This window comes from Streptomyces sp. NPDC001194 (assembly GCF_042896985.1).
Classification (GTDB): Bacteria; Actinomycetota; Actinomycetes; order Streptomycetales; family Streptomycetaceae; genus Streptomyces.
The window spans coordinates 449485-504770 of sequence record NZ_JBIAXU010000001.1 but is presented as its reverse complement, the minus strand read 5'-3'; the positions used below and the strand labels follow the sequence as shown (position 1 = coordinate 504770).

Below are 55286 nucleotides of genomic sequence, written 5' to 3'. Positions count from 1 at the left end.
TACGAACGGTCCACGCATTCTTTGCGTGATCGCCGGTACGGGCACCGCGCGTAACGAAGCTGCCCGGACCCCTTGTCCGTACGTTTACCCGTTAGTAGCCTCCAGGGCGTCGAACAGGCTTGTGGGCGTGGTGGGCTGTCGCGGGGCCGTTGCCGGGTCGCCGTGCGGCCGGGGACTTGTGGGGAGGGGTGGGTCGCCGTGGGCGTCGCACTGCGCAGATTCGTGGCCGGACTGGCCTCGATCGTGCTCGCCGTCGAGGCGGCGGTGCTGGTTCTCGTCCACATCGTGCTGGGCAGGACCACCCACAACCAGTCGATGTCCATCGCGGGCATGGATCCGGATGTCATGTCCACGGCAACGTACGCGATGGGTGCGGGCATCGGCGCGTTCCTGCTCCTGTGCGCCGTGTTCCTCGCCGTCGCGGCCGTGCGCGACCGCGCGCCCGGCACCTTCGCCCGCGTCGTCCTCGTCACCGCCGCCGTCACCCACGGGGTGCTCGGCGCCCTCGCCGTCGGCCTGGTCGGCTGGGGCGCCTTCGCGGTCCTGATGGCGATCCTGTGCCTGCTGATCCTCACCCTGACGCTCTACGCCGCCCAGGGGGCGCCCAGGGGCGCCGACGGGGCCTCCCCCGGGGGCACCCCGGGGGGCCAGGACGTCCGGGACGCCCCGCCGCCGCCCTACGGGGAGCTCAAGCCCACAAATCCGTGATCGACACGCCCAGTTCGGCCAGCAGCGAGCGCAGCAGCGGCATCGACAGCCCGATGACGTTCCCGTGGTCCCCGTCGATGCCCTCGATGAACGGTGCCGACAGCCCGTCCAGGGTGAACGCCCCGGCCACGTGCAGCGGCTCGCCGCTCGCCACGTACGCGGCCACCTCGGCGTCCGTCGGCTCGCCGAACCGGACCGTCGTGGAGGCCGTGGCCGACACCTGACGCCCGGTCGCCGTGTCGATCACGCAGTGCCCGGTGCGCAGCACGCCGGCCCGCCCGCGCATCGACTTCCAGCGGGCGGTGGCCTCTTCGGCGTCCGCCGGCTTGCCGAGCGCCTCGCCGTCCAGCTCGAGCACCGAGTCGCAACCGATCACCAGGGCGCCCGCGGCCTCGTCCAGGGCCGCCACGACGCCCGCCTTGGCCTCGGCCAGCGCCAGGGCCAGCTCGGCCGGGGAGTCCGCGCTGAGCGCGTCCTCGTCGAAGTGGCTGACGATCACGTGCGGGGCCAGCCCGGCCTGCCGCAGCAGGTTGAGCCGCGCGGGCGAGGCGGAGGCGAGGACGAGGGCGTGGGCCGGGGCCTGGGCAGCAGCAGTCATGCCCGCCATCGTAGGCGCGGCCCCTCCACCCCGGAGGTCCCCGGGCCCGCCCGGAAGGGACGCCCCGGGGCCGGGCCGGTACCCCCTAGAAGCCCACGCCCAGCACGTACACGACCACCAGCATCGCGAGGACGACCACCACGGTCATCCGCCGCACCATCGCCTGCGCGTCGCGCATGTCCTTGGGCGGCTCGTTCTTCGGGTCTGACCAGAGCATGCCCCGATCCTGGCCCCCCGCACGGGTGTGGCGCCTGAGTACGGGTACTCAGGCGCCACGGTCCGTTCACGTCATCTTCACGACCGGACCGACGCCTATCCGGGCCAGTACGTACGGGCCCACGCGCGCGGCCCCGGCTGCGGCAGCGTCCGCCGCGCCACCCGGGCCGGCGCCGACCACTCGTCCGCCGCCCGCGCCGCGCCCGACGGCGCCGACGCCAGCGCCGCCGCGCGCGCTTGGACCACCGCCAGTGCGGCGGCCAGCTCCTCGGGCGTGGGGTTCCCCTTGACGACCTTGATCACCACGAGACTGCCTCCCAGCGTTCCAGTGTCCTAGAGGGGGATGTTGCCGTGCTTCTTCGGGGGCAGGGACTCCCGCTTGGTGCGCAGCTGCCGCAGCCCCTTGACCACGTGGGCCCGGGTCTCCGACGGCATGGCCACCGCGTCGATGTAGCCCCGCTCGGCGGCCGTGTACGGGTTCAGCAGCGCGTCCTCGTACTCGGCGATGAGCCGCGCCCGCGTCTCCTCGGCGTTGCCGGCCTCCTCCGCCTCGGCGATGGCGCGCCGGTGCAGGATGTTGACCGCGCCCTGCGCGCCCATGACGGCGATCTGCGCGGTCGGCCAGGCCAGGTTCAGGTCCGCGCCGAGGTGCTTGGAGCCCATGACGTCGTACGCGCCGCCGAACGCCTTGCGGGTGATGACGGTGATCAGGGGGACGGTGGCCTCGGCGTACGCGTAGATCAGCTTCGCGCCGCGCCGGATGATTCCGTTGTACTCCTGGTCGGTGCCCGGCAGGAAGCCCGGGACGTCCACGAAGGTCAGCACCGGGATGTTGAAGGCGTCGCAGGTCCGCACGAAGCGGGCGGCCTTCTCGGAGGCGTTGATGTCCAGGCAGCCGGCGAACTGCATCGGCTGGTTGGCGACGATGCCCACCGGGTGCCCCTCGACCCGGCCGAAGCCGGTGAGGATGTTCGGCGCGAAGAGCGCCTGCGTCTCCAGGAACTCCGCGTCGTCGAGCACGTGCTCGATCACGGTGTGCATGTCGTACGGCTGGTTCGCGCTGTCCGGGATCAGCACGTCGAGCTCGCGGTCGGTGTCGGTGACCTCGGTGTCCGCCTCCTCGGGGAAGGCGGGCGGCTCGGAGAGGTTGTTCGACGGCAGGTACGCCAGCAGGTTCTTGACGTACTCGATGGCGTCCTTCTCGTCCCCGGCCATGTGGTGGGCCACGCCGGAGGTGGAGTTGTGGGTGCGCGCGCCGCCGAGCTCCTCGAAGCCCACGTCCTCGCCGGTGACCGTCTTGATGACGTCCGGTCCGGTGATGAACATGTGCGAGGTCTGGTCGACCATCACGGTGAAGTCGGTGATGGCGGGGGAGTACACGGCGCCGCCGGCGCAGGGTCCCACGATCAGGCTGATCTGCGGGATGACGCCGGAGGCGTGGACGTTGCGGCGGAAGATCTCGCCGTACATGCCGAGCGCGCTCACGCCCTCCTGGATGCGGGCGCCGCCGGAGTCGTTGATGCCGACGAGCGGGCAGCCGGTCTTCAGGGCGAAGTCCATGACCTTCATGATCTTCTGGCCGTAGACCTCGCCGAGGGCCCCGCCGAAGACCGTGAAGTCCTGCGAGAACACGGCCACCGGACGGCCGTCCACCGTGCCGTAGCCGGTGACGACGCCGTCGCCGTAGGGGCGGGTCTTCTCCAGCCCGAAGTTGGTGGAGCGGTGCCGGGCGAACTCGTCGAGCTCGACGAAGGAGCCCTCGTCCAGCAGCAGGGCGACCCGCTCACGCGCCGTCAGCTTCCCCTTGGCGTGCTGCTTCTCCACCGCGCGCGCGGACCCGGCGTGAGTGGCTTCGTCGATGCGGCGCTGCAAGTCCGCGATCTTGCCCGCGGTCGTGTGCATGTCGATCGGCTCTGAGGGTTGTGACATCGGGGTCGCGGCTCCCTGTGTGGTGTCAACTGCCAGGTCAATTGATTGACTACTGCTGGCTACTGGTGCGTAGCGTATCGGCGGGCATGGCGCTCGGCAGTGCGGCGTTTGACACACCTACTGTGGGTTGCATGACGCCATCAGATGCATCAGGTGCGGCTCCCACCGGCCGCTGGTCGAGCCTCGAGCGGCCGCCTTTGAGCGCCGCCGCGCTGGAGCGGGCCCTCGTCGCCGACGGGGGGCTGTGGAGCTCGGTCGAGGTGGTCGCCGCCACCGGGTCCACCAACACCGATCTCGCCGCCCGGGCCGGGCGGCTGCCCGAGGGGGCCGTACTCGTCGCCGAGGAGCAGACCGCCGGGCGCGGGCGGCTCGACCGGAGCTGGGTCGCACCGTCCCGGTCAGGGCTGTTCTTCTCCGTCCTGCTCAAGCCGGGCGAGTCCGTACCGCAGGAGCGGTGGGGGTGGCTGACCCTGCTGGCCGGGGTGGCCACCGCCAGTGGGCTGTCCCGGGCCGCCGGCGTGGACACGGCCCTCAAATGGCCCAACGACCTGCTCGTCACCGTGAACGGCGAGGAGCGCAAGACCGGCGGCATCCTCGCCGAGCGGGTCGGCGACGGCGTGGTGATCGGGATCGGGCTCAACGTCACCCTCACCGAGGACGAGCTTCCGGTGCCGGAAGCAGGGTCGCTGATCCTGGCCAAGGCCGCCGTGACGGACCGGGAACCCCTGCTGAAGGCCGTACTGCGCGCCCTGGAGCAGTGGTACGGGGACTGGCGCGCGGCGGGCGGGGATCCGGCCGCCAGCGGGCTCCAGGAGGCGTACGCGGCGGACTGCGTCACCCTCGGCCGGCACGTACGGGCGGACCTGCCCGGCGGCCGCACGCTCACCGGGACGGCGGAAGCGGTCGACGCGGACGGGCGGCTCGTGATCCGCGACGCCGAGGACCGGCACGAGGCCGTGGGGGCCGGGGACGTGGTCCACCTGCGGTCGGTGCGGTAGCCGGCCCGCGGCGGCGGCCGGGGCTGCGGGGAGTGGGGAGTGAGCTACGGCACACCTGCCGTATGGTTTAGGCGATCCCGGTCCTCCCGGTGATCACCCGGTTCGGCAGGGCAGTGCGCACGGAATGGACAGGAGGCGGCCCTTGACCGTCGACGACCCTACGTCCGGCGCGTCCGCCTCCCGGACGGGCGGCTCCGGGCCGGCCGGCCCGGCCTCCACCGGTCCGGGCACCCCGATCGGACGCGACCAGCACACTCCCCTCCACGAGGTCGACCACACGGCGCAGCCGACGGCGGACCCGCTCGCCATCCGGCTGGAGCAGCTGATCCTGGGCGCGGAGCGCCGGTACACGCCGTTCCAGGCGGCCCGCAGCGCCGGGGTCTCGATGGAGCTCGCCTCCCGCTTCTGGCGGGCCATGGGCTTCGCGGACATCGGCCAGGCCAAGGCGCTGACGGAGGCCGACGTACTGGCGCTGCGGCGGCTCGCCGGCCTGGTCGAGGCGGGGCTGCTCAGCGAGCCGATGGCCGTGCAGGTGGCGCGGTCCACGGGGCAGACCACCGCCCGGCTGGCCGAATGGCAGATCGATTCCTTCCTGGAGGGCCTGACGGAGCCGCCGGAACCGGGCATGACCCGTACGGAGGTCACGTACCCGCTGGTCGAGCTGCTGCTGCCGGAGCTGGAGGAGTTCCTCGTCTACGTGTGGCGCCGCCAGCTGGCGGCGGCCACCGGGCGCGTGGTGCAGGTGGCCGACGACGAGGAGATGGTCGACCGGCGGCTCGCGGTGGGCTTCGCGGACCTGGTCGGCTTCACGCGCCTGACGCGGCGGCTGGAGGAGGAGGAGCTCGGCGAGCTCGTCGAGTCCTTCGAGACGACCTCGGCGGACCTGGTGGCCGCGCACGGCGGTCGGCTGATCAAGACCCTGGGCGACGAGGTCCTGTACTGCGCCGACGACGCGGCCACGGCGGCGGAGATCGCGCTGCGGCTGATCGAGACGATGGAAGCGGACGCCCAGATGCCGGAGCTGCGCGTCGGCATGGCGTTCGGGACGGTGACGACCCGGATGGGCGACGTCTTCGGGACCACCGTGAACCTGGCCTCGCGGCTGACGTCGATAGCGCCGAAGGACGCGGTGCTGGTCGACGGTGCGATGGCGGAGGAGCTGGGCCGGACGGGCGCCGCGCCCGTCTCCGAGAAGGACGCCGAGGCCGAGGAGGGCGGCGGTGCGTACCGCTTCGCGCTCCAGCCGATGTGGCAGCGGCCGGTGCGCGGTCTGGGGGTCGTGGAGCCCTGGTCGCTGACGCGGCGGAAGCCTAAGATCCCCGGGTAACGTTCGTTAACCGGGAGGGTCGCGGTGGTCGCTGTGTCTGAGTTCGTGGCTGTGCGCCGTCATGAGGACGGGGTCGCGGAGCTGGTCCTGGACCGGCCGAAGGCGATGAACGCGGTGTCGACGGAGATGGCGCGGGCCATCGGCGACGCGTGCGCGGAGCTCGCGGCGGACGCCTCGGTACGGGTGGTCGTGCTGTCGTCGGCGGTGGAGCGGGCGTTCTGCGTCGGGGCCGACCTCAAGGAGCGCAACTCGCTCTCGGACGCGGAGCTGGTGCGGCAGCGGCCGACCACGCGGGGCGCGTACGGGGGCGTGCTGGAGCTGCCGATGCCCACGGTCGCGGCGGTCCACGGGTTCGCACTGGGCGGCGGCTTCGAGCTGGCGCTGGCGTGTGACGTGATCGTGGCGGACGAGACGGCGGTGGTCGGCCTGCCGGAGGTCTCCGTGGGCGTGATCCCGGGCGGCGGCGGTACGCAGCTGCTGCCGCGGCGCGTGGGCGCGGCGCGCGCGGCGGAGCTGATCTTCACGGCGCGGCGGGTGGAGGCGCCGGAGGCGCTGTCGCTGGGCCTGGTCGACTCGGTGGTCCCGGCGGGCACGGACCGCGCCGAGGCGCTTGCGCTGGCCGCCCGCATGGCGGCGAACTCCCCGGTGGGCCTGCGGGCGGCGAAGCGCGCCCTGCGCCTGGGCCACGGGATGGACCTGACGGCGGGGCTGGAGATCGAGGACGCGGCCTGGCGCACGGTGGCCTTCTCGGGGGACCGCGCGGAGGGCGTGGCGGCCTTCAACGAGAAGCGCCGCCCGAACTGGCCCGGGCACTAGGGGGGCGGGGGCGTCCTGGCCGGGCCCGGGTCGCGCGCCGGGGGTGTCGGGGGCCCGACCCCCGACAAATCTGACAAAACTCCCTAACCTGGGGTGATGGGAGTCGACGGGCGGCTGCGAGCCGTCGTGGGCCTGGCGCAGGCCATGGCCGCCGCATGCGCACCGCGGGACAGCGTGCGGGCCGCCGCCCGTGGAGCCCGGCTCGCGATGGACGGCTCGTTCGCCGCGATCTCCGCCTGGGAGCGCGAGCGCGGCCGGCTCCGCGTACTCGTGAACGAGGGCGGGCGGCGGGCGGGGGAAGAGGAGTTTCCCGAGGACGAGTCCTATCCCGTCCACGACTTCCCGGAGATCACCGAGTTCCTGCACGAGCGGTGGGTCGGCGGCGGCGGCCCGCACGCCTGGGTGGAGGCGGCCGGCGGCGGGCGCCCCGGGCGCCGCGGAGAGGCCCTGCGCCGCCGCGGCCGCGGGACCTGCGTCGTCGCGCCCATCGTGCTCAGCGGCCGCGCCTGGGGCGAGCTGTACGTCGCCCGCGACGCGGGCCTGGCGGACTTCGACGAGGACGACGCCGAGTTCGCGACCGTCCTGGCGGCCGTCGTGGCGGCCGGCCTCGCGCAGAACGAGCGGCTGGAAGAGGCCCGCCGCCTCGCCTTCACCGATCCGCTGACCGGCCTCGCCAACCGCCGGGCCGTCGACATGCGGCTCGACGAGGCCCTGGAGGAGCACCGGCGCGCCGCCACCGTGGTCAGCCTCGTCGTCTGCGACCTGAACGGGCTCAAGAAGGTCAACGACACCCTCGGCCACGCCATGGGCGACCGGCTGCTGGAGCGGTTCGGGTCGGTGCTCAGCCTCTGCGGGGCCATGCTGCCCGGCGCTCTCGTCGCCCGGCTCGGCGGTGACGAGTTCTGCCTGGTCAGCGTCGGGCCCCCGGCCGACGAGGTGGTGCGGGTCACCGAGGAGCTGTGCCTGCGCGCCGCCGAGCTGGAGCTGGGGGAGGGCGTGGCCTGCGGGGTCGCGTCCACCGGGGACCCGATCGGGCCCGTGAAGTCCTCCCGCAGGCTGTTCCGGCTGGCCGACGCCGCCCAGTACAAGGCCAAGGCCGCCCGCTCCCCGAAGCCCGTCGTCGCCGGCCGCGACACCGCCGTCGTCCGCCTGGCCGATGCCGCCCAGCAGGAGGCGGCCGGTGAACGCCGCCGCTTCCGCGGCCGGGCGTGAGCCGTGCAGGCGACGTAAGGGGCGCCCGTGAAACTCGCTAGTGACATGAAGCGATTCAGTCCGTAGGGTGCTGAATATGGATATGCACACTGTCGTGGTGGGGACGTCCGGGACCACCGCCGAGGACGTCATCGCCGTCGCCCGCGGCAACGCGCGGATCGAGCTGTCCGGCGAGGCGCTCGACGCCCTCGCCCGCGCCCGCGAGATCGTCGACGCCCTCGCCGCCAAGCCCGAACCCGTCTACGGGGTGTCCACCGGCTTCGGCGCCCTCGCCTCCCGGCACATCAGCCCCGAGCTGCGCGCCCAGCTCCAGCGCAACATCGTCCGCTCGCACGCCGCCGGCATGGGCCCGCGCGTCGAGCGGGAGGTCGTCCGCGCCCTGATGTTCCTGCGCCTGAAGACCGTCGCCTCCGGCCACACCGGCGTCCGGCCGTCCGTCGCGCAGACGATGGCCGACGTGCTCAACGCGGGCATCACGCCCGTCGTCCACGAGTACGGCTCGCTCGGCTGCTCCGGCGACCTCGCGCCGCTCTCGCACTGCGCGCTCACCCTGATGGGCGAAGGCGACGCCGAGGGTCCGGACGGGGTCGTGCGCCCCGCCGGCGAGCTGCTCGCCGAGGCCGGGATCCAGCCCGTCGAGCTCAAGGAGAAGGAGGGCCTCGCCCTCCTCAACGGCACCGACGGCATGCTCGGCATGCTGGTCATGGCCCTCGCCGACCTCGACAAGCTCTACAAGTCCGCCGACATCACCGCCGCGCTGACCCTCGAGGCGCTGCTCGGCACCGAGAAGGTGCTCGCGCCCGAGCTGCACGCCATCCGCCCGCACCCGGGCCAGGGCGCCTCCGCCGCGAACATGGCCGCCGTCCTGAACGGCTCCGGGCTCACCGGGCACTTCCAGGAGGAGTCCGCGCCGCGCGTGCAGGACGCCTACTCGGTGCGCTGCGCGCCGCAGGTCGCCGGCGCGGGCCGCGACACCATGGCGCACGCCGCCCTCGTCGCCTCGCGCGAGCTGGCCTCCGCCGTCGACAACCCGGTGGTGCTGCCCGACGGGCGCGTGGAGTCCAACGGCAACTTCCACGGCGCGCCGGTCGCGTACGTCCTGGACTTCCTGGCGATCGCGGCGGCCGACCTCGGCTCCATCGCGGAGCGCCGCACCGACCGGCTGCTCGACAAGAACCGCTCGCACGGGCTGCCGCCGTTCCTGGCGGACGACGCCGGCGTCGACTCCGGTCTGATGATCGCCCAGTACACGCAGGCCGCCCTGGTCAGCGAGATGAAGCGGCTGGCCGTGCCGGCCTCCGCCGACTCGATCCCGTCCTCCGCCATGCAGGAGGACCACGTCTCGATGGGCTGGTCGGCCGCGCGCAAGCTCCGTACCGCCGTCGACAACCTGACCCGGATCATCGCGATCGAGATGTACGCGGCCACCCGTGCCATCGAGCTGCGGCACGGGCTCACCCCGGCCCCGGCGAGCCGGGCGGCCATCGCGGCGGCCCGGGCGGCCGGTGTCGAGGGTCCCGGGCCGGATCGTTTCCTCGCCCCCGACCTGGCCGCGGCCGACGCGTTCGTCCGCAGTGGCGGTCTGGTCGCGGCGGTGGAGCCGGTGACGGGCCCGCTCGCCTAGCCGTACGGCCGCCGCTTCGCGCGGGTGCCGTGAAGGGCCGCTCCCGGAGGTCTCCGGGGGCGGCCCTTCGGCGTGTGCCCGTACGGGGCGCTACGCGCGCGAGCGGCGCACGGAGTAGGTGACGAACCCGGCCCCGAGGCCCAGGCAGAGCGTGCCGCCCAGCAGGTAGGGGGTGGTGTCGATGCCGCCGGTGTCGGCGAGCCCCAGCGGGACCTGGCCGGCGCTCTGCGCGGTGGCGCCGGAAGCGCCCGGTCCCAGTGTGGTGACCGACCCGGTACCCGCCGTGTTCGCGGAATCCGGCGCGGCGGAGCCGGAACCGGAACCGGAACCGGAATCCGAGGAGCCGGCGGAGTCGGAGGACGTGGCGGATTCGGCCCCCGCGGACCCCGGTGCGGTGGCGTTCGCCGAGGGGACGAACCAGAGGGCGGCGAGGAGGCTGGTCGCCCCGAGAGCGGTGAGCAGCGGTCGACGTGCGGACACGGTGCGATCCCCCTTGCGGACGCAGCGAATTGGCCGTGTGCGGTGATGCTACGGACAAGGGCGGGTCGTGGGAAAGTCGGGGCTGCCGCGGGATTACGCTCCGTCGTATGAACCCTTCTGACACATCACGATACGTCCGTCTTCGTGTGGATTTGGTGCTGGAGGTGCCCGACGTGAAGGCACTCACAGGCGCCGCGCTCGCGCACATCGAAGCCGACGAGTTCATGCCGGACGAGGAGCGCGGCCACGCCGAATCGGCGGTACGGGAAGACGAATCGGAGGCCCTCGCGTACCTCGTCGACCCCACTGACCTGGTCGCGGACATCCCCGGGGTGGAACTGGCGCAGGCCTCCTGGAGCAGCGAGCCCGTCGAATACGACCCCGAGTCCATGGAGTGGGACCTGGGCGAGGAAGATGGGGAGTACGACGAAGAGACGACCGACAACGCCTGACCGTGTGGTTGCCCACATTCAAACGGATGTGGAACCGATCCGGGCCTTCTGTGCGTTGACTGGTGCGAGGCAGGGGGCGTGTCTCCCTGCCTTGATCGGGGCACCACCCGGCGGTGACCGGGGGAAGCTCGGGGGTTCTGGCAACGATGGAGTGGCGTGTGAGGACGGACAAGAAGCGGCGGAGAAGGTCCCTGGTGGCCATTTCCGCCGTACTCGGTGGCGTGCTGGTGCTCTCGGCCTGCGGCGGTGGCGACGACGGCAAGGCCAAGGGCGGGGACTCGAGCAGCGGCAAGTCCCAGTCGGACGTGGACGCGGCCGCCGCCAAGGACGCCTCCAAGGCCAAGATCACGATCACGCCGAAGGACGGCGCGACCAATGTCGGCCTGAACGACGCGGCCAACGTCGCCGTCGCCGACGGCACCCTCACGGTGGTCGAGCTGAAGACCTCCGAGGGCGCGGCCGTGGCCGGCAAGATAGCCGCCGACGGCAAGAGCTGGAAGCCGGACGCCGCGCTGAAGCGCTCCACCAAGTACGCCCTGTCGGCCACCGCCAAGGACGAGGCCGGCAAGGAGGCGCACGAGAACGCGTCCTTCACCACCGTCTCCCCGGAGAACAGCTTCGTCGGCTCGTTCATACCGGACGACGGCCAGACCGTCGGCGTGGGCATGCCGGTCTCGATCACCTTCAACAAGCCGATCAAGGACAAGAAGGCGGTCCAGTCGAAGATCACGGTCTCGTCCAGCAGCGGTCAGGAGGTCGTCGGGCACTGGTTCAGCGAGCAGCGCCTGGACTTCCGCCCCGAGCAGTACTGGCAGGCCGGCTCCACCGTCACGCTGAAGCTGGCGCTCGAAGGGGTGCAGGGCGCCCCCGGCGTCCAGGGCGTGCAGAACCGGACCGCCACCTTCAAGATCGGCCGCAGCCAGGTCTCGACCGTCGACGCGAAGACGAAGAAGATGACCGTCACCCGGGACGGCGCGGTCCTCAAGACCATCCCGATCTCGGCGGGCTCCCCGGAGAACCCGACGTACAACGGCCAGATGGTGATCTCCGAGAAGTTCAAGGAGACCCGGATGGACGGCTCCACCGTGGGCTTCAAGAACAGCGAGGGCAAGGGCGAGTACGACATCAAGGACGTCCCGCACGCGATGCGGCTGTCCCAGTCGGGCACGTTCATCCACGGCAACTACTGGGGACCGGACTCGGTCTTCGGCAGCGCGAACACGAGCCACGGCTGTGTCGGTCTGAACGACACGCAGGGTGCCAACGACCCCAGCCAGCCCGCGGCCTGGTTCTACGACAACTCGCTCATCGGTGACGTGGTCACCGTGGTCAACTCGCCGGACAAGACCATCAAGCCGGAGAACGGCCTCAACGGCTGGAACATGAGCTGGGCGGACTGGAAGGCCGGCGCGGCCTCCTGACCCCCGGTCCCGACCGAGCGGTTTCGACCGACCCCCGCTGATGGCGGGGAGCCCCCGGAAACGGCGGAGGCTCCCCGCCATCAGCCGTTTCCGGGGACCGGAGAGCCTCGGCTCAGGCCGTGGCCCCGTCGGAGGAAGGGGCGGACGGGGCGGACGGGGCCGAGGGAGCGGACGGGGCCGACGGGGCGGACGGGGCCGAGGGAGCCGACGGCGCGGCGGGCGCCGACCAGGAGGCCAGCATCCGCAGCGCGTCCTGCGAGGGCGAGCCCGGCTCCGCGTGGTAGGTGACCAGGACCTGCGCCGAGTCGCCCGGCAGGGCCAGCGTCTCGAAGGACAGGGACAGTTCGCCGACCAGGGGGTGCCGCAGCTTCTTCACACCGTGCGTCTTGTTGTCCGCCAGCGTGTGGGCCGCCCACAGCCGGCGGAATTCCTCGTTCTTCACCGACAGCTCACCCACCAGCGCCGACAGCTGCTCGTCGTCCGGATGCTCGCCCGCGTACATGCGCAGACCGCTCACGACCCGGCAGGCCAGGCAGTCCCACTCCGCGTAGAGCTCGGCGGCCGCCGGGTCCAGGAACACCATCCGCACCAGGTTCCGTTCCTGGGGCGGCAGCAGGCCGAAGTCCCCGAACACCGCCGCCGCCAGCCGGTTCCACCCGATGACGTCCTGCCGCCGCCCCAGGAGGTACGCCGGTACGCCGTCCATCGCGTCCATCAGCGTCCGCAGCTCCGGGCGCACGTGCTCCGCCCGGTACTGCCTCGCGCGCTGCCTGCGGGGCCTGGGGCGGGCCAGGTGGGTCAGGTGGGCCGTCTCCGTGCCGTCCAGGCGCAGCGCGCGGGCGATCGCGTCGAGCACCTCCGCGGACACGTTCTGCCCGTGACCCTGTTCGAGCCGCGTGTAGTACGCCACCGAGACGCCCGCCAGCTGCGCCAACTCCTCGCGGCGCAGGCCGGGTACGCGCCGGTGGCGCCCGTGGTCCGGCAGGCCGACGTCCGAGGGGTGCAGCCGCGCACGGCGGGAGCGGAGGAACTCGCCCAGTTCGGCACGCTGATCAAGCTGGTCCATGACGCAAGTATCCCCGGGCGGCCCGGGCGCCGGGGCCGTGTTCCTGACCCCGTCAGGGGTAGGACCGCCGGTCCTAGGCAGGACAGGGGCGTGGCTGCCGGCGGCCGGAACGGGGATCGTTCGGTGCACGCAGACCGTCAGCAGTGTCCGAGGAGTCCTCACCATGTCCGTCACCCAGGCCGCCGCCTACGCCGCCCCCGCCGCGAAGGCCCCGCTGGAGCGCATCACCGTGCCGCGCCGTCCCGTCGGGGAGCACGACGTCCTCATCGAGATCAAGTACTCCGGCATCTGCCACTCCGACATCCACCAGGTCCGCGACGGGTGGGGCGAGGGCATCTACCCGATGGTCCCGGGGCACGAGATCGCCGGTGTCGTCGCCGAAGTCGGTCCGGGCGTCACGAAGTTCGCGGTCGGCGACCACGTCGGCGTCGGCTGCTTCGTCGACTCCTGCCGGGAGTGCGAGTACTGCCTGCGCGGGCAGGAGCAGTACTGCATCGAGGGCATGACCGGCACCTACAACGCCCGCGACAAGGCGGGCGAGCCCGCGTACGGCGGCTACTCGACGCACCTCGTCGTCGACGAGAACTACACCGTCCGCATCCCCGACGGCCTGTCCCTCGACGTGGCGGCCCCGCTGCTGTGCGCCGGGATCACGCTGTACTCCCCGCTGAAGCACTGGCAGGCGGGCCCCGGGAAGAAGGTCGCGATCGTCGGCCTCGGCGGGCTCGGGCACATGGGCGTGAAGATCGCGGCGGCCCTCGGGGCGGAGGTGACCGTCCTGTCGCAGACGCTGCGCAAGCAGGAGGACGGCCTGCGGCTGGGCGCCTCGCACTACTACGCCACGAGCGACGCGGCCACCTTCGAGGAGCTGGCCGGCAGCTTCGACCTGGTCGTCTCGACGGTCTCGGCCCCGCTCGCCCTCGACGCGTACCTCGGCCTGCTGAAGGTCGACGGCGCGCTGGTGAACGTGGGCGCCCCGGAGGAGCCGGTCGAGCTGAACCTGTTCTCGGTCATCCAGGGCCGCAAGACCCTGGCCGGCTCGATGATCGGCGGCATCGCCGAGACCCAGGAGATGCTGGACTTCTGCGCCGAGCACGGCCTGGGATCGGAGATCGAACTGATCCCCGCGTCCGAGATCAACACCGCCTACGACCGGGTCCTGTCCAGCGACGTCCGCTACCGCTTCGTCATCGACGCCTCGACGATCTGACGGGCCGCACCCCGGGGCCGGCCCGGCCCGGCCCGGGGCCCGGCCGGGCGGAGCGCCCTCGTCAGTCGGCCGCGCGCGCGACACCGATCGGGCAGCTGACTCCCGTGCCGCCGATGCCGCAGTAGCCGTCCGGGTTCTTGTCCAGGTACTGCTGGTGGTACGGCTCCGCGGGCCAGAAGGGGCGCTCCGCCGCCGGGAGGACCGCCGTGGTGATCTCGCCGTAGCCGGACGACGCCAGGACCTGCTGGTACGCGGTGCGGGAGGCCTCGGCCTCCGCCTGCTGGGCCTCGGAGTGGGTGTAGACCGCCGAGCGGTACTGGGTGCCGACGTCGTTGCCCTGGCGGAAGCCCTGGGTGGGGTTGTGCGACTCCCAGAACAGCTTCAGGAGGGTGGCGTACGAGACCTGCGCCGGATCGAAGACCACGCGCACGACCTCCGTGTGGCCGGTCTGCCCCGAGCAGACCTCGTCGTACGTCGGGTTCTCGGTGAACCCGCCCTGGTAGCCGGCCAGGGTGGTCCACACCCCCGGGGTCTGCCAGAACTTGCGCTCCGCGCCCCAGAAACAGCCCAGACCGAAGTCCGCGACCTGGAGCCCGGCCGGGTAGGGCCCGGCGAGCGGGTTGCCCAGCACCGTGTGCCGGTCCGGGAGCGAGAACTGCGGGGTCGCGCGGCCCCGGAGGGCCTCCTCGCGGGTGGGGAGCTCGGGCGTGCGGCGGTACGAGAACATGATTCCCTCCTAGTGGTGCTCCCTTCAACGGCCGGGGGCGGACCGGGATTCCCCCCGCCCCCGCCCCCGCCCGCCGCGTCACACTTTCGTCATGTCCCGCGTCCGCCGCCCCGGCGCCGTACGGGTCCGTACGGCGCCCCGCGCCCGGCGGCGGGTCAGTGGGGGAGGGTGGCCGGGGAGCCGCCGTTGGCTTCGTAGCCGGCCACCGCGAGGGCGCGGAACAGGGTGTACTGCGCCGCCGGGTCCGGGGAGACCGACCACGGGAGGGCGCCCACGCAGCCGTCGATGTGGCGGATCTGCTCCATCGCCTCGGCCCAGCGCTCCATCGGCACCAGGAACGACAGCAGCATGTGCCGTACGTGTGCCAGCATCGGGTCGTCCTGGCGTGCGGTGTGCACCGCGTACAGCGCGCCCTCGACGGCCCGGGTGACCACCGCGCCCCGCCAGTAGTTCGTCAGGACCACGTCCGGCACGTGCTCGTACACCGCGAACAGCGGCAGCGCGGCCAGCAGCGAGCCCTTGGGGGCGCGGGCCGCCGCCGCGTGCGCGAAGGCGTCCGCCTTCTCCCGCGAGCCGTGCCACTTCTCGCACCAGTAGTGCAGCGCCGCCAGGTGCGCGCCCATGTGGGCGGGCGCGACGTCGATGACCTTCGCCCAGAGCGCGTCGAACTCCGCCTCCGAGTACCCCAGCGCCCGCGCCACCGCCAGCTCCGTGATGTGCGGGACCGGGTCGCCCGGCGCCAGCAGCGCCGCCTTGCGGCAGGCCTCCCGGGCCTCCTCCAGGATGATCCGGTGGTCCGTGGAGCCCACGCCGCCCGAATGCCGCCAGGCCTGCTGCACCAGCAGCTCCGCGTGCACCTGCGCGCCGCCCGCGTCCTTCTCCGCCTCCAGCCGCCACGCCTTCAGCCAGCGCGCGCCGACCCCCGGCTCCGCGACCAGCTCCAGCGCCGCGGCCCCGCCGAAGGCCTGGACCCGCTGCCAGCGCAGCTCGCCCTCCTTCGGGGTGCCGGCCAGCAGCTGCGAGGCCGCCTGCCACTGTCCGGTGCGCTGTACGGCGTCCAGGGCGTCCATCAGGTCCTCGTCGGGACCCGGCACCCGGATGTCCAGGTGCTCCTGGCGGGCGAAACCGTAGTTCTCGGGGTCGGCCGCGTCAGGGCTGCCCGGCGCGACCAGGCGCAGGCCGCTGCCACGCCTGCGCCGTATGTACGGGCTGAAGGCGGCCACGAGCAGGCCGAGCGCGATCAGGAACCACAGAATCTCCATGCCCCCCAGCGAACCAGACGCACCCGCGCGAAGGCCAATGCCCCACCCCGCCGTCCGGCCCGGCACCCCATAAGCTCTGCCCATGAGCGACGACAGCCACGAGCACCAGAGCTTCGAGACCCGCGCGATCCACGCGGGCAACACGGCGGACCCGCAGACCGGCGCGGTCGTGCCCCCGATCTACCAGGTGTCCACGTACAAGCAGGACGGCGTCGGCGGCCTGCGCGGCGGTTACGAGTACAGCCGCAGCGGCAACCCGACCCGGACCGCGCTGGAGGAGAACCTCGCGGCGCTGGAAGGCGGGGCCCGCGGCCTGGCCTTCGCGTCCGGGCTCGCCGCCGAGGACTGCCTCCTGCGCACGCTGCTCTCCCCGGGCGACCACGTGGTCATCCCGAACGACGCCTACGGCGGCACCTTCCGCCTCTTCGCGAAGGTCGTCTCCCGCTGGGGCGTGGAGTGGTCGGTGGCCGACACCTCCGACGCGGAGTCCGTACGGGCCGCCCTGACCCCGAAGACCAAGGTCATCTGGGTCGAGACCCCCTCCAACCCGCTGCTCGGCATCACCGACATCGCCGTCGTCGCCGACATCGCGCGGTCGGCCGGCGCCAAGCTGGTCGTGGACAACACCTTCGCCTCGCCCTACCTCCAGCAGCCCCTCGCGCTCGGCGCGGACGTGGTCGTGCACTCGCTGACCAAGTACATGGGCGGCCACTCCGACGTGGTCGGCGGCGCGCTGGTGGCCGCGGACGCGGCGCTGGGCGAGGAGCTGGCCTACCACCAGAACGCGATGGGCGCGGTGGCCGGCCCCTTCGACTCCTGGGTCGTGCTGCGCGGCATCAAGACCCTCGCGGTGCGCATGGACCGGCACGCGGAGAACGCCGAGAAGATCGTTGAGGTGCTGAGGCGCCACCCGAAGGTCACCAAGGTCCTCTACCCGGGCCTGCCCGAGCACCCGGGCCACGAGATCGCCGCCAAGCAGATGCGCAACTTCGGCGGCATGGTCTCCTTCCAGGTCGCCGGCGGCGAGGAGGAGGCCGTCGCGGTCTGCGGCCGCACCAAGGTCTTCACCCTGGCCGAGTCCCTCGGCGGCGTCGAGTCCCTCATCGAGCACCCGGGCCGCATGACCCACGCCTCGGTGGCCGGCTCGGCCCTGGAGGTCCCGGCGGACCTGATCCGCGTCTCGGTGGGCATCGAGAACGCCGACGACCTGATCGCGGACCTGACGCAGGCCCTCGGCTAGGACCCCCTCCGGCACCGGCACGACGAGAGCCGCCGGGCGGTGGCTACCAGCCCTCCAGGGGCGGGGAGACACCGCTCGGCGGCACCTCCCACGGGCGGGTCAGCGAGGCCCACACCGCGAAGGCCACCGCCGCCGCGGCGAGCAGCGCCCAGCCGGCCCGCCGCAGGGCCCGCCGGCGGCGCAGCAGCCGGTCCCCGCGGGCCGCGGCGCTCGCCGCCAGCCCGGCCGGGACCACCGGGCGGGGGCCTTCCAGCAGCCGCCTGACCTGGTCCTCCTTGCGGTCGGGGGGACTCACGCCGCCTCCTGGGAGCGCACCGCGGCCACCGCCCGGGTGCACAGCGCCCGCACCCGCTCGACCGGCAGCCCCAGCTGGGCGGCCGTGACCTCCTCGGCGACGCCCTCGTACACGCGCAGCACCAGCACGAGCCGCTCCAGCGGGCCGAGCGGCGCGAGCGGCCCCGTGCCTCCCTGGTGGCGCCAGCCGGTGCGGGCGAAGGCGGTGCACAGCTCCTGGCGGGTGTGGTCGTACGGGTCGTCGCGGCGCACCCGGCGCCACTGCGCGTACGTACGCGCCAGCGCGCCCGCGAGCAGCCGGCGGGCGGCGGCGGGCTCGGTCTCCGGCTCGGCGGTCAGCAGGACGGCGACGTGCAGGAGCCGCCCCGCCGCCCCCGCGACGAAGGCCTCGAACTCCGCGTAGGCGCGCGGCCCGTGGGCTTCCACAGGCCACATAGTGCGGGCAGCGGGACCACCCGGCCAAGAGGTCGGACGGACTCCGGATCGAGCCGGGGGAGCGTCCCCGGCCTCAGGAAGCGGGGCCGGCCTCCGAGGCGGCGCCCATCAGCTCCGACAGCGAGCCGTTGAAGCGGGTCAGCAGCCCCGTGAACGACTCGCGCTCCTCCTCGGACCAGCCCTCCGTCACCCGGGCCATCAGCTCGCGCCGCGAGGAGCGGACCTCCTCCAGGCGCGAGAGGCCGCGCGGGGAGAGCGCGAGGACCACGGCCCGCCCGTCCTCCGGGTGCGAGGTGCGCTTGACCAGGCCGCTGTCGACGAGCGGCGCGACCTGGCGGGTGACGGTGGAGGAGTCGATGCCCATGCCGCCGGCGAGCGCCTTGACGCCCATCGGGCCTTCCAGGTCGAGGCGGTTCAGCAGCAGGTACGCGGCGCGGTCCATCGAGTTGCGGGCCTGGCCGACCCCGCCCAGGCGGGTCTGCTCCGCGCGCCGGGCGAAGACGGCCACCTGGTGCTGGAGCGCGTCGAGGAGCCCGGCTTCGGCGGACGCATCGGCCGCCGTGGGCAGGTCGGAATTGGCCGGGTTGGAGGGCATGGCCGTGAGCTCTCTTCGCGTGGGTCCGACAAGGTTGGGGGACAGAGTACGCGGCCGTGGGGCGGCCCGTACGCCTCGTACGAGAACTGATACGGGCGGTACGAACCAAGGCGGCGGACCCGTCCCGGATGGCGTGATTTCGCCCCCTGTGCGCCCCGGATCCCCGCCCCGCGGCAGCCGTCCGCCCGGGCACGCGTCCGGTCCGCGGGACCCTGATCGGCCGCCCGGAGCCGTGACCCGCGGGGGCTGCGAGACTGGCGGCATGAACTACCGCGTGCCCGTGCCCGTTCCGCAGGTCATCCTCGACGACGTCCGCGGGGCCCAGAAGATGCTCTCCGGCGTCGCCCGCGTCACGCCGATGGAGAACAGCCGGCACCTGACCGCCCTGACCGGCTCCCCGGTCCACTTCAAGTGCGAGAACCTCCAGCGGACCGGCTCCTTCAAGCTGCGCGGCGCGTACGTGCGCATCGCCGGCCTGCGCCCCGAGCAGCGGGCCGCCGGCGTGGTCGCGGCCAGTGCCGGCAACCACGCGCAGGGCGTGGCCCTGGCCTCCTCCCTCCTCGGCGTGCGCTCGACGGTGTTCATGCCGGTCGGGGCGCCGCTGCCGAAGGTGGCGGCGACGCAGGAGTACGGGGCCGAGGTGCGGATGCACGGGCAGGTCGTCGACGAGACCCTGGCGGCGGCCCAGGAGTACGCGGACCGCACCGGCGCGGTGTTCATCCACCCGTTCGACCACCGCGACGTCATCGCGGGCCAGGGCACGGTCGGCCTGGAGATCCTGGAGCAGTGCCCGGAGGTGCGCACGATCCTCGTCGGCGTCGGAGGCGGCGGCCTCGCGGCGGGCATCGCGGTCGCCGTGAAGGCGCTGCGGCCGGACGTGAAGGTGATCGGCGTGCAGGCGGAGGGCGCGGCCGCCTACCCGCCCTCGCTGCGGGTCGGGCACCCGGTCTCGGTCGACAACCCGGTCACCATGGCCGACGGCATCAAGGTCGGCCGCCCCGGCGACATCCCCTTCCACATCATCGGGGACCTCCTCGACGGCGTCCGCACGGTCTCCGAGGACGCCCTCTCCAGCGCCCTGCTGCTCTGCCTGGAGCGGGCCAAGCTCGTCGTCGAACCGGCGGGGTGCAGCCCCGTGGCCGCCCTGCTGAGCCGGCCCGAGCTGTACGCGGGCGGCGGCCCGGTGGTGGCCGTCCTGTCCGGCGGCAACATCGACCCGCTGCTGCTCCAGCGGATCCTGCGGCACGGCATGGCGGCGGCGGGCCGGTACCTGTCGCTGCGGCTGCGCGTGGCGGACCGGCCGGGGGCGCTGGCCGGACTCCTGGCGGTGCTGTCGGGGGTGGACGCGAACGTGCTGGACGTGAGCCACGTACGGACCGATCCGCGGCTGGGGCTGACGGAGGTGGAGGTGGAGCTGCACCTGGAGACCAAGGGCCAGGAGCACTGCGCCGAGGTCGCGCGCTCGCTGCACGCCGCCGGATACACGGTGATGAGTTAGGTCTTGTCCCCTTCGGCGGTGACACAGGGGTGCGGAATCCGGCCGTTTGTGTGAGACTCCCGGCCACGTTCACATGGGGTGGGAGTCTCTCGGTGCACATTCGCGTCAGACCGCAAACGGCGGCCGTCATCGCTCTGGCCGCGTCCGCGGCCCTCGCCCTCGCGGGCTGCTCGTCCTCCGACGGATCCGGTGCGGCGGGGGCGCCGAAGCCGGCGGGCGCCGCGTCCCAGTCGGCCAAACCGTCCCCGAAGGCCACCGGAGCGCCGCTCGGCCGGGACGCCGTGGACGACGAGGTCAAGTCCTCGCTGCGCGCCGCGGGTCTGGACCCCGAGAAGGGGAAGGGCTCGGGCGACGCGAACGCGACGAAGAACGCGAGCGTGGTCGACTGGACCGCGGTCACGACCACGCAGCAGGCCGAGTGGGCCCTGCCGCGGCTGGGCGAGCAGCTCAAGCACCTCGGCTGGCGGGAGACGGCGCCGCAGAGCTACGAGAAGACGGACTGGGTGCTGCTGATCGGCAGCACGAAGCAGTCGAGCACGGTGAACCTGAAGTCGACCGAGAGCCTGCTCACCGTCAACGTGACCTACCTCGGCGCGGGCTGACGCACCGCCCGGCGGCCCGCACGCCGGGCACGTCCCCGCACGCCGGGCACGTCCCGGCACGTCCCCGCACGTTCGGTCCGGCGGCTCCCGGCCTGCATCCGCCGGCCGGGCGTCGCTTGACCCGCGCCCCTAAGATTTGCCTAGGAAAGTACCGGTTTACTGGCCCGATGATCACAGGGGGAATCCCTATGCCAGGCGCCATCTACGCCGAAGGCCTGGTCAAGACCTTCGGCGAGGTACGGGCACTGGACGGCGTGGACCTCGACGTCCCCGAAGGCACCGTGCTGGGGCTGCTCGGCCCCAACGGCGCCGGCAAGACCACGGCCGTGCGCGTCCTGACCACCCTCCTGCGGCCCGACAGCGGCAGGGCCGTCGTCGCCGGCATCGACGTCCTCAAGCACCCCGACGAAGTCCGCCGCGCCATCGGCCTCTCCGGCCAGTTCGCGGCCGTCGACGAGTACCTGACCGGCCGCGAGAACCTCCACATGGTCGGCCGGCTCTACCAGATGACGGGCAAGGCGGCGAAGGCCCGGACCGCCGAACTGCTGGAGCGGTTCAACCTCGCCGACGCCGCCGACCGCACCGCGAAGACGTACTCCGGCGGCATGCGCCGACGCCTGGACCTCGCGGCCGCACTCGTCGTCCGCCCGCCCGTGATGTTCATGGACGAGCCGACCACCGGCCTCGACCCGCGCAACCGCCAGCAGCTCTGGGAGGTCATCCAGGAGCTCGTGGCCGGCGGCACCACCCTGCTGCTCACCACCCAGTACCTGGAGGAGGCCGACCACCTCGCGCACGACATCTGCGTGGTCGACCAGGGCAAGGTCATCGCCCGCGGCACCTCGGACCAGCTCAAGGCCCGGACCGGCGGCGAGCGCGTCGAGGTCGTCGTCCACGAGCGCGACCACATCGACGACGCCCGCGCCGTCCTCGCCGGCTTCGGCAAGGGCGAGACCACCGTCGAGCAGCACACCCGCAAGCTGACCGTCCCGGTCAGCGGCGGCGCCAAGCTGCTCGCCGAGGTCATCCGCGAGCTGGACTCCCGCGGCATCGAGATCGACGACATCGCCCTGCGCCGGCCGACCCTCGACGACGTGTTCATCTCGCTCACCGGCCACGCGGCCGCCCTGAACGACGAGGAGGCGCAGAAGTGACCACCCCCTCCGCGGCCCCGGAGCTCGCGGCACCCCGCCCCCGCGGCGGCATCGCCCAGGGCGTCAACGACTCCCTGGTCATCGCCAAGCGGAACCTGATCCGGATGTCCCGGATCCCCGAAGTGATCATTTTCGGGCTCATCCAGCCGGTCATGTTCGTCGTGCTCTTCAGCTACGTCTTCGGCGGCTCGATCAGCGTGGACGGCAACACCTCGCCCGCCGCCTACCGCGAGTTCCTGATGGCCGGCATCTTCGCCCAGACCGTCACCTTCGCCACGGCCGGCGCGGGCGCGGGCATCGCGGACGACATGCACAAGGGCCTGATCGACCGCTTCCGCTCGCTGCCCATGGCCCGCGGCGCGGTCCTGACCGGCCGTACCCTGGCCGACCTCGTCCAGACCACGCTCACCCTGGTCGTCCTGGCCGTCGTCGCCCTGCTCGTCGGCTGGCGCACCCACACGAGCGCCGGCGAAGTGCTGGCGGGCTTCGCCCTGCTGCTCCTGCTGGGGTACGCGTTCTCCTGGATCGGCGCGCTGATCGGCCTGTCGGTGCGCACCCCGGAGGCGGCCACCTCGGGCGGGCTGATCTGGCTCTTCCCGCTGACGTTCATCTCGAACGCCTTCGTCCCCTCCGAGAACATGCCGCCGTTCCTGCGGACCATCGCGGAGTGGAACCCGTTCAGCGCCACCGTCCAGGCGGCCCGGCAGCTGTTCGGCAACTTCCCGCCCGGGTACGAGGCCCCCGCGGCGTGGCCGATGCAGAACCCGGTGCTCGCCTCGGTCCTGTGGTCGGTGCTGATCATCGTGGTGTTCCGGACCCTGTCGGTCCGCAAGTACCGCTCCGCGACGGCCTAGGAGCGAGGGCGCGTACGGCAGGCCCGTACATGCGTTCGCGTGCGTACGTGCGCCCGCGCGCGGCAACGGGAAAGCCCCCGCCGGACCCGGTCCGGCGGGGGCTGTCCCGTACGCGTGGGGTGATCAGCCGGTGAAGGGCTTGACGTCCAGGATCTTGACGGTGGCCTTCTTGCCGTTCGGCAGCTCGTACTCGGCGTTCTCGCCGACCTTCTTGCCCATCACGCCGGTGCCCAGCGGGGACTGCGGGGAGTAGGTCTCGAAGTCCGAGGACGCGTACTCGCGCGAGGCGAGCAGGAAGGACATGGTGTCGTCCTCGTCGCCGTCGAAGGCGATCTTGACGACCGTGCCGGGCGCGACCTCGCCGTCGGAGGCGGGTGCGGTGCCGACCTTGGCGTTCTCCAGGAGCTGCGTCAGCTGGCGGACGCGGAGCTCCTGCTTGCCCTGCTCCTCCTTGGCCGCGTGGTAACCGCCGTTCTCACGCAGGTCGCCCTCCTCGCGGGCGGCTGCGATCTTGGTGGCGATCTCCGTGCGTGCGGGACCAGAGAGGTAGTCCAGCTCGGCCTTCAGCTGGTCGTACGCCGCCTGGGTCAGCCAGGTGACGCTCTCGCTCGTCTGGGTCACGGGTGCTCCTCGTCGGTACAGGGGACTACTTGTCCGCCAGCGGCGGGCGAAACCACGAGCCTAACAATTCGGGAAGAAAAGGGGGAGGACACCATGTGTATGAAGTGTGTCATCGGGCCCGTGAGCTGGAAAGAGCTCAGCCCGCCGTCGGCGTGGTGCCCTTGCCCGCGGCCTGGCAGCCCACGAGCTCGATCATCGTGGCCCGGCCGGTGGTCTTCAGCGAGAGCATTTCGTCCACGCGCGTGTCCTTCTGCGCGAAGGTGAAGTCCGCGCGGCCCACCTCGGCGTGCTCCTCGTTCTGGGAGCTCAGGGTGCAGACCCCGGTGACCCCGGCGTCCTTGCGCACCTCCAGCTGCACCTTCACCTCGGAGTCCGAGACCACCTGGAACTTGATCACCTGGGCGCTGACGCTCTGGCCCGCGACGTAGTCCCAGCCGATCCAGCCGACCACGCCCAGCAGCCCGACGCCCAGCACGGAACCGACGATCTTGAGCTTGCGGTCCGCCCGCTCATCCGCCGACCGGCCGTAGCGGCCCTCGGGCAGCCCCTCGCGCACCGCGCTCATTGATCGTTCCTTTCGGGAGGGCAGGACCGGCGGATTCCCGGGGGCAGCCCCGGAATTTTTCCACCCCCCGATTCGGTCACTATAGGAGGCGAACGCCCTGACGACTCAAAGAGGATCCTGTCTTGACCGAGCAGCTTCGACTGATGGCCGTCCATGCCCACCCCGACGACGAGTCGAGCAAGGGCGCGGCCACCATGGCCAAGTACGTGTCCGAGGGGGTTCCCGTGCTGGTGGTGACCTGCACGGGGGGTGAGCGCGGCTCGATCCTCAACCCCAAGCTCCAGGGTGACAAGTACATCGAGGAGAACATCCACGAGGTCCGCGCCAAGGAGATGGACGAGGCGCGCCAGATCCTCGGCATCGAGCAGGAATGGCTGGGCTACGTCGACTCCGGCCTGCCGGAGGGCGACCCGCTGCCCCCGCTGCCCGAGGGCTGCTTCGCCCTGGAGGACGTGGACGAGGCGGCCGGCCGCCTGGTGAAGAAGATCCGCGCCTTCCGGCCGCAGGTCGTCACCACGTACGACGAGAACGGCGGCTACCCGCACCCCGACCACATCATGACCCACAAGATCTCGATGGTGGCCTTCGAGGGCGCCGCGGACACCGAGAAGTACCCGGAGGCCGAGTTCGGCCCGGCGTACCAGCCGCGCAAGCTCTACTACAACCAGGGCTTCAACAAGCCGCGCACCCTGGCCCTGCACGAGGCGCTGCTCTCGCGCGGCATGGAGTCCCCCTACGGGGAGTGGCTGGAGCGCTGGAAGGAGTTCGAGCGCGCCGAGCGGACGCTGACCACGCACGTGCCGTGCGCCGAGTTCTTCGAGATCCGTGACAAGGCGCTCATCGCGCACGCCACGCAGATCGATCCGGACGGCGGCTGGTTCCGCGTGCCGATGGAGATCCAGAAGGAGGTCTGGCCCACGGAGGAGTACGAGCTCGCGAAGTCGCTCGTCGACACTTCCCTCCCCGAGTCCGACCTCTTCGAGGGCATCCGGGAGAATGCGTAGCTATGAGCGCTACGCACGCAGCACTGACCGAGCTCCTTCCGCTCGCGGGTGACACCTTCGACAAGAACAAGGTGACCCCCGGAGTCCTGGGCTTCATCGTGTTCGCGGCCCTCGCCCTGGCGGTGTGGGGCCTGATGAAGTCGATGAGCCGGCACATGGGCCGGGTCGACTTCAAGGAGGCCCCGGAAGCGGGAGCCGCGGCCGCCGCCCCGGCGGCGGAGAAGGCCCCGTAAGGAGCCGCTCCAGCGGCGGACCGGCTCCTCGCGCCCGGGCTGCGGGCGCTGCCCCGCCGCCCGCCCGTGCCACGGGCGGGGCGGCGAAAGCACGCTGCCCGCGGCTCGCCCCGCCCCCTCCCGCGGCTCGCCCCCGCCCCTCGGGGCGATCGGCGGCGGCGGGCGGGTCCGTACCGCCGCCTGCCGCCCGTGGCCCGCGCAGCCGTACGGCCGGCCCAGCCGTCAGTGTGCCGGCGGGGCGGGCGGCATCGGGACGCCCATGATCTCCCGCGAGTGCAGGTTCGGGACCAGCCCGAGCCGCCACGCCTGCCAGCCCTCCGCCGGGTCCACCCCGCGCCCCAGCACCACCGCGTAGGCGTCCAGGCCGTCCTCCAGCCGCCCGTCCCGCATCGCGTGCGGCGCCGCGGCCAGCCGGGCCAGATCCGCCCGGGCCTCGTCCACGCCCGCGCCCGGGAGCGCGTACGGCAGCAGCGTGCAGCGCAGGAAGCGGGCCCAGTCCTCCCCGCGCCGGTCCCCGTACGAGATGAACAGCCGGGCCGCCTCCTCGCACAGGCCCAGCGCCTGCGCCACCCGGCCGTTGCCCGCGTCGATCACCGCGAGCTCCAGGCAGGTCCACGCCTCCCCGTGCGCCAGCCCGATCCGCCGGAAGTCCGCCCGCGCGTCCACCAGCAACTGCCGGGCGAAGCCGGAATTGCGCAGGTTCCCCGTCTGCGCCGCCCGCTGGTCGCGGGTGACCCGGCCCGAGTGGTGCCGGGCGTGCGCCAGCCCGTACACGTCCCGCATGCGCGAGAACATCGTGCGGGCCCGCTCCAGCTCCCGCACCGCCTGATCGCGCTCGCCGCCCTCCTCCAGCGCCTGCCCGAGGTAGTACAGCGACCAGGCCTCGCCGCGCGCGTCCTCCTGCTCCCGGTGCTCGGCCAGCGCCTCGCGCAGCCGCTCCACCGCCGGGCCCGGGTCCCCGTCGACGACCCGGGCCCGGCCCAGCTGGGTCAGCGCCCAGGCCTGGCCGCGCTCGTCGCGCGTACGCCCGTACAGGTCGAGGGCCAGCTTGAGCTCCGCCTCCGCCCCCGGGACGTCGCCGAGCCGCAGGAACACCTGCCCCAGCTGGAAGTGTGCCCACGCCTCGCCGTGCACGCTCTCGCTCTCCCGGTGCAGGGCCAGCGACCGCTCCAGCAGCTGCACCGCCTCCGCCAGGTGCGCCCGGTCCCGCTCCACCGCCGCCAGCGCGTGCAGGGCCCACGCGCGGTCGCCCGCCAGCTCCTCCGGCTCCTGGAGCACCAGCGCCTCGCGGATGCGGGCCGCGGCCTCCGGGAGCTGGCCCTGGTGGTGCAGGGTGATGCCGAGCGAGATCAGGGCCATGCCCGCGCCGGCGTCCTGGTGGGCCTCCCGGTACTGGTCGACCACCGAGGTCAGCGTGGTGCGGGCCTTGTCCAGCTCGCCGAGCTGGCGGGCGGCGATGCCGGTGCGCCACTGCACGGAGCGGACCAGGCGGCCCTGGCCGGGCTCGCCCCGGCGCGCGGCCTCCACCGCCAGCGTGAGCTCGTTGATCTCGCCGAGCCGGTACAGGTCCCCGCGCAGCAGGCAGAAGTCGCAGAGCGCGCCGAGCAGGTCCAGCACGGCCTGCTGGTCCACGTCCTCCGAGTGCCGCAGGGTGGCCGTGATGAAGCTCGACTCCTCGTCCAGCCAGCGCAGCGCCGCGTCGAGCGAGGCGAAGCCGTGCCCCCCGACCGTGCTCGTCTTCGACGGCGCGTTCGCGCGCGTCGACATCTTCCCGTCGACCATCCGGATCACCGAGTCGGCGAGCTGCGCGTAGTTGCGGATCAGCCGGCCGTGCGCCGCCGAGGACTCGGCCCGGTCCTCGTCCTGCGCGAGCCGGGCCGCCGCGTACGAGCGCACCGCGTCGTGCATCCGGTACCGCTCGCCGCGTACGTGGTCCAGCAGGCCCGCCCGCGCCAGGTCGCGCAGCAGCGGTCCCGCCGAGGCCCGGTCCGCGTCGATCAGCGCCGCCGCGGCCGAGGGCCCGAGCGAGGCCCGCCCGGCGAGCGTGAGCCGCCGCAGCAGCCGGCGCCGCTCCTCGGGCAGGCGGCCGTAGGCCAGTGCGAGGGCGCCGTCCAGCGCGTCGGGGCCGCCCGGGGCCTGCGCCCCGGCCGCGCCGAGCGGGGCCAGGGGCGCCAGTACGCGCAGGGCCAGCGGGAGCCCGGAGCCGAGGGCGAGCAGCCCCCGCAGCGCCTCCTCGCCGCCCTCTGCGCCCTTCCCGTCCTGCCCGTCCTTCTCGTACGGGGCCGGTCCGGCCGCCCCGGCCCCGGCGCGCACCAGCTCCGCGCTCTCGGCCTCCGCCAGCCGCTCCACCGGGAGCTGGTGGACCCAGGCCGGCAGGCCGGGCAGCTCCAGCGGCTCCCGGGCCGTGACCAGCACCAGGCTCTCCGACCGCTCCGGCACCAGCATCCGTACCTGCTCCGCGTCCACCGCGTCGTCCAGCAGCACCGTGACCGGCAGCCCCTGGAGGTGCTGGTGGTACAGCTCGCCCAGGCGCCGTACCTGCTGCTCCGCCGAGGACCCCTCGCGGAACAGCAGCTGCTCGCGCGGGGCGCCGAGCCGGTTCAGCAGGTGCAGCAGCGCCTCCCGGATCGGCAGCGGTGCCTCCCCGCTGAGCGAGCCGCCCCGCAGGTCCACCACGCAGGCCCCGCGGAACTGGTCGCGCAGGGCGTCCGCCGCCCGCAGCGCCAGCGCCGTGCGCCCCACGCCCGGCTCGCCGTGCAGGACGACGACCACCGGGCGGGTCTCCGTACTGGCCCGGGCCGCCTGCACCCACTGCGCGATCCGGGTCAGCTCCGCCCGCCGGCCCGCGAACGAGGCAGCTGCCTGGGGGAGTTGGCCGAAGGAGTGCTCCAGCACGCTGCGCCGCCGGGCCTCCGCGCTGCGGTCGGTCCCGCGCAGCCGGGGAGCCGTGGTCCGGGAGGCCTGCCGGGGCGCCCGCGCCGCGGCGGCCACCGCGCGCTGCTGCTCCAGGAACGGGCGTATCCCGCGCACCTCCAGGGCCGTGAGCCACTGCAGTCGCAGCTGCTCCGGCCCGCCGGGCCGCCCGCGGACCCCGGCCCGGCGGTTCGCGGCGGGCAGGTGCAGGGCCGTCACCTTGGCGACCGTGGCCACCGCCCCGGCGATGCCGGTGACGGCCCCGGCGGCCAGCGCCGTGCCCGCCCCCACGCCGAGCGACAGGTCGGCCCCGACGGCCGCGGCCGCCGCAACCGCCGTCACGAGCAGCGCCGTCGAGGTGTTGCCGCGCCGGAAGGCCTCGCCGAGGGACTCGTCCCCGGCCGCCGCCTCGTCCAGGGCCCGTACGTACGCCTCGTACTCCTCGGCGGCGCTCGCCGCGAGCGCGTCCAGCGCCTCCAGGCCGCGCGCCGCCAGCGCCGCCTTGTCGACCGGCGCGCCGCCCCCGGCCCCCCGCCGGGCCTCCTCGTCGACGGCCCGCTCCAACAGTCGCTCGGCCTCGCCGCGATGGCTGTCCCGCATCGGCATCCCCCTCAAGAGAGCTCCGGCAACGTGGCCCCAAGTGTCCGCCGGGACTGCCGCGAGCGCGAGGGAATCTGAGCTAGATCAGAGGGAGTTGCCCCAACTCCCCCCGCTCACGCGCATATATGTACGTTCCGCCGCGCGCACGCGACCCCCGGTCGACGCGGCGTGGCCGGACCGGCGGGCCGGGCCGCGGCCGACGGGGGGTGGCACGCCGTCCTCCGCTCCCCGCGGCGTCCCGCCCGGTGCGCGAGGATGGGGCCATGCCGAACCGCCTCGCTCATGAGACCTCGCCGTACCTGCTGCAGCATGCGGACAATCCCGTCGACTGGTGGCCCTGGTCGCCGGAGGCGTTCGCGGAGGCGCGGGAGCGGGGTGTGCCCGTCGTGCTCAGCGTCGGATACAGCAGCTGCCACTGGTGCCACGTCATGGCGCACGAGTCCTTCGAGGACGAGCTGGCCGCCGCCTACATGAACGAGCACTTCGTCAACATCAAGGTGGACCGCGAGGAGCGGCCCGACGTCGACGCCGTCTACATGGAGGCCGTGCAGGCCGCCACCGGGCAGGGCGGCTGGCCCATGACCGTCTTCCTCACCCCCGACGCCGAGCCCTTCTACTTCGGGACCTACTTCCCGCCCGAGCCCCGGCACGGGATGCCCTCCTTCATGGAGGTCCTCGAAGGCGTGCGGACCGCGTGGGTGGAGCGGCACGAGGAAGTCGCCGAGGTAGCCGAGCGGATCGTACGGGACCTGGCCGGACGGCAGTTGGAGTACGGCAAGGCCGGCACGCCCGGCCCCGAGGAGCTCGCGCAGGCGCTGCTCGGGCTGACGCGGGACTACGACCCCGTCCGCGGCGGCTTCGGCGGGGCGCCGAAGTTCCCGCCGTCCATGGTGCTGGAGTTCCTGCTGCGCCACCACGCGCGCACCGGGGGCGAGGGGGCCCTGCAGATGGCCGCCGACACCTGCGAGGCGATGGCCCGCGGCGGGATCTACGACCAGCTCGGGGGCGGGTTCGCCCGGTACTCCGTGGACCGGGAGTGGGTCGTGCCCCACTTCGAGAAGATGCTGTACGACAACGCCCTGCTGTGCCGGGTGTACGCGCACCTGTGGCGGGCGACGGGTTCCGACCTCGCACGGCGCGTCGCCCTGGAGACCGCCGACTTCATGGTGCGCGAGCTGCGCACCACCGAGGGCGGCTTCGCCTCCGCCCTCGACGCCGACAGCGAGGACCCGCAGACCGGCCGGCACGTCGAGGGGGCGTACTACGCCTGGACCCCCGCCCAGCTGGCCGAGGTGCTCGGCGCGGACGACGCGGCCCTGGCCGCCGCCTACTTCGGGGTGACGGACGAGGGCACCTTCGAGCACGGCAAGTCCGTACTCCAGCTGCCGCAGGACGGGCCCGTCGTGGACGCCGGGACCATCGCCGGCATCCGGCAGCGGCTGCTGGCGGCGCGCGCGGAGCGGCCCGCCCCCGGCCGCGACGACAAGATCGTCGCGGCCTGGAACGGCCTGGCCATCGCCGCGCTGGCCGAGTGCGGGGCGTACTTCGACCGGCCGGACCTGGTCGAGCGGGCGACCGAGGCCGCGGACCTCCTCGTCCGGGTCCACTTCGACGCGGGCGCCGGGCGGGCGCGGCTGGCCCGGACCAGCAAGGACGGGCGCGTCGGCGCCAACGCCGGCGTCCTGGAGGACTACGGAGACGTCGCCGAGGGCTTCCTCGCGCTGGCGGCCGTGACCGGCGAGGGCGTCTGGCTGGAGTTCGCCGGATTCCTCGTCGACCTGGTCCTGGACCGGTTCACCGCCGAGGACGGCTCCCTCTACGACACCGCGCACGACGCCGAGAGGCTCATCCGCCGCCCCCAGGACCCGACCGACACCGCGGCCCCCTCCGGCTGGACGGCCGCGGCCGGCGCGCTGCTCTCGTACGCCGCCCACACCGGCTCCGAGGCGCACCGTACGGCCGCCGAGCGCGCCCTCGGGGTCGTGCACGCGCTGGGTCCGCGGGTCCCGCGCTTCATCGGGCACGGGCTCGCCGTCGCCGAGGCGCTGCTCGACGGCCCGCGCGAGGTTGCCGTGGTGGGGCATCCGGAGGACCCGGCGCTGGCCCGGCTGCACCGGGCGGCGTTGCTGGGGACGGCTCCCGGGGCCGTCGTGGCGGCCGGGCTGCCGCGGGCGGCCGACGGCAGCGGGGGAGAGTTCCCCCTCCTGGCCGAGCGCACGCTCGTGCACGACCTTCCGACGGCGTATGTGTGTCGACATTTCGTCTGCGCGCGGCCTACGACAGACCCGGTCGTGCTCGCCGATCAGTTGGGCGCGGTTCATCCCTGAATCCGCCGGAGTGCCGTCAATTCCGGTTGCTCGTCCCGCATTTCGGAAACCTGGTTTTTATCCCCGCGGCTCCTGAGTTTCATTTCCGCTGCCTACTCTCATGTCTGCGGCCGTCGCTGGGGAGCCGCCGAGCGGGCACACCGGGGGGTGTGCCCGAGGGGGAAGCAGGGGGAGCGGGGGAGCCGGGGGGAGCAGGGGCGCGGGCGGGCCGGGGGGCCCGCCGTGAGCCCCTGGGGGGATTGCCGATTGCCGCCGGGTGTCGCGGCACGTCTGTGGGGGACGTTTTGTATACATCTGTAACGATATCCGTGATTTCGTTTGCGCTGTTCTGGATGGCCGCCTTCACGCTGTGGTGGCAGATGCACGCGTGGCGCACGCCCGAGACGCTCGCCTCGACGCGTTTCGACCGCCCCGACGGCGAGGGCCGGCTGGCCTTCTCGCTGCTGCTGCCGGCCCGGCACGAGCAGGCGGTCCTGCGCCACACGATCGAGCGGCTGCTCGAATCGAGCCACGGCGACTACGAGATCATCGTCATCGTCGGCCACGACGACCCGGAGACCTCCGCCGTCGCCGAGGCCGCCGCCGCTCGGGCGCCCGAGCGCGTACGGGTCGTCGTCGACCACCACGAGGCCAAGAACAAGCCGAAGGCCCTCAACACCGCCCTCCCGCACTGCCGGGGCGACATCGTCGGGGTCTTCGACGCCGAGGACCAGGTCCACCCCGAGCTGCTCGCCCACGTCGACCACGCCTTCCGCTCCACCGCGGCCGACGTGGTCCAGGGCGGGGTCCAGCTCATCAACTTCCACTCCTCCTGGTACAGCCTGCGCAACTGCCTGGAGTACTTCTTCTGGTTCCGTTCCCGGCTGCACCTGCACGCCGAGAAGGGGTTCATCCCCCTCGGCGGAAACACCGTCTTCGTGCGCACGGAGGTGCTCCGGGAGGCCGGCGGCTGGGACCAGAACTGCCTGGCCGAGGACTGCGACCTGGGCGTGCGCCTCTCCTCGGTCGGCAAGAAGGTGGTCGTCGCGTACGACAGCGACATGGTCACCCGCGAGGAGACCCCCGGCTCGCTGATGAGCCTGCTCAAGCAGCGCACCCGCTGGAACCAGGGCTTCCTGCAGGTCTACCGGAAGAAGGACTGGCGGCAGCTGCCCGGCCGCGGCCAGCGCTGGCTGGCCCGCTACACGCTGATGACCCCGTTCATGCAGGCGGCCTCCGGGGTGGTCATCCCGCTCAACTTCGCCGTCGCCGTCCTGCTCGACGTGCCCGTCGGCATCGCGATCATCACCTTCCTCCCCATGATCACGGCGATGGTGACCTTCGTGTTCGAGATCGTCGGCCTGCACGACTTCGGCCGCCAGTACGGGCTGCGCGTCCGCTTCGTGCACTACCTCAAGCTCGTCGCCGGCGGCCCCTTCTACCAGGTGATGCTGGCCGGCGCGGCGATCCGGGCGGTCTGGCGCGAGCAGCGCGGCCGCAACGAGTGGGAGCTGACCGGCCACACCGGCGCCCACCTCGCTCCGATCAGCGCCACCGCCGGGGCAGGTGCCGCCGGCGCGTCCACCGCGATCCGAGAGGACGGTCACCGGTGACCGCCACCCTGCCCACGGCCACTGACCCCCGGTCCGGCGCCTCGGCGGCCACCGCCACCGCCACCGCACCTGTGATCCCGCAGCAGCGGACCCGTCCCGGCGGACTCGGGGTCCGGCCGCCCGCCCCGGCCCACCCCCTCGTCCGCTTCCGCTCCTCCCGCCCCGACCTGCTGCTCTGCGGGGCCGTCCTGCTCGCGATCGTCCTCGTCCAGGGCTGGAACATCACGCACTTCCCGACCCTGAGCGACGACGAGGGCACGTACCTCGCCCAGGCGTGGGCCGTGCAGCAGGGCGACGGGCTCGCGCACTACACGTACTGGTACGACCATCCGCCGCTCGGCTGGATACAGGTGGCCGCCCTGACCTACCTGCCCTCGCTCCTCGTGCCCGACTGGATGACCGTCGCGCCGATGCGCTTGTCGATGACCGGCGTCTGCGCCGCGAGCTCGGTGCTGATCTACGTACTCGCCCGCCGGCTCTGGCTGCCGCGCTGGGCCGCGGGCCTCGCGATGGCCCTCTTCGGACTCTCCCCGCTCTCCGTCGTGCTCCAGCGGGAGATCTTCCTCGACAACCTCGCCGTGATGTGGATGCTGCTGGCCTTCTGCCTGGCCGCGTCCCCCCGCCGCCACCTGTGGCACCACTTCGCATCGGGACTCGCGGCCGCCACCGCCGTCCTGACCAAGGAGACGATGCTGGTGGTGCTCCCGGCGCTGCTGGTGACCATGTGGCGCCACAGTCACCGCGACACCCGCAAGTTCGCCGTCACCGGCGCCGTCACCGCCTGCGCGCTGATCGGGCTCTCGTACCCCCTGTACGCGCTGCTCAACAGCGAGCTGCTGCCCGGCGCCGGACACGTCTCGCTGATCGACGGCATCACGTACCAGATGAGCCGCCCGGGCTCGGGCTTCATCCTCACCCCCGGCTCCGGTTCGAACGGCGTGCTGCGGTCCTGGCTGTACTACGACACCGTCCTGCCGCTCGGCGGGCTGGCCGGAGCGCTCCTGCTGCTCGCCACGCTCCGGTGGTCGGTCACCGCCCGCGCGCTCGCCGGCCCGGCGCTCGCCGCCGTGATCCTGGCGGCCGTCGCGATGCGGCCCTCCGGCTACCTGCCCGCGATGTACGTGATCCAGGCGCTGCCGTTCCTCGCGCTGGTCCTCGCCGGGGGCGCGGCCAGCGTCACGCACGCCGTGCTGCGCCGCCGCCGCACGCCGGGGGAGGGCGGGGCGCGCGCGATCGGGCGCCGGGTGCTGATCGGCGCACTCGCCGCGGCCGCCGCGGCGTACGTCCTGCCGCGCTGGTACGAGGGCGACCGCACCGCGCTCACGGCCGACGCGAACGCCCCGTACCGGGCGGCCGCCGCCTGGCTCGGCCGGGAGGTCCCCGACCCCGGGCACACCCGGGTCCTGGTCGACGACGCGCTCTGGCTGGACGCCGTCCACCACGGCTTCGAGCCCGGACTCGGCGCCATCTGGTTCTACAAGGCGGACCTCGACCCCGCCGTCACCAGGACCCTGCCGCGCGGCTGGCGCGACATCGACTACGTGGTCTCCTCGCCCACCGTCCGCCGGGACGCGGTGGACCTGCCCAACGTGAAGGCCGCGCTGGAACATTCGAGCGCGGTGGCCGTCTTCGGCTCCGGCGAGGACCGCATCGAGATCCGCAGGACCGACCGAGCCGACGGGAGCTGATCCGCCATGAGCGAGGACCTGTGGACCCCGCACGCCCCGAGTGATCCGGAAGTCTCCAATCCGGTCGTAGCGGGCGGCGGCGGGGAGGCGGCGGCGGGCAGCGTCACCCTCATCATCCCGACCTTCAACGAGGCCGGGAACATCGACGAGTTGCTGAGCCGGCTCGCCGACTCCCTCCCCGCCCGCCTGCCCTGTGCGGTGCTGTTCGTGGACGACTCCACGGACGACACCCCGGCCGTCATCGAGAAGGCCGCCCTCGACCTGCCCTTCCCGGTCTCCGTCCTGCACCGCGAAAGGGCGGTCGGAGGTCTCGGCGGCGCCGTGGTCGAAGGCCTGAAGCTGGCCGGCACGGACTGGATCGTCGTCATGGACGCCGACCTCCAGCACCCGCCCCACCTGGTGCCCGAGCTCGTCGGCGAGGGCGAGCGCACCGGAGCCGATCTCGTCGTCGCCTCCCGCTACATCCCCGGCGGAAGCCGGGCCGGACTCGCCGGCAGCCACCGCGTCGCCGTTTCACGCGGGGCGACCTGGCTCGCCAAGGGGCTCTTCCCGCGCGCCCTGCGCGGGATCAGCGACCCGATGAGCGGCTTCTTCGCCATGCGCCGCCCGTCGGCCACCGCGGAGGCCCTCCAACCGCTCGGCTACAAGGTCCTGCTGGAGCTGGCCGTGCGCTGCCGGCCCGCCAAGGTCGCCGAAGTGCCCTTCGTCTTCCAGGACCGGTACGCGGGCGAGTCCAAGTCCGGGGCCCGCGAGGGGCTGCGGTTCCTCGCCCACCTCGCCGCGCTGCGCTCCGCGACCCCGCTGGCCCGGATGATCGGCTTCGGGCTGATCGGGCTCTCCGGCTTCGTCCCGAACCTGTTCGCGCTGTGGCTGCTCACGCACGCCGGGGTGCACTACCTGCCGGCCGAGGTCGCCGCCAACCAGGCCGGGGTGGTCTGGAACTTCGTCCTCATCGAGACCCTGCTCTTCCGCGACCGGCGCCGGCACCGCCACTGGGCGGACCGGGTGGGCCGCTTCGCCCTGCTGGCCAACGCCGATCTCCTGCTGCGGATCCCGCTGATCGCCCTGTTCGTCGCCCGGTTCGCCATGGCGGCGCTGCCCGCCACGGCGCTGGCCCTGGTCACCACCTTCGTCCTGCGGTTCGCCGCCACCGAGGCCCTCGTCTACCTGCCGCGAAGGGCCCGTACCGCGCGTACGGGACGCACCACCGGGAGTTGAGCCGCACCGAGCCGCCGCACAGCACAGAAGGGAACCGTCCATGCCAGTGAACGTCCGGCGCAGGACCGGGCGGCGCGCCGCCCTGGCCGCCGTCGGGGCGATGACCGCGGGCCTGCTGCTCACCGCACCGCAGCAGGCCACGGCCGGACCGCCCAATCTGCTCACCAACTCCGGTTTCGAGACCGCCGGCGCACCCGGCGCGGACATGCCGTCCTGCTGGGAGAAGTCCGGCTGGGGGGACAACGACTTCACCTTCGCCACCGTCGCCGACGCGCACAGCGGCACCAAGGCCATGAAGGTCTCGCTCACCCGCCGTCTCAGCGGCGACCGCAAGGCGCTCGTCACCGAGAACACCACCTGTGCGCCCACGGTCGTGCCGGGCAGGCAGTACGACCTGTCCGCCTGGTACAAGTCGAACACCCCGGATGTGTCGGTGACCGTGTTCCGCCACGACACCACGGCGGGCTGGCAGTACTGGACCGACCTGCAGAACCCGCCGGTCAGTGCCGGCTGGGCGCGCACGGAGGTCCGTACGCCCGCCGTTCCGCCCGGCACCGACAAGATCACGTGGGGGCTCTCGGTCTACGGGGTGGGCACGCTCACCACCGACGACTACGCGCTGGAGGAGGTGGGCGCGGCCCCGCCGCAGCCGGGCTGCACGGGCACGCCCGACGAGTGCGCCAAGGGCAGGTGGGAGGTGATCCCGGCCAAGAACCCGGTGCGTTCGATGCACGCGGTCGTGTTGAAGAACGGCAAGGTGCTGCTGATCGCGGGCTCCGGCAACGACATCGCGCAGTTCAACGCGGGTACGTTCACCTCGGCCGTCTACGACCCGGCGAACGGGTCCTTCAAGACGATCCCGACGCCGGTGGACATGTTCTGCTCGGGGCACGTGCAGCTGTCGGACGGCCGCGTGCTCGTCATGAGCGGGAACAAGGGGTACCCGTCCGCCGACGGCAGGATCGGCTACCAGGGTCTGAAGGACTCCTACGTCTTCGACCCGGCGACCGAGGCGTACACGAAGACCAACGACCTGAACGGCGGGCACTGGTACCCGTCGGCGACGATCCTCGGCAACGGCGACGTGATCTCCTTCGGAGGCCTGAAGGAGGACTCCACGGGCAACGTCACGGCGGAGAGGTTCTCGGCGGCGCAGAACAAGTGGCTGCCGATGAACGAGGTCAACCAGACCTGGTCCTACTGGGGCCTGTACCCCTCGATGATCCTGATGCAGGACGGGCGGCTCTTCTACTCCGGCAGCCACACCTTCGGCAACGGCACGCAGGGCAGCGGCGCGTCGATCTACGACTACGGCGCGAACACGATCACGGACGTGCCCGGGCTCCGCAAGAAGGACGAGCGCGACGAGTCGGCCAGCGTGCTGCTCCCGCCCGCCCAGGACCAGCGGGTCCTGACGATCGGCGGCGGCAACAACGAGTCGAACCCGGCGGCGAACCGGCTCACCGAGCTGATCGACCTCAAGGCGGCGAGCCCCGCGTACACCGCCGGGCCCGACCTGCCGCAGGGCCTGGTCGACGTGGGCGGCGTCAGGCGGGCGCAGACCGGGGCCGAGGGCAAGATGTACGTGTCGGCCGTACTGCTGCCCGACGGCAAGGTGCTGGAGACCGGCGGCGGGCTGCACGACCGGGCCGACCCGGTGTACGAGGCCTCGTTCTTCGACCCGGTGACCAACACCTACAAGGCCGGACTGCCGGCGGACCCGATCCCGCGGACCTACCACTCGGGCGCCTTCCTGCTGCCCGACGGCCGGGTCATGACCGTCGGCGACAACCCCGGCAACGGCACGTACAACGACAACGTGTCGATCTACACCCCGCCGTACCTGTTCAAGGGAGCGCGCCCCAAGCTCACCTCGGTGATCGACACGCAGTGGGTGTACGGGGACACGCAGCGGATCACCGTCGACCGGCCGATCGCCAAGGCGGAGCTGATCCGTCCGGCGGCGGTCACGCACTCCTCGGACCCGAACCAGCGGTACGTCGACCTGCCGCTGTCGGTGGTCAACGCCACCACCGTCGACCTCAACGTCACCAGCAACCCGAACCTGGCCCCGCCCGGCTGGTACATGCTCTTCGGCGTCGACGCGGGCGGCATCCCCTCGGTGGCGACCTGGGTGCACCTGGGCGGCGCCTCGGCGCTCGCGGCCGCGGACGAAGCCCCGTCCCCGCACGTCCACGACTTCGCGCACGCGCCGCAGGCGGCCCCCGGACAGAACCCGGGGAAGCGGGACTCGGCGCCCGTCGCCCCGACCGTGGCCGGCTGCGACCGGCACTACGGCACGGCGAGCCAGTGCGTGCCGACGAAGTTCCCGGCGGAGGTGAAGGAGACGACGAAGGCCCGCTGCGACTGGCTGGCCTCCCACCAGTACCCGAAGCGCATGAAGGTCAACGGCAGCGACCCGCTGCGCCTGGACCCGGACGGCGACGGCTACGCCTGCACCTAGGGGGCGTCTGTCCGATCAGGCCGGATCGTGCCGGATCGTGCCGGATCGTGCCGGATCGGCCCGTGACGCAAGGAGCCCCGGCGCCGATCGGCGCCGGGGCTCCACCGGGGTCGCGGCCCGGCTCAGTGCTGGTACGCGGCGAGCGAGATGCCGACGTAGTGGGCCACGAAGGCGGCCAGGGTCAGCGAGTGGAAGACCTCGTGGAACCCGAAGAAGCGGGGGGAGGGGTTCGGGCGCTTGATCCCGTAGATCACGCCGCCCGCGCTGTAGAGCAGCCCGCCGACGATCACCAGGACCAGGACGGCGATGCCGCCGGTGCGCAGGAAGTCGGGCAGGAAGAAGACCGCGGCCCAGCCCATCGCTATGTAGCAGGGCGTGTACAGCCAGCGCGGGGCGCCGACCCAGAAGACCCGGAACGCTATGCCGGCCGCGGCCGCGATCCACACCGCCCACAGGAGCGTCCGTCCGGTGGAGGGCGGGAGCAGGAGCACCGTCAGCGGGGTATACGTCCCCGCGATGATCAGAAAAATATTGGCGTGGTCGAGACGCCGCAGGATGGCCTCGCCCCGCGGGCCCCAGGTGCCGCGGTGGTACACGGCGCTGACGCCGAACAGCAGGCAGGCCGTGAGGATGTACACCCCGCACGCCACCCGCGCCCGGGTCGACTCGGTGAAGGCCATCAGCACCAGGCCCGCGACGACCACGGCAGGGAACATCCCGGTGTGCAGCCAGCCGCGCATCAGCGGCTTGGCCTCCGGTGCGGCCGGAGCGGCGGCAGCGTCAGAAGTCATGGCCGCCATGCTACCTACGGGTCCGTAGGTTTCCGTTAGTGCGCTTTACGGAAGATTGACGGGAGTGGCGATGCTCACGTGAGAAGCCCCCTGGACATATGCGCACACGCACCGGATGATCAGATGAGTGCGGTCGGCACCGGATGAGCGGAGCGCGAAGCATCCGGGTCGCAGCCCCCACGGGGCAAACACCAAACAACCCCTCTTCAAGGAGCAATCGTGGCGCGCGAGAACGCGGCTCCCCTTTCCCTCCCGACGACCCACCAGGAGCTGATCTCCTGGGTGGACGAGATCGCAGCGATCACCGAGCCGGACCAGGTCGTCTGGTGCGACGGCTCCGAGGCCGAGTACGAGCGCCTGTGCGCGGAGCTCGTCGCCAAGGGCACGTTCAAGAAGCTGGACGAGGGCAAGCGACCCAACTCGTACTACGCCGCCTCCGACCCGTCCGACGTCGCGCGCGTCGAGGACCGGACCTTCATCTGCTCCGAGAAGGAGGAGGACGCGGGCCCGACCAACCACTGGAAGGCCCCCGCGGAAATGCGGGAGATCTTCGCCGGGCAGGAAGGTATCTTCCGCGGCTCCATGAAGGGCCGGACGATGTACGTCGTCCCGTTCTGCATGGGCCCCCTCGGCTCCGAGCTCTCCGCGATCGGCGTCGAGATCACCGACTCCGCCTACGTCGCCGTCGCCATGCGCACCATGACCCGCATGGGCAAGCCCGTCCTCGACGAGCTCGGCACCGACGGTTTCTTCGTCAAGGCCGTCCACACCCTCGGTGCTCCGCTCGCCGAGGGCCAGGCCGACGTGGCGTGGCCGTGCAACACCACCAAGTACATCTCGCACTTCCCGGAGACCCGCGAGATCTGGTCCTTCGGATCGGGCTACGGCGGCAACGCCCTGCTCGGCAAGAAGTGCTACGCCCTGCGCATCGCGTCCGTCATGGCGCGCGACGAGGGCTGGCTCGCCGAGCACATGCTGATCCTCAAGCTCACCCCGCCGCAGGGTGAGGCGAAGTACGTCGCCGCCGCGTTCCCTAGCGCCTGCGGCAAGACGAACCTGGCCATGCTGGAGCCCACGATCCCCGGCTGGACGGTCGAGACCATCGGCGACGACATCGCCTGGATGCGCTTCGGCGAGGACGGTCGCCTGTACGCGATCAACCCCGAGGCCGGCTTCTTCGGCGTCGCCCCCGGCACCGGCGAGCACACCAACGCCAACGCCATGAAGACCATGTACGCGAACACCGTCTTCACCAACGTCGCGCTCACCCCGGACGGCTCCGACGTCTGGTGGGAGGGCATGACCGAAGAGGCGCCCGCGCACCTCGTCGACTGGAAGGGCAACGCCTGGACCCCGGAGTCCGGGACCCCGGCGGCCCACCCCAACGCCCGCTTCGCCGTCCCGGCCTCCCAGTGCCCGACGATCGCCCCCGAGTGGGAGGACCCCAAGGGCGTCCCGATCTCCGCGATCCTCTTCGGCGGCCGCCGCGCCTCCGCCGTCCCGCTGGTCACCGAGTCCTTCGACTGGAACCACGGCGTCTTCATCGGCTCGAACATCGCCTCCGAGAAGACCGCCGCCGCCGAGGGCAAGGTCGGCGAGCTGCGCCGCGACCCGTTCGCCATGCTGCCGTTCTGCGGCTACAACATGGGCGACTACATGGGCCACTGGGTCGACGTGGCCAAGGGCAAGGACCAGTCCAAGCTCCCGAAGATCTACTACGTGAACTGGTTCCGCAAGAACGACGCGGGCAAGTTCGTGTGGCCCGGATTCGGCGAGAACAGCCGCGTCCTGAAGTGGATCGTCGAGCGCCTCGACGGCAAGGCCGCCGGCGTCGAGACCGCCATCGGCATCCTGCCCACCAAGGACTCCCTCGACCTGGACGGCCTGGACCTCCCCGAGGCGGACCTGGACTTCCTGCTCACCGTCGACAAGGAGGTCTGGCGCGACGAGGCCTCCCTGGTCCCGGAGCACCTGAACACCTACGGCGACCACACTCCCAAGGAGCTGTGGGACCAGTACCACGCGCTCGTCGAGCGCCTGGGCTGAAAGACCTGCCCGGAGCGGACTCCGGGCACCTGAGTGTGGGAGCCCCCGACCAAGCGGTTCCCACCGCTGCACCGGCCGAAGCCTGTCAGGAGTGTTGTCCGCGCTCCTCCAGGTAGGCCGTGTGCGTCTGCTGACGGCGGGCCTCTGCTTCGCGGAGGCCCGCCGTCAGGCGTTCCGCCTCCTCGTGCAGCAGCGACAGCTGCCGCTCCAGGTGGCGTTCCGGCGACTCCCCGCCGGGCGTGAGCCGGGTCCACCAGCGCGTCCGGTTGTACGTGTCCACGCACTCCGGGACGTCCAGCCCGATCGCCCGCGACAGCGCGTGCACCGAATCCGGGTCGGCGGCCAGCACATCGGCCACCCACCCCGGCTCCAGCAGCGCCCCGTACAGCTCCATCAGTTCCGCGAGCCGGCCCTCGGCCGGATCCGGCAGCTCCACCTCCGCCACGTACTCCCGCAGCCGGGCGAACCGCTCCCGTATGTCGTCCAGTTGCTGCGAGGGCCCGCGCGGCTCGGGCGGCGCCGGCCGCTCCGGCGGGGCGATCAGCGCGCCCGCGCCGTACAACCCCGCCACGACCACCGGCCAGTACGTGCCCGCCACCCCGGTGACGGTCAGGCCGAGCCCGACCACCCCGCAGGCGCTGCCCGCCAGGTTCTTCCCCGACTCCAGGTAGCCGAGGAGACGCGTGCGCAGCGCCCTCGCGACGGACCTACTGGTAGCCACGGATCTCCTCGAAGGCTCCGTCCAGCGAACCGTTGCCGTCGGTGGCGTCGAAGAGCCGCCCGCCGGTCAGTTCGGTGATGTGGGTGAGCTCCTTGCGGTCCGAGTCCCCGAACAGCACCGCGAAGACCGGAGTGTGCTTCCGGGCGTCCGGCAGCCCCGCGTAGAAGGAGTCGAAGTCCTTCGCCTCGTCGCCGCTCTGCCCGTCCGTCATCAGCACGATCGAGGTGAACGCGTCCGCGTTGCCCTGGCCCAGGTGCTCGTACGCGGCCTTCAGACTGCCGTACACCGCCGTACCGCCCTCCGGCCGCAGCGACTTCACATCGCCCCGGATCGCATCCAGCGCGGGCCCCGGATTGCCCGGCTCGACGACGTGCGTCAGCACCTTCTTCACCTTGTCGCCGAACGGCAGGAGCGTCACCTCCTCACGGTCCCGGAACCGCTGACCGGTCCCCGAATCACCCGTCCCCGTCAGCTCGGTGAGCGCCGAGCGCAGCCGCCCGATGCGGTCCTGCTCCTCCATCGAGCCCGAGGTGTCCAGCACGTACACCGTGCGCGAGGGCCGGCGCAGCTCGTTCTCGTACGAGGCCAGCAGCCCGTCCGCCACCGAGCGGGTGCCCGGGAAAGGCAGCTCGCGCCGCTTGTCCGCGTTCAGCCCGGCGGCGGGCTGCACCCCGGCCGTGACCGGCCGGCGGAAGGTCTTCTCGGTGATCGCCTTCTGGGCCTCGGCGCCGCTGAGGTAGTCGGTCAGGGCCCGCCCCGACTCGCGGGCCCCGGCCGGGGCCGAGGTCAGCAGGGTCAGCGGGTAGTGCGCGGTGACCACCCCGTCACGTGGCCGGATCACCGTCAGACCCGCCTTCGCGGCGCGGTTCATGGACAGCAGCACGGACTCGTAGTTCACCAGCGCGTCCACGTCCCCGCGCTTGGCGTACGCCGTGGCCAGCCAGCCGGAGGAGCCCGAGGTCAGCTTCTGCCCGGCGAAGAACTCCTTCAGCTTGGGCTGCGCCGTCCTCACGTCCGCGTCGGTCAGCGCCGCCTGCGCCCCCGACAGCCCGGAGGCCACCGAGACCAGCGCGGAGAAACCGGAGTTGGAGCGAACCGGGTCGGTCATCCCGTACGTCAGCTTCCCGGCGGCGACGGCCTCGTGCACCGCCGACCAGGTCACCTCCTCCGGCTTCCAGCCGAGCCGGGCCAGCGCCTGCGCCCGGACGCCCAGCGCGACCGGAGAGGACATCACCGACGTCTCGCTGCTGAGCTTCCCGGCGGCCTCGGGACGCAGCCGCAGGTAGTCGTTGGAGGACAGCCAGATGGCGTCGTACCTGCCGTCGGCCTTCCCGGAGGCCACCTGCTCGGCCGCGTCCAGGGTGCCGGACCAGGTGAGCTCGACGCCGACGCCCGTAGCGGCCTTCGCCGCCTTCAGCACCGGCTCCATGTCGGCCAGTTCGCTGGAGGCCAGCACCCGCAGCCTGCCCTCCTGGTACCTCGACTGCGTCGGCTTCGCCGGATCCGGAGAGCCGGCGTCGCAGGCCGAGGCCCCGAGCAGGGTCGCGGCGAGCGCGACCGCCGCGGCCAGCCGTCGCCGCACCGATGCGGTGCGCACGCCGCGGATGCCGCCGTTGCTCATCGGGGACCGCCTTCCAGCACGCCGGAGGTGCGCGTACGGGCCAGATGGGCCGAGGCGATCTGAAGCTCCCCGGTCAGGGACTCCACCGTGGCGGCCATGTTCTCGGTCGCCTGTGCCTTGAACGTGTCGATCGCGTCCAGGGTCTCGTAGATCTGCGCGAACGCCGTCCGCAGGGTCTCCGCGCCCACCGCCGGGTCGGCCGCGATCCGCTGGATCTCGCCGCTCTGCCGGGACAGCATGTCCGCGTTGCCCCGGATCAGCTCCTCGGTCGTCCCCTTCAGGGCGTTGACCTGCTCGATCACCTTGCTCTGGCTGTCCAGGGCCGAGGCCAGCATCACGGCGATCCGCAGCGCGGACACGGTGGTGGTGGCGGCCCGGTCGACGCCCTTGATCAGCTCGTCGTTGTTGCGCCGGACCACGTCCATCGCCAGGTAGCCCTGCGCGCAGACCGCCAGCTGGGTCAGCAGGTCCTGGTGCTTCTGACGGACCGGGAAGAGCAGGTCGGCGCGCATCACGTCGGCCGCCGCCGGGTCGGTGTGCCCGGTCTCGGCGATCCGCTCCTCCACGGCCGTGTCCAGGGCCTGCGTGAGGACCGCGTACTCCTGGAGCTTGCCCATGGTCTCCCACAGGCGGGCCCGCTCGGTGTGCAGGGCCGCGTTGTCGCGGCGCAGCTCGTCCTGGCCGCTGCGCAGCGCGCCCACGATGCTGTTCAGCGTGGCCTGCGACGAGGCGTACTTGGCCACGTGGTCGCGGAACTTGTTGCCGCCCGGCAGCTTCGCCAGCAGCCTGCGGGCCCCCTTGGCGGGCGTGTCCCGCGGGTCGAGGTCCTGGACGGTGCGGCGCAGTTCGACCAGGGAGCCCGCGACGCGGGCCTGGGCGCCGCCGCCCCCCTCGGAGCCGAGCGACCGTACGGCCCGGTCGAGCATCCGGTTGGACTGCTGGGCGGCGCTGCGGATGTCGCCGGCGCCGAGCCCGGATATCTCCCCGACGCGGCTCGCGAACTCGGGGGAGCGCGTGTCGACTCCGGCGAGGGAGCCGACGTACTCCCCGGCCCGGCGGGCCATCTCTTCGCGCACCCCGTCCTGGAGCGGGACGAGGCCCGAGGCCTGCTCCCGCTCGACGGGGGCGACGGGCTCGGGGGCGGTGAGGACGAGCGGGCTCTCCTCGGGTGGTGTCAGAGTCATGTGCGAAGGCCCCCCTAGCCCTTGGCGCGCGCTGCGAGCGCCATGAGGATCTTGACGGTCGGTGCGCTGACCTGGCGGATGCCGGTCAGCTCCGGGTTGAGGTACGCGGCGTGCGATGCGGTGGCCGCGGTGAACTCGGGCACTCCGTTCTGCGGCCGGAACCCGTGCCGGACGGCCAGCTCGCGCAGTTTCGGGTCGTTGGCGAGGAGGGAGCCGAGCTCCTTGGCGTTCTCGCTGATCGGCACGAAGGTGTGCGGGGAGTTGACGGTGGTGTCCGGGTAGAGGACCACCATGTTGTCGGCGGCACCCGTTTCCGGCTTCTGCTGGAGCAGTGAGGCCACCTGGGACTCGTACGCCAGGATCAGCGGCTCGCCGCTGCCGGAGATGAAGGCCCGGAACGGGTCGTCGGTGCTCGGCTCCAGGGCGCCCTGGACGCGGATCAGCTTCTGCATCAGGGGCGCGGTGCGGTCGATGCCGGCGTCGTCGGAGACCACCGTCTTGTCGTTGGCCACGTTCGAGGCGGCGGCCAGGAACAGGGCCCCGGAGTTCGACGTCGCCGGATCGGTGGTCTTGATGAACACCGTGCCGGTCAGCTCGGCGAACGCGGCGGAGCCGGTCAGCTGCTGCCACTTGCGGTCCTCGGCGGCCGCCTTGAGGTAGGACCCCATCAGGAGGGTCCCCGAGTTCTTGCCGGTCATCTTGGCGAGGCCGTTGTCGGCGAGCACCTTGGCGGCGTTGGCGCGGGCGATGACCACGAGCGGGGAGAAGAACGGCTTCGTGGTCTGGGCGCCCTTGACGCCGGCCGCCGCCTCGATCTCCGGGGCGGGCTCGCTGCTGCCGGGGAAGGCGAAGTCGAACTCCTTGAGGGCGAGCTGGTCCATCGCCCAGGAGCCCGAGGTTTCGGTCTTCACGGTGTAGCCCTTGTCGGCCAGGGCTTTGACGACGTCAGGGTCCCGGAAGTATTCGGACTTCTCGGAGCCGATGACGCCCTTCACGGTCTTCGTTGCCGTGGACGGGGTCTTCTCTCCTCCCGCGAGCGCGACGGCGATCACGCCGCCGAGGAGGAGGACCGCCAGGGCGATACCTAGGATGCGTCTCACGGGTGCAGAGTGCTCGCGGAAACCCACATTCCGCGTCAAGTTGAATGAACGTCAGGTGTCCAGGCGGTCCCACTTCGAAATGCTGTGTGGATCGGCCGGTGCTGGCAGGCGGGGCGGCGGGCCGGGAGGATCGTCCCATGGGCGTGAGCGCGTTGAAGTGGCAGGGCTGGGCGGTCGGCCTGACGGTCCTGGCCGGCCTGCTGGTGTTCGCCCCGCTGGGCCTGTACGTGTGGGCCAGCGGCGAACCGGGCGCGGCGCCGCCGCGGCCGGCGGTGGAGGACGTACGGGTCACGGGCTGCCGGATCGACCCCGGCAGCCACCGCGTGGTGGCGACGGTGGAGGTGAGCGGCCGCGCCGAGGGCAGGGGTGCGTACGTGGTCACGGTCGAGTTCCGCGAAAGGGCCACCCCGGATCCGGCCGTCGCCCGCGCGCCCCAGGCCCTGGTGAGACTCCCGGGGGTGGACCCGGCCGCCACGGAACACGCGGAGGCGCTGGGCCCGATCTGGCCGGTGTCGAAGACGCCTTGGTGCGGGGTCGCGGCGGCGGAGTTCACTCCGGCGGAAGCCGGACCGGCCGGACCGGCCGGACCGGCCGGACCCGTCGGATAGGAGGTGGCGCCCGGTCCGGAGCCTCCGCGGCCCCGGACCGGGGCCGATCAGAGGCTGCCGGCCAGGTCCCGCGAGGCCAGTGCAGCGGCATGCGCGTCCATGCGCTCGGCGGCGAGGATCGCGACCGTGGTGTCGGCGCGCGACGCGGCGACGACCAGCGCCCGCCCCGCGAGGTCGTGCGCCCGCCGGTGCAGGGCGCCGAGCTCGCCGGCGTCCGTGACGTCGGCGCGGGCTCCCCGCGCCGGATCGGAGCCGCGCAGCCGCGCGACCTGCGCGGCGATCCGCGCGGCGGCGCCGTCGAGGCCGAGTCCGTCCGTGACGGCGAGCAGGGCCGCCAGGTGCCCGGCGAGCTGGATGTCCAGCGCCTCGGCGCGGCTGCTGTGCGGGTACCCGGAGTGGCTGTCGGAGTGGTGGCCGCCCGTACGGTGGACGACCGACTTCGTGCGGATCGGCTCGTACATGAGGAGGCCTCCTGCGTGGTCAGGAGGCCATCCTACATTGGATCGGTTCTAAAGTTGTGCTGGATCCGGCAACGAGTGCCGCCGTACCGGTTACGGCTGGCCGTAGCCGTCCAGGAACTTCCCGATCCGGGTCACCGCGTCCGCCAGGTCCGTGGCGTTCGGCAGCGTCACGATCCGGAAGTGGTCGGGCTCGGGCCAGTTGAAGCCCGTACCGTGCACCACCATGATCTTCTCGGCCCGCAGCAGGTCGAGGACCATCTGCCGGTCGTCCTTGATCTTGTAGACGGCCGGGTCCAGCTTCGGGAACAGGTACAGCGCGCCCTTCGGCTTCACGCAGGTGATGCCGGGGATCTGCGTCAGCAGGTCGTACGCCGTGTCGCGCTGCTCCAGCAGGCGCCCGCCCGGAAGGACCAGGTCGTTGATCGACTGCCGGCCGCCCAGCGCGGTCGCGACGGCGTGCTGCGAGGGCATGTTCGCGCACAGCCGCATGTTGGCCAGGATCGTCAGGCCCTCGATGTACGACGAGGCGTGCTTCTTGGGGCCGCAGACCGCCATCCAGCCGGCCCGGTAGCCGGCGACGCGGTAGTTCTTGGACAGCCCGTTGAACGTGAGCGTCAGCAGGTCGGGCGCGATGGCGGCGGTGTTGGTGTGCGTGGCGCCGTCGTACAGGATCCGGTCGTAGATCTCGTCGGAGCAGACGATCAGGTTGTGGCGGCGGGCGATGTCGGTGAGCCCGCGCAGCATCTCGTCGTCGTAGACGGCGCCGGTCGGGTTGTTCGGGTTGATGATCACGATCGCGCGGGTGCGGTCGGTGACCTTGCGCTCGATGTCGGCGAGGTCCGGCATCCAGTCGGACTGCTCGTCGCAGCGGTAGTGCACGGCCGTGCCGCCGGCGAGGCTGACGGAGGCGGTCCACAGGGGGTAGTCCGGCGCCGGGACCAGCACCTCGTCGCCGTCGTCGAGCAGCGCCTGCATCGACATCTGGATCAGCTCGGAGACGCCGTTGCCGAGGTAGATGTCCTCGACGTCCAGCTCGATGCCCTTGGTCTGGTAGTGCTGCATGACCGCGCGGCGCGCGGAGAGCAGCCCCTTCGCGTCCCCGTACCCGTGGGCGTTGCCCAGGTTGCGGAGCATGTCCTCGAGGATCTCCGGCGGGCACTCGAAGCCGAAGGCCGCGGGGTTGCCGGTGTTCAGCTTGAGGATGCGATGACCTGCTGCTTCGAGCCGCATGGCCTCTTCGAGCACGGGCCCGCGGATCTCGTAGCAGACGTTGGCGAGTTTCGTTGACTGGATCACCTGCATGACGGGAGCTTACGGGCCGGGCGGCCGCTCCGCCGAGGTATTCGGGGCAGGAGTAGGGGGTGGATATGTCCCGTTTCGCATGATGGGACGGTGACGGCGCGCTCCGCCCTTGGAAACGGCGGCCACCGCGCCGCTGCCGCCTGCGGAATGTGTGGCTTCGGGAAGTGCCGGACGTGCGGTGTTGCACTCGTCACGTCGGGGGGTGCGTACGGGGCCTGAGTACGGGCATGAGTACGCGCACTCATGTGTCGCGGCGGGCCGCGGCGCAGGCTGGTCCCGGACGGTGGGTCGGGGGCGCGAGAGAGCGGGGGCGGAGCGGTGGAGTTCACGGTCGGCGGCATGGCGATCAGCACGGTGGGCACGGACGGCGACGACCGGGCGATCGAGTTCCTGGTCGCACCGCGGGGCGGGGAGGCCGGGGAGGGCGCCGGCGGTGGGGGCGGCGCGGAGGCCGAGGCCGCGCACTTCGCGATCCACCGCGAGCACGACCAGGGCTGGGAGGCCGCCCGCCTGACCATCGACCCGCTGTCGGGCAGCGTCCCGATCGCGGCGGTGGAATGGGCGATGGAATTCGCCCGCGAATACCTGTAGCCGCAGGACGCCCGGCCGGCCCGACCCCACCGACAACGGCGCCGGCGCCGTTGTCAGTGGCCGCCCGTAGGGTCGTGGGCGGGGGAAAGGGGCGGGGCATGGAGCAGCTTCGGATCGTCGCGGGGGACGCGACGGGCCCGCAGGCCAAGGGGCCGAAGATCATCGCGCACGTCTGCAACGACATCGGCGGCTGGGGCAAGGGCTTCGTCCTGGCGCTCTCGAAGCGCTGGCCCGGGCCCGAGAAGGATTTCCGGGCCTGGCACCGGGGGCGCAGCGGCAACGACTTCGGCCTCGGCGCGGTCCGGCTGGTCCAGGTGCGCCCGGACACGTGGGTGGCCAACATGGTCGCCCAGCGGGGCATACGCACGGGCAGCGGCGGCCCGCCCATCCGCTACGACGCGCTGGAGCGCTGCCTGGCGGCGCTCGGCGGGCACGCGCTCGCGCTCGACGCCTCGGTCCACATGCCCCGCATCGGCTGCGGTCTCGCCGGGGGCAAATGGTCCCGCGTCGAGCCGCTGGTCACCGAAGCCCTGTGCGCCCGGGGCGTGGCCGTCACCGTCTACGACCACGCCTGATCGCGCGACCACGCCTCAGCGCGGGCCCGGACGCCGGCCGGGCTACGAGGTGATGATCACCAGGGGGATCTCGCGGGGGGAGGCGGACACCTGGTAGTCGTCGAACAGGGGCCACAGGGCCGTCATCGCGGGCCAGTAGACCTCCCGCTCCACCGGGCGGGCCGTGCGGGCCGTGGCCTGGAAGACGGCCGGGCCGACCTGGAGGCGGACCTCCGGGTGGGCGGTCAGGTTCCGGTACCAGGCCGGGTGCTCCGGGGCGCCCCAGTGGGCCGCGAGCACGATGTGGCGGCCCCCGTCCTCGACGTAGATCAGCGGGGTCCGGGAGGTCCGGCCCGTGGCGCGGTCGAGCGTGGTGAGCAGGAGGGTGGGGACCCCGTGCCACAGGTGGCCGTCGAGTCCCGCGGTGGTCACGTAATCCCGTACGTGGTCCCGTTCGCGGCTCTGGCGCGGGTCGGTGGGGTGGTCCCAGTCGATGGTGAGCGTCTGCATGGCGGTGCCTCCGAAATCAGACCCCCGCGCGGCTTAACGATCCTTCACCGATTCTGGATGCGGTCGGTCCGCAAGCGCGCCGTGCGCCCATGGTCAGCCGCCGCCGTCCCCCTGCGGGCGCAACGACTCGCCGGGCACCCCGGACGCGGTGCCCGCCCGGATCGCGCTCGTGGCCGGACCGCACTTCTTCGGGCCCGCCGCCGTCCGCCACCGGCAGCGCTTCGCAGCGGCGCGTGCGGCCCCGGCCCGGGAGCGGCGCCGCCCCCGGCCGGGGCCACCAGCAGCTCCCCGGCGTCACCACCTAGGGGAGGTAGCGCTCGATGACCTGCGGACCCTCCTTCTCGATCAGCTGGCGCGCCTTCTCGAGCCGCTCCGGAGTCGGCTCCATGCCTTGCACCATCACGAGGTCCTCAGGGTCGTACGGCCGTTCCCCGCCGCTGAAGAGCTTGGCCGGCCGATTGGGCTGCTGGCCCGATTCACTGTCCATCGGGATACCTCCTCGGAATGCGCCTGCTTCCATGCCCCCCGGTTCCCTCATCCTCCGGCGCCGTCCCCATGAACGCACTTCGGACTCGTACCCTCCCCCCATGGACAAGATCGTTCCGCGGCTCGGGGCCGCCGCCACGCCGACCGCCCCCGCCCTCCTGCTGCGTCCGTGGCGGCCCGCCGACGTCGGTGAGCTGGCCGAGGCGTACCGGGACGCCGCCCTGCGCCGCTGGACGAGCGCCGCCGTCCACGACGGGGCGAGCGCGGCGCGGTGGGTCCGGGACCAGCAGCGGGGATGGGAGACGGGCAGCCGCCTCGCCTTCGCCGTCGTGGAGTCCCGGGCCGGCGGGGAAGGGGAAGGGGAAGAGGAGGGGCGCATACTCGGGCACGTGGTCCTCAAGGGCGCCGTCCCCGGAGCCGCGTCCGCCGAGGTCGGCTACTGGACCGCCGCCCACGCCCGCGGCCGGGACGTGGCACCGCGCGCCCTGCGGACGCTGACCGACTGGGCCTTCGCCACCTTCGGCGGCGGGGGGCTGGCGCGCCTGGAGCTCCTGCACCAGGTGGACAACCCGGCGTCGTGCCGCGTCGCGCAGAAATGCGGGTACGAGCTGACCGGGATCCTGGCCGCGGACCCGCCCGCCCACCCCGCCGACGGACACCTGCACGCGCGCGAGCGCGCTCTCTGACGTCCCGCCGCCGGTCGCGGCGCCCCACGTCGCGGCGCCCCACGTCGGGTCGCCCCACGTCGCGGCGCCCTACCGCGCTCTCTAGGCCGAGGCAACGGCCGCCAGCGCCGTCACGGCCGCTATCCCCGCGCAGATGCTCAGGTTCACCGTCCGGTGCTCCCAGAACACCGCGACGAACTCGCGGAGGGTGGCGCTCGGCCAGAAGTACGTGGCCGTCGGGGAACCGAGCACCTGGCCGTTGACCCCGGCCGTGCGGGCGGTCATCGCGGCCCGGAACGCGTGGAAGTTGTTGGTGACGACCACGCAGCGGTAGCCGGGGTTCGCGTCGGCCATGATCGTGTGGCTGAAGGCGAGGTTCTCCTTCGTCGTGGTCGAGCGGTCCTCCAGCCGTATCCCCTCCTCCGGGACGCCCCGCGTGATCAGCCAGTCGGCCATCGCCCGCGCCTCCGACAGCTTCTCGTCCGACCCCTGCCCGCCCGAGACCAGCAACATCGGTGCCCGCCCGCTGCGGGCCACCTGCGCGGCGTGGATCTGCCGGCCCTTCTCCAGCCGGGAAGCCAGCAGCGGCGACACCCGCTCGCCGCAGATGAGCCCGGAGCCCAGCATCACCACGTAGTCCACGTCGCCGCGCACGGTGATCCGCCCGTACAGGAAGGCGTACGCCAGGAAGCAGAGGAAGATGAAGGACACGTAGCCGACGAGCATGACCAGGCCCGCCACCAGCGTGTCCACGACGCGGGAGCCCCGCCCCGCCACCCCGAGGACCAGCGCGATCAGCGCGAAGATGCCCAGGCCCGCCGCCATGGAGAGCATGTTGGTCGGGCTGCGCCCCTCCTTGCGGACCATCGTCAGGCCGTTGCGGATCAGGTACCCGCCGAGGACGAGCGTGCCGAGCGTCGGAACGACCAGCACCAGCAGGACCGCGATCGCGTCCAGCGGTGACGGCAGTTCAGGTATCCGCAGCAGCAGGCCGATCGAACCGAACATGAGGGTGAGGCCCAGGAGGACCGCGTTCCGAAAGCGCCGGCGGTCCTCCCGCACACTCACGCAGAAGAGGACGAAAAACAGCGCGGCGGGGACAAAGGCGAGCATGCCGCCCATCGTAGGCGGGGCCGTCAACGCCCCCTGTACGGCGTCCTGCGGACCGACCGCCCCGCCAGGACGTCCGTCCGGCGCCCGTCCCGCATGACGAACCGTCCGTCGATCAGCACGTGCGGGATGCCGGCCGGCAGCACGCGCGGGTTCTCGTAGGTCGACCCGGCGGCGACCGTGTCCGGATCGAAGAGCACGAGGTCGGCCCGGTACCCGGCCCGCACCAACCCCCGGTCCGGGAGCCGCAGTCGGGCCGCCGGCCGGCCCGCGAGATGGGCCACGCACTCCTCCAGCGAGAGCACGCCGAGCTCGCGCACGTAGTGGCCCAGGTAGTGCGGGAAGGTCCCGTACGCCCGCGGATGTGGTTTCGCGCCCTGGAGGATCCCGTCGGAGCCGCCGGTGTGCACCCGGTGCCGCATGATCGCCCGGACGTTCTCCTCGTGCCCGACGTGCTGGAGGATCGTCGGCCCCAGCCGGTCCGCCAGCAGCAGCCGCCGGGCGCCCTCCCAGTCCCGCAGGCGCGTGCCCGCGTAGGCCCCGTGCGCGGGGTCCGCCGTCCCCGCGATCTCGATCGTCGCCCAGTCGACCGGGACGCCGTGGCAGCCGTCCGACCCGGTCACCTCCAGCGCGTACCGGATCCGCTCGGCCTCGGCGTCGTCGCGCAGCCGCGCGAGCACCGCCTGCGGCCCGCCCTCGTTCGCCCAGCCGGGCAGCAGCGCCACGAGGGTGGTGCAGCCGGGGGTGTACGGGTACGAGTCGAGGCTGATGTCGGCCCCGTCGGCGAGGGCCCGGTCGAGGAGGGAGAGCAGCTCGCCCGCCCGCCCCTCGTTCTCCGGGAAGTTCATGGTGGCGTGCGCGAGGTGCAGCGCGCATCCCGCGTCCCGGGCCAGAGCCACCATCTCGGCGTACGCGGCCTGCGCGCCGCGCCCGTACGAGCGGTGGTGCGGGCAGTAGTAGCCGCCGTACGAGGCCACCACCCGGCACAGCTCCGTCAGTTCGGCGCCGGACGCGTACATGCCGGGGGTGTAGGTGAGCCCCGAGGACATGCCGACCGCGCCCTGCGCGAGGCCCTCGGCGACGAGCGTCCGCATCCGGTCGAGCTCGGCTGGGGTCGCGGGGCGGTCGCCCCAGCCGAGGGCGTACGCGCGGACGGTGCCCTGCGGGACGAGGTACGCGGCGTTGACGGCGATGCCGGAGCGGTCGAGCCGGTCCAGGTACCCGCCCACGTCCCGCCAGTCGAACTCCACGTCCTCGCCCGCGCCGTTCCAGCCGGTGACGGCCGCCCGCACCTCGGCGAGGGTGCGGTCGTCGACGGGCGCGTACGAGAGCCCGTCCTGGCCCAGGACCTCGAGGGTCACGCCCTGCGCGGCCTTCGCGCTGTGGTCCGGGTCGCGGAGCAGGGCGAGGTCGCTGTGCGCGTGCATGTCGACGAAGCCGGGGGCCAGGGCGAGCCCGTACGCGTCGACGGTGTGCCGGCCGCCGGAGCGGATCCGGCCGATCTCGGCGATCCGGCCCTCGTGGACGCCCACGTCGGCGGTGTACGAGGGCCCGCCCGTGCCGTCGACGACGCGGGCCCCGCGGATGACCAGGTCCACCGGCGCGGCTCGGCTAGAAGAAGGTGCGGACGTAGTCGGTGACCGTGCCGTCGGCCTCGACGACCGGGATCAGCGGCCACTTCTCGAAGATCGTGCAGGGGTGGGACATGCCGAGCGCCACCCAGTCCCCGACGTTCACGTCGTCCGCGGAGTCCGTCTCCAGCCAGGCGTGCTGGTCGGACAGCTTGACCACGCGGACCCCGGCGGCCGGACGCTCCTCGCCGGTCAGCGCGTCGCGCACCAGCTCGGCCTCGGGCAGGCCGAGGTCGTACGCGATGTCCCGCTTGCCGGCGTTGACGAAGGCCTGCGTGGGGGAGGGGCGGGAGACGACCTGGGTCCAGAGCCGGAACGCGGGGCGCAGGCCGCCCTCCTCCGGGACCCGGTTGAAGGGGGTCAGGCGGGTGTACCAGCCGTGGTCGTGCGAGACGTACGCCCCGGAGCGCAGGAGCTTCAGCACCGGCCGCGAGAGCTCCGGGAGTTCGGCGAACACGTCGGCGACGGCGTCGAACCAGGCGGAGCCGCCGGCGCTGACGACGATCTCCTCGAGGTCGGTGGCGAACCGTCCGGCCCGGTCGAACTCCACGGCCAGCGCCGTGAGCCGGCGCAGGTACGCGTGGACGGATTCCGGATCGGCGCCGGGGACCTCGGCCTCGTACCCGGCGATGCCGACGAGGCGCAGGGCGGCGGACCCGGCCACGGCGTCGGCGACGGCCCGGCAGTCCTCGTCGGTCCGGGCGCCGGTGCGGGCGCCCTCGCCGGCCCCGAGCTCGACGACGACGTCGACGACCTGGGGCTGCCCCTGCAGGGCCCGGTCCATGAGCTGCACCCCGCGGACGGAGTCCACATAGCAGACGAAGCGGAAGCCGGGGTCGGCGGCGAGCTCGGCGGCCACCCAGCGCAGCGCGGCCGGGTCGACGAGCTCGTTGGCGAGGAAGATCCGGCGGATGCCGAAGGCGCGGTAGACGCGGGCCTGGTGGGGGACGGCGGCGGTGATGCCCCAGGCGCCGTGGTCGAGCTGGCGCCGGAACAGCTGCGGAGCCATGCAGGTCTTGCCGTGCGGGGCGAAGGCGAGGCCGTGGCGGGCGGCGTAGGTGCCGAGGGCGGTGAGGTTGTGCTCCAGCGCTTCGGCGTCGAGCGTGAGGACGGGGGTGGTGAACCCGCCGGAGTAGAGGTCCCGCTTCTCGGCGGCCAGTTGCCCGACGGTGAGGCCCGCCCGCTCGGCATCGGGCGGCAGCCCCTTGAAGCGGTGGTCGAGCGGTTCGTCGGCGAGCCGTCGGACTGCGTCGCTGCCCATGCGGATTCCTCCTCGCGTTGCATTCTCTGCAACGTGCGTTGCGTGTTGTGCCGCTTGCTGTCTAGCATCCTGCATACGAGGGGTCAACGGCCGGCCGCGTGTACGGGTTCCGGAAGGCCCGCGCGCCGCGGACGGCGACGGCAGCAGGGAAGGACGCGGCGTGAGCCAGTCGGTGGAGCGGGCTCTCGGCATCCTGCCGCTGCTCGCCAAGGGCGCGGCGGGTCTCGGGGAGGTCGCCGAGGAGCTCGGCGTGCACAAGAGCACCGCCCTGCGCCTCCTGCGCACCCTGCACGGGCACGGCTTCGTCTACCGCCAGCCCGACGGCCGCTACCGCCTCGGGGCCCAGCTCTTCGCGCTCGCCGCCGAGGCCGTCGAGAGCCTCGACGTCCGCACCGTCGCCCATCCCCACCTCGTCGAGCTCAACCGCCTCACCGGCCACACCGTGCACCTCGCCCTCCACCAGGACGACGAGGTCGTGTACATCGACAAGGTCGAGAGCCGCTACCCCGTCCGCATGTACTCCCGCATCGGCCGCCCCGTCCCCCTCACGGTCGCCGCCGTCGCGAAGCTGCTGCTCGCCGACCTCCCCGAGGCCGAGCGGCGCAGCCTCGCCGAGCGCATCGACTACCCCCGCCACACCGCCCGCTCCACCCCCGACGCACAGGCCTTCCTGCGCGAGCTGGCCCTCGTACGGGAACAGG

At 72.7% G+C, this 55286-nt stretch carries 53 protein-coding genes (1 of these 53 running past the window's edge); 27 read left to right on the top strand and 26 right to left on the bottom strand.

All coding sequences use genetic code 11. The annotated features are described in order from the left end of the window. Nucleotides 1–198 precede the first annotated feature (198 nt). Nucleotides 199–708 (top strand): hypothetical protein, encoded by a 510-nt coding sequence (locus ACFY1T_RS02390; RefSeq protein ID WP_390786637.1) that lies wholly within the window; start codon nt 199–201, stop codon nt 706–708. Here ACFY1T_RS02390 and ACFY1T_RS02385 read toward each other — a convergent pair. The 4 genes from ACFY1T_RS02385 to ACFY1T_RS02370 all read right to left on the bottom strand — a co-directional run bounded on the left by ACFY1T_RS02385 (nt 689) and on the right by ACFY1T_RS02370 (nt 3451). After that, nucleotides 689–1306, bottom strand: coding sequence for a nucleoside triphosphate pyrophosphatase (locus ACFY1T_RS02385; protein ID WP_030865404.1), 618 nt, complete (start codon nt 1304–1306; stop codon nt 689–691). The genes ACFY1T_RS02390 and ACFY1T_RS02385 overlap by 20 nt on opposite strands. A gap of 85 nt (nt 1307–1391) precedes the next feature. Beyond that, nucleotides 1392–1523 carry a morphogenic membrane protein MmpB gene (gene mmpB, locus ACFY1T_RS02380; RefSeq protein ID WP_099889787.1) on the bottom strand — a complete coding sequence of 44 codons (132 nt, stop codon included), beginning with the start codon at nt 1521–1523 and terminating at the stop codon, nt 1392–1394. A 95-nt stretch (nt 1524–1618) separates the two neighbouring features. Next, a complete protein-coding gene (locus tag ACFY1T_RS02375; RefSeq protein WP_199813694.1) occupies nt 1619–1825 on the bottom strand; it encodes an acyl-CoA carboxylase epsilon subunit in 207 nt (68 codons plus the stop codon). A 30-nt stretch (nt 1826–1855) separates the two neighbouring features. After that, nucleotides 1856–3451 (bottom strand): acyl-CoA carboxylase subunit beta, encoded by a 1596-nt coding sequence (locus tag ACFY1T_RS02370; RefSeq protein WP_030865408.1) that lies wholly within the window; start codon nt 3449–3451, stop codon nt 1856–1858. A gap of 131 nt (nt 3452–3582) precedes the next feature. On the opposite strand from ACFY1T_RS02370, the gene ACFY1T_RS02365 reads away from it, so the two are divergent. From ACFY1T_RS02365 to hutH, 5 genes are all read left to right on the top strand, one after another. After that, nucleotides 3583–4449: a biotin--[acetyl-CoA-carboxylase] ligase gene (locus ACFY1T_RS02365; protein ID WP_390786636.1), complete on the top strand. Its 867-nt coding sequence runs from the start codon at nt 3583–3585 to the stop codon at nt 4447–4449. Nucleotides 4450–4591: 142 nt separating this feature from the next. Beyond that, nucleotides 4592–5776 (top strand): adenylate/guanylate cyclase domain-containing protein, encoded by a 1185-nt coding sequence (locus ACFY1T_RS02360; protein ID WP_390786635.1) that lies wholly within the window; start codon nt 4592–4594, stop codon nt 5774–5776. 33 nt (nt 5777–5809) lie between these two features. After that, complete coding sequence (locus ACFY1T_RS02355) at nt 5810–6592, top strand: enoyl-CoA hydratase/isomerase family protein (protein ID WP_390786634.1); 783 nt, start codon at nt 5810–5812, stop codon at nt 6590–6592. Between the two features lie 96 nt (nt 6593–6688). Then, the gene (locus ACFY1T_RS02350) at nt 6689–7804 is read left to right on the top strand and encodes a diguanylate cyclase domain-containing protein (protein WP_390786633.1); all 1116 of its coding nucleotides are present in this window, start codon (nt 6689–6691) and stop codon (nt 7802–7804) included. 82 nt (nt 7805–7886) lie between these two features. Then, a complete protein-coding gene (gene hutH / locus ACFY1T_RS02345) occupies nt 7887–9428 on the top strand; it encodes a histidine ammonia-lyase (protein WP_030865420.1) in 1542 nt (513 codons plus the stop codon). A gap of 90 nt (nt 9429–9518) precedes the next feature. Here the strand turns inward: hutH and ACFY1T_RS02340 are convergent, their stop codons facing one another. After that, the gene (locus tag ACFY1T_RS02340) at nt 9519–9908 is read right to left on the bottom strand and encodes a hypothetical protein (protein WP_390786632.1); all 390 of its coding nucleotides are present in this window, start codon (nt 9906–9908) and stop codon (nt 9519–9521) included. A 173-nt stretch (nt 9909–10081) separates the two neighbouring features. Between ACFY1T_RS02340 and ACFY1T_RS02335 the strand changes: the two genes are divergently transcribed. Together ACFY1T_RS02335 and ACFY1T_RS02330 are read left to right on the top strand one after the other, a co-directional pair. Next, nucleotides 10082–10360, top strand: a complete 279-nt coding sequence (locus tag ACFY1T_RS02335; RefSeq protein ID WP_390786631.1) for a hypothetical protein — start codon at nt 10082–10084, stop codon at nt 10358–10360. A gap of 146 nt (nt 10361–10506) precedes the next feature. Next, nucleotides 10507–11781 (top strand): Ig-like domain-containing protein, encoded by a 1275-nt coding sequence (locus ACFY1T_RS02330; RefSeq protein WP_390786630.1) that lies wholly within the window; start codon nt 10507–10509, stop codon nt 11779–11781. A 112-nt stretch (nt 11782–11893) separates the two neighbouring features. Here the strand turns inward: ACFY1T_RS02330 and ACFY1T_RS02325 are convergent, their stop codons facing one another. Then, nucleotides 11894–12847, bottom strand: a complete 954-nt coding sequence (locus ACFY1T_RS02325) for a helix-turn-helix transcriptional regulator (protein ID WP_390786629.1) — start codon at nt 12845–12847, stop codon at nt 11894–11896. Between the two features lie 163 nt (nt 12848–13010). Here ACFY1T_RS02325 and ACFY1T_RS02320 point away from each other — a divergent pair, with 163 nt between their 5' ends. Further along, on the top strand, nt 13011–14057 hold the full coding sequence (locus tag ACFY1T_RS02320; RefSeq protein ID WP_390786628.1) for an NAD(P)-dependent alcohol dehydrogenase: 1047 nt from the start codon (nt 13011–13013) through the stop codon (nt 14055–14057). Nucleotides 14058–14118: 61 nt separating this feature from the next. Here ACFY1T_RS02320 and msrA read toward each other — a convergent pair whose 3' ends face one another. Next, the gene (gene msrA / locus ACFY1T_RS02315) at nt 14119–14784 is read right to left on the bottom strand and encodes a peptide-methionine (S)-S-oxide reductase MsrA (protein ID WP_390786627.1); all 666 of its coding nucleotides are present in this window, start codon (nt 14782–14784) and stop codon (nt 14119–14121) included. 155 nt (nt 14785–14939) lie between these two features. Continuing rightward, the gene (locus ACFY1T_RS02310) at nt 14940–16046 is read right to left on the bottom strand and encodes a hypothetical protein (protein ID WP_390786626.1); all 1107 of its coding nucleotides are present in this window, start codon (nt 16044–16046) and stop codon (nt 14940–14942) included. Between the two features lie 82 nt (nt 16047–16128). On the opposite strand from ACFY1T_RS02310, the gene ACFY1T_RS02305 reads away from it, so the two are divergent. After that, nucleotides 16129–17286, top strand: coding sequence for a cystathionine gamma-synthase (locus ACFY1T_RS02305; protein ID WP_390786625.1), 1158 nt, complete (start codon nt 16129–16131; stop codon nt 17284–17286). A gap of 43 nt (nt 17287–17329) precedes the next feature. On the opposite strand, the gene ACFY1T_RS02300 is transcribed toward ACFY1T_RS02305, so the two are convergent. From ACFY1T_RS02300 to ACFY1T_RS02290, 3 genes are all read right to left on the bottom strand, one after another. Further along, nucleotides 17330–17581, bottom strand: a complete 252-nt coding sequence (locus tag ACFY1T_RS02300) for a hypothetical protein (RefSeq protein WP_030865459.1) — start codon at nt 17579–17581, stop codon at nt 17330–17332. Further along, nucleotides 17578–18006: a sigma factor-like helix-turn-helix DNA-binding protein gene (locus ACFY1T_RS02295; RefSeq protein WP_390786624.1), complete on the bottom strand. Its 429-nt coding sequence runs from the start codon at nt 18004–18006 to the stop codon at nt 17578–17580. The genes ACFY1T_RS02300 and ACFY1T_RS02295 overlap by 4 nt, the downstream gene beginning before the upstream one ends. An 82-nt stretch (nt 18007–18088) precedes the next feature. Continuing rightward, nucleotides 18089–18610 (bottom strand): MarR family winged helix-turn-helix transcriptional regulator, encoded by a 522-nt coding sequence (locus ACFY1T_RS02290; RefSeq protein WP_390786623.1) that lies wholly within the window; start codon nt 18608–18610, stop codon nt 18089–18091. Nucleotides 18611–18872: 262 nt separating this feature from the next. Here ACFY1T_RS02290 and ilvA point away from each other — a divergent pair, with 262 nt between their 5' ends. The 4 genes from ilvA (at nt 18873) to ACFY1T_RS02270 (ending at nt 22718) form a co-directional block, all read left to right on the top strand. Beyond that, on the top strand, nt 18873–20108 hold the full coding sequence (gene ilvA / locus ACFY1T_RS02285; protein WP_390786622.1) for a threonine ammonia-lyase: 1236 nt from the start codon (nt 18873–18875) through the stop codon (nt 20106–20108). 92 nt (nt 20109–20200) lie between these two features. After that, nucleotides 20201–20710, top strand: a complete 510-nt coding sequence (locus ACFY1T_RS02280; protein WP_390786621.1) for a hypothetical protein — start codon at nt 20201–20203, stop codon at nt 20708–20710. Between the two features lie 188 nt (nt 20711–20898). Next, the gene (locus tag ACFY1T_RS02275) at nt 20899–21864 is read left to right on the top strand and encodes an ATP-binding cassette domain-containing protein (RefSeq protein ID WP_390786620.1); all 966 of its coding nucleotides are present in this window, start codon (nt 20899–20901) and stop codon (nt 21862–21864) included. Continuing rightward, entirely contained in the window at nt 21861–22718 is an 858-nt protein-coding gene (locus tag ACFY1T_RS02270; RefSeq protein WP_390786619.1) for an ABC transporter permease, read from the top strand. Before ACFY1T_RS02275 ends, ACFY1T_RS02270 begins: the two co-directional genes overlap by 4 nt. A gap of 123 nt (nt 22719–22841) precedes the next feature. On the opposite strand, the gene greA is transcribed toward ACFY1T_RS02270, so the two are convergent. Both greA and ACFY1T_RS02260 read right to left on the bottom strand, forming a co-directional pair. Next, nucleotides 22842–23339, bottom strand: coding sequence for a transcription elongation factor GreA (gene greA, locus ACFY1T_RS02265; protein WP_030865473.1), 498 nt, complete (start codon nt 23337–23339; stop codon nt 22842–22844). A 136-nt stretch (nt 23340–23475) separates the two neighbouring features. Then, entirely contained in the window at nt 23476–23904 is a 429-nt protein-coding gene (locus ACFY1T_RS02260) for a DUF4307 domain-containing protein (RefSeq protein WP_030865476.1), read from the bottom strand. Nucleotides 23905–24026: 122 nt separating this feature from the next. Between ACFY1T_RS02260 and mca the strand changes: the two genes are divergently transcribed. After that, nucleotides 24027–24908: a mycothiol conjugate amidase Mca gene (mca, locus tag ACFY1T_RS02255; RefSeq protein WP_030865479.1), complete on the top strand. Its 882-nt coding sequence runs from the start codon at nt 24027–24029 to the stop codon at nt 24906–24908. A 2-nt stretch (nt 24909–24910) separates the two neighbouring features. Next, nucleotides 24911–25141 (top strand): hypothetical protein, encoded by a 231-nt coding sequence (locus ACFY1T_RS02250; RefSeq protein ID WP_390786618.1) that lies wholly within the window; start codon nt 24911–24913, stop codon nt 25139–25141. A gap of 222 nt (nt 25142–25363) precedes the next feature. On the opposite strand, the gene ACFY1T_RS02245 is transcribed toward ACFY1T_RS02250, so the two are convergent. Further along, nucleotides 25364–28654 carry a tetratricopeptide repeat protein gene (locus ACFY1T_RS02245; RefSeq protein WP_390786617.1) on the bottom strand — a complete coding sequence of 1097 codons (3291 nt, stop codon included), beginning with the start codon at nt 28652–28654 and terminating at the stop codon, nt 25364–25366. Between the two features lie 263 nt (nt 28655–28917). Between ACFY1T_RS02245 and ACFY1T_RS02240 the strand changes: the two genes are divergently transcribed. From ACFY1T_RS02240 to ACFY1T_RS02220, 5 genes are all read left to right on the top strand, one after another. After that, nucleotides 28918–30981 carry a thioredoxin domain-containing protein gene (locus ACFY1T_RS02240; protein ID WP_390786616.1) on the top strand — a complete coding sequence of 688 codons (2064 nt, stop codon included), beginning with the start codon at nt 28918–28920 and terminating at the stop codon, nt 30979–30981. A 332-nt stretch (nt 30982–31313) separates the two neighbouring features. Further along, the gene (locus ACFY1T_RS02235; protein WP_390786949.1) at nt 31314–32573 is read left to right on the top strand and encodes a glycosyltransferase; all 1260 of its coding nucleotides are present in this window, start codon (nt 31314–31316) and stop codon (nt 32571–32573) included. Next, nucleotides 32570–34261, top strand: coding sequence for an ArnT family glycosyltransferase (locus ACFY1T_RS02230; protein ID WP_390786615.1), 1692 nt, complete (start codon nt 32570–32572; stop codon nt 34259–34261). The genes ACFY1T_RS02235 and ACFY1T_RS02230 overlap by 4 nt, the downstream gene beginning before the upstream one ends. A 6-nt stretch (nt 34262–34267) precedes the next feature. Beyond that, nucleotides 34268–35479 carry a glycosyltransferase gene (locus ACFY1T_RS02225; protein ID WP_390786614.1) on the top strand — a complete coding sequence of 404 codons (1212 nt, stop codon included), beginning with the start codon at nt 34268–34270 and terminating at the stop codon, nt 35477–35479. Nucleotides 35480–35519: 40 nt separating this feature from the next. Continuing rightward, nucleotides 35520–37943: a galactose oxidase-like domain-containing protein gene (locus ACFY1T_RS02220; RefSeq protein ID WP_390786613.1), complete on the top strand. Its 2424-nt coding sequence runs from the start codon at nt 35520–35522 to the stop codon at nt 37941–37943. Nucleotides 37944–38065: 122 nt separating this feature from the next. On the opposite strand, the gene ACFY1T_RS02215 is transcribed toward ACFY1T_RS02220, so the two are convergent. Then, a complete protein-coding gene (locus tag ACFY1T_RS02215; protein WP_351770162.1) occupies nt 38066–38743 on the bottom strand; it encodes a hemolysin III family protein in 678 nt (225 codons plus the stop codon). Nucleotides 38744–38953: 210 nt separating this feature from the next. Here ACFY1T_RS02215 and ACFY1T_RS02210 point away from each other — a divergent pair, with 210 nt between their 5' ends. Continuing rightward, nucleotides 38954–40780 (top strand): phosphoenolpyruvate carboxykinase (GTP), encoded by a 1827-nt coding sequence (locus tag ACFY1T_RS02210; RefSeq protein WP_390786612.1) that lies wholly within the window; start codon nt 38954–38956, stop codon nt 40778–40780. An 85-nt stretch (nt 40781–40865) separates the two neighbouring features. On the opposite strand, the gene ACFY1T_RS02205 is transcribed toward ACFY1T_RS02210, so the two are convergent. The 4 genes from ACFY1T_RS02205 to ACFY1T_RS02190 are packed head-to-tail and all read right to left on the bottom strand — an operon-like array spanning nt 40866 to nt 45406. Further along, complete coding sequence (locus ACFY1T_RS02205; protein ID WP_390786611.1) at nt 40866–41501, bottom strand: hypothetical protein; 636 nt, start codon at nt 41499–41501, stop codon at nt 40866–40868. Beyond that, nucleotides 41488–43122 (bottom strand): substrate-binding domain-containing protein, encoded by a 1635-nt coding sequence (locus ACFY1T_RS02200; RefSeq protein WP_390786610.1) that lies wholly within the window; start codon nt 43120–43122, stop codon nt 41488–41490. Before ACFY1T_RS02200 ends, ACFY1T_RS02205 begins: the two co-directional genes overlap by 14 nt. Continuing rightward, on the bottom strand, nt 43119–44306 hold the full coding sequence (locus ACFY1T_RS02195; protein ID WP_390786609.1) for a toxic anion resistance protein: 1188 nt from the start codon (nt 44304–44306) through the stop codon (nt 43119–43121). The genes ACFY1T_RS02200 and ACFY1T_RS02195 overlap by 4 nt, the downstream gene beginning before the upstream one ends. A gap of 14 nt (nt 44307–44320) precedes the next feature. Continuing rightward, a complete protein-coding gene (locus ACFY1T_RS02190) occupies nt 44321–45406 on the bottom strand; it encodes a hypothetical protein (protein WP_390786608.1) in 1086 nt (361 codons plus the stop codon). 143 nt (nt 45407–45549) lie between these two features. Between ACFY1T_RS02190 and ACFY1T_RS02185 the strand changes: the two genes are divergently transcribed. Continuing rightward, nucleotides 45550–46014: a hypothetical protein gene (locus tag ACFY1T_RS02185; RefSeq protein ID WP_390786607.1), complete on the top strand. Its 465-nt coding sequence runs from the start codon at nt 45550–45552 to the stop codon at nt 46012–46014. Nucleotides 46015–46061: 47 nt separating this feature from the next. Here the strand turns inward: ACFY1T_RS02185 and ACFY1T_RS02180 are convergent, their stop codons facing one another. Together ACFY1T_RS02180 and ACFY1T_RS02175 are read right to left on the bottom strand one after the other, a co-directional pair. Then, complete coding sequence (locus ACFY1T_RS02180; RefSeq protein ID WP_390786606.1) at nt 46062–46475, bottom strand: hypothetical protein; 414 nt, start codon at nt 46473–46475, stop codon at nt 46062–46064. 90 nt (nt 46476–46565) lie between these two features. Next, nucleotides 46566–47777, bottom strand: coding sequence for a pyridoxal phosphate-dependent aminotransferase (locus tag ACFY1T_RS02175; RefSeq protein ID WP_030867270.1), 1212 nt, complete (start codon nt 47775–47777; stop codon nt 46566–46568). Between the two features lie 339 nt (nt 47778–48116). Between ACFY1T_RS02175 and ACFY1T_RS02170 the strand changes: the two genes are divergently transcribed. Both ACFY1T_RS02170 and ACFY1T_RS02165 read left to right on the top strand, forming a co-directional pair. Beyond that, nucleotides 48117–48368, top strand: a complete 252-nt coding sequence (locus tag ACFY1T_RS02170; RefSeq protein WP_390786605.1) for a hypothetical protein — start codon at nt 48117–48119, stop codon at nt 48366–48368. Nucleotides 48369–48466: 98 nt separating this feature from the next. Beyond that, complete coding sequence (locus tag ACFY1T_RS02165) at nt 48467–48943, top strand: macro domain-containing protein (RefSeq protein WP_390786604.1); 477 nt, start codon at nt 48467–48469, stop codon at nt 48941–48943. Nucleotides 48944–48985: 42 nt separating this feature from the next. On the opposite strand, the gene ACFY1T_RS02160 is transcribed toward ACFY1T_RS02165, so the two are convergent. Then, a complete protein-coding gene (locus ACFY1T_RS02160; protein ID WP_390786603.1) occupies nt 48986–49432 on the bottom strand; it encodes a nitroreductase family deazaflavin-dependent oxidoreductase in 447 nt (148 codons plus the stop codon). A gap of 301 nt (nt 49433–49733) precedes the next feature. Then, entirely contained in the window at nt 49734–49919 is a 186-nt protein-coding gene (locus tag ACFY1T_RS02155; RefSeq protein WP_030159484.1) for a hypothetical protein, read from the bottom strand. A 100-nt stretch (nt 49920–50019) separates the two neighbouring features. Here ACFY1T_RS02155 and ACFY1T_RS02150 point away from each other — a divergent pair, with 100 nt between their 5' ends. Continuing rightward, nucleotides 50020–50604: a GNAT family N-acetyltransferase gene (locus ACFY1T_RS02150; protein WP_390786602.1), complete on the top strand. Its 585-nt coding sequence runs from the start codon at nt 50020–50022 to the stop codon at nt 50602–50604. A gap of 81 nt (nt 50605–50685) precedes the next feature. Here the strand turns inward: ACFY1T_RS02150 and ACFY1T_RS02145 are convergent, their stop codons facing one another. From ACFY1T_RS02145 to ACFY1T_RS02135, 3 genes are read right to left on the bottom strand one after another with little or no spacing between them, the layout of a single operon-like run. Continuing rightward, entirely contained in the window at nt 50686–51696 is a 1011-nt protein-coding gene (locus tag ACFY1T_RS02145) for a YdcF family protein (protein WP_390786601.1), read from the bottom strand. A 23-nt stretch (nt 51697–51719) separates the two neighbouring features. Continuing rightward, on the bottom strand, nt 51720–53291 hold the full coding sequence (locus ACFY1T_RS02140; protein WP_390786600.1) for an amidohydrolase family protein: 1572 nt from the start codon (nt 53289–53291) through the stop codon (nt 51720–51722). Nucleotides 53292–53304: 13 nt separating this feature from the next. Then, nucleotides 53305–54585 carry an amino acid deaminase gene (locus ACFY1T_RS02135; protein ID WP_390786599.1) on the bottom strand — a complete coding sequence of 427 codons (1281 nt, stop codon included), beginning with the start codon at nt 54583–54585 and terminating at the stop codon, nt 53305–53307. Nucleotides 54586–54745: 160 nt separating this feature from the next. Between ACFY1T_RS02135 and ACFY1T_RS02130 the strand changes: the two genes are divergently transcribed. Further along, nucleotides 54746–55286: the 5' portion of an IclR family transcriptional regulator gene (locus ACFY1T_RS02130; protein WP_390786598.1), read on the top strand. Its footprint extends 233 nt past the window's final position; the window shows 541 of its 774 coding nt (coding positions 1–541); its start codon is at nt 54746–54748; its stop codon lies beyond the right edge, outside the window.

Excerpts from the sequence above, each read along its gene's own strand:
- ACFY1T_RS02385 (WP_030865404.1), bottom strand. The coding sequence starts at position 1,306 with ATGACTGCTGCTGCCCAGGCCCCGGCCCACGCCCTCGTCCTCGCCTCC.
- mmpB (WP_099889787.1), bottom strand. The coding sequence starts at position 1,523 with ATGCTCTGGTCAGACCCGAAGAACGAGCCGCCCAAGGACATGCGCGAC.
- ACFY1T_RS02370 (WP_030865408.1), bottom strand. The coding sequence starts at position 3,451 with ATGTCACAACCCTCAGAGCCGATCGACATGCACACGACCGCGGGCAAG.
- ACFY1T_RS02365 (WP_390786636.1), top strand. The coding sequence starts at position 3,583 with ATGACGCCATCAGATGCATCAGGTGCGGCTCCCACCGGCCGCTGGTCG.
- ACFY1T_RS02350 (WP_390786633.1), top strand. The coding sequence starts at position 6,689 with ATGGGAGTCGACGGGCGGCTGCGAGCCGTCGTGGGCCTGGCGCAGGCC.
- hutH (WP_030865420.1), top strand. The coding sequence starts at position 7,887 with ATGCACACTGTCGTGGTGGGGACGTCCGGGACCACCGCCGAGGACGTC.
- ACFY1T_RS02330 (WP_390786630.1), top strand. The coding sequence starts at position 10,507 with ATGGAGTGGCGTGTGAGGACGGACAAGAAGCGGCGGAGAAGGTCCCTG.
- ACFY1T_RS02325 (WP_390786629.1), bottom strand. The coding sequence starts at position 12,847 with ATGGACCAGCTTGATCAGCGTGCCGAACTGGGCGAGTTCCTCCGCTCC.
- ACFY1T_RS02320 (WP_390786628.1), top strand. The coding sequence starts at position 13,011 with ATGTCCGTCACCCAGGCCGCCGCCTACGCCGCCCCCGCCGCGAAGGCC.
- msrA (WP_390786627.1), bottom strand. The coding sequence starts at position 14,784 with ATGTTCTCGTACCGCCGCACGCCCGAGCTCCCCACCCGCGAGGAGGCC.
- ACFY1T_RS02310 (WP_390786626.1), bottom strand. The coding sequence starts at position 16,046 with ATGGAGATTCTGTGGTTCCTGATCGCGCTCGGCCTGCTCGTGGCCGCC.
- ACFY1T_RS02305 (WP_390786625.1), top strand. The coding sequence starts at position 16,129 with ATGAGCGACGACAGCCACGAGCACCAGAGCTTCGAGACCCGCGCGATC.
- ACFY1T_RS02290 (WP_390786623.1), bottom strand. The coding sequence starts at position 18,610 with ATGCCCTCCAACCCGGCCAATTCCGACCTGCCCACGGCGGCCGATGCG.
- ilvA (WP_390786622.1), top strand. The coding sequence starts at position 18,873 with ATGAACTACCGCGTGCCCGTGCCCGTTCCGCAGGTCATCCTCGACGAC.
- ACFY1T_RS02275 (WP_390786620.1), top strand. The coding sequence starts at position 20,899 with ATGCCAGGCGCCATCTACGCCGAAGGCCTGGTCAAGACCTTCGGCGAG.
- ACFY1T_RS02260 (WP_030865476.1), bottom strand. The coding sequence starts at position 23,904 with ATGAGCGCGGTGCGCGAGGGGCTGCCCGAGGGCCGCTACGGCCGGTCG.
- ACFY1T_RS02250 (WP_390786618.1), top strand. The coding sequence starts at position 24,911 with ATGAGCGCTACGCACGCAGCACTGACCGAGCTCCTTCCGCTCGCGGGT.
- ACFY1T_RS02245 (WP_390786617.1), bottom strand. The coding sequence starts at position 28,654 with ATGCGGGACAGCCATCGCGGCGAGGCCGAGCGACTGTTGGAGCGGGCC.
- ACFY1T_RS02240 (WP_390786616.1), top strand. The coding sequence starts at position 28,918 with ATGCCGAACCGCCTCGCTCATGAGACCTCGCCGTACCTGCTGCAGCAT.
- ACFY1T_RS02235 (WP_390786949.1), top strand. The coding sequence starts at position 31,314 with ATGGCCGCCTTCACGCTGTGGTGGCAGATGCACGCGTGGCGCACGCCC.
- ACFY1T_RS02225 (WP_390786614.1), top strand. The coding sequence starts at position 34,268 with ATGAGCGAGGACCTGTGGACCCCGCACGCCCCGAGTGATCCGGAAGTC.
- ACFY1T_RS02220 (WP_390786613.1), top strand. The coding sequence starts at position 35,520 with ATGCCAGTGAACGTCCGGCGCAGGACCGGGCGGCGCGCCGCCCTGGCC.
- ACFY1T_RS02215 (WP_351770162.1), bottom strand. The coding sequence starts at position 38,743 with ATGGCGGCCATGACTTCTGACGCTGCCGCCGCTCCGGCCGCACCGGAG.
- ACFY1T_RS02200 (WP_390786610.1), bottom strand. The coding sequence starts at position 43,122 with ATGAGCAACGGCGGCATCCGCGGCGTGCGCACCGCATCGGTGCGGCGA.
- ACFY1T_RS02195 (WP_390786609.1), bottom strand. The coding sequence starts at position 44,306 with ATGACTCTGACACCACCCGAGGAGAGCCCGCTCGTCCTCACCGCCCCC.
- ACFY1T_RS02180 (WP_390786606.1), bottom strand. The coding sequence starts at position 46,475 with ATGTACGAGCCGATCCGCACGAAGTCGGTCGTCCACCGTACGGGCGGC.
- ACFY1T_RS02175 (WP_030867270.1), bottom strand. The coding sequence starts at position 47,777 with ATGCAGGTGATCCAGTCAACGAAACTCGCCAACGTCTGCTACGAGATC.
- ACFY1T_RS02170 (WP_390786605.1), top strand. The coding sequence starts at position 48,117 with ATGGCGATCAGCACGGTGGGCACGGACGGCGACGACCGGGCGATCGAG.
- ACFY1T_RS02165 (WP_390786604.1), top strand. The coding sequence starts at position 48,467 with ATGGAGCAGCTTCGGATCGTCGCGGGGGACGCGACGGGCCCGCAGGCC.
- ACFY1T_RS02160 (WP_390786603.1), bottom strand. The coding sequence starts at position 49,432 with ATGCAGACGCTCACCATCGACTGGGACCACCCCACCGACCCGCGCCAG.
- ACFY1T_RS02155 (WP_030159484.1), bottom strand. The coding sequence starts at position 49,919 with ATGGACAGTGAATCGGGCCAGCAGCCCAATCGGCCGGCCAAGCTCTTC.
- ACFY1T_RS02150 (WP_390786602.1), top strand. The coding sequence starts at position 50,020 with ATGGACAAGATCGTTCCGCGGCTCGGGGCCGCCGCCACGCCGACCGCC.
- ACFY1T_RS02145 (WP_390786601.1), bottom strand. The coding sequence starts at position 51,696 with ATGCTCGCCTTTGTCCCCGCCGCGCTGTTTTTCGTCCTCTTCTGCGTG.
- ACFY1T_RS02135 (WP_390786599.1), bottom strand. The coding sequence starts at position 54,585 with ATGGGCAGCGACGCAGTCCGACGGCTCGCCGACGAACCGCTCGACCAC.